Genomic DNA, 57,671 nt, shown 5'->3' on the forward strand with positions numbered 1-57,671 from the left:
GTCGACATCCTCGACTCGCTCGACATCAAATGGGCGCTGCTGGTGGGTGACCGACTCGGCGGCGAACTCGCCTGGCACCTCGCCGCGACCCGGCTGGACAAGTTCACCGGTCTGGTCGTGGTGGATCGAGGCCATCCGCGCGTCGCCGACGCCACCGGCGTAATCCGCGACGACAACTGCCCGCCCGTGGAGATGAACACCACCGTGCTGGTCAGCACGCCGGCCGCGCGGGCCGTGGCCAAGGCCAGTCAGCGCTACGTGTACGGCGATTTCCGGTTGGTCGAGATGCCGGGCCGGCGCAATGCCGGCGATTCGACCGCCCAACTGGCGGCCGAGATCGTGCTGCGCACCAGCAGTTGGTGAGCAGCGCGGACGCTCAGTCAGCCGCCTCCGAAGGTGTCCAGGCTTGCGGCAACCCCGGCTGCTGCGGGAACAGGAAATCCACGAAGGCCGCCGCAGTGGGCTGGGGCTCGTGATTGGCCAGACCCGGGCGCTCGTTGGCCTCGATGAACACATATTCGCGGCCCGTGACATCGGGCACCAGGAGGTCGATGCCGGTCACCGGAATCCCGATCGCCTCGGCTGCGGCCACCGCGACCCGGCACAGTTCGGGATTCACCTCCGCGGTGACATCGTGAATCGTCCCGCCCTGGTGCAGGTTGGCCGTCCGTCGCACCCGCAGGCGCACCCCCTCGGGCAGCACGTCGTCGAATGACCAGCCGGCTTCGGCGACGGTGGCCTTCGTGACATCGTCGATCGGGATGCGTGATTCGCCACCGGTGGCGGCCGAGCGGCGCCGAGACTGCGTCTCGATCAGCTCCCGCACGGTGTGTTTGCCGGTGCCGACCACCTCGGCGGGTTTGCGAATGGCCGATGCCACCACCTTGCCGTCGATCACCACCAGGCGAAGGTCGTCGCCGGGCGCGCGCTGCTCGATCAGCACTTCGGGGTGCTGCTCACGGGCCCGGTGCAGGGCCGCGTCCAACTCGTCGTCACTGTCCACCCCGACGGTGATTCCCTTGCCCTGTTCGCCGCGGGTGGGCTTGACCACCACGTCGCCGACCTCGGCCAGAAAGTCGTGGTCCTCGTGGTCGAAGGTGGCCAAGCGGCCCTTGGGTACCGAGATGCCGGCATCGGAGACGATGCGCCGGGTCTGACGCTTGTCGTCGCAGCGGGCCATCGCCACCGCAGAGGTGAACTCCGACAGCGACTCTCGGGTGATGACGCTGCGCCCACCGTGCGACAACCGCATCTCGCCGGCGCCGGCGTCGAGCACCTCGACCCGGATGCCCCGCCGCATCGCCTCGTCGGCGATGATGCGTGCATACGGATTCAGATCGTCCACCGTCTCCGGCGGATGGGTGAACAGCGGCTCGTTGATCGCGTTCTTACGTTTGACGGCCAGCACCGGCACCCGATGGAAGCCCAGTTTTTCGTACAGTCCGATCGCGGCCGAATTGTCATGGGCCACAGAAAGGTCCATGTAGGCGCGGCCCCGCTCGCGGAAAATTCCGGCCAGCGTGCGGGTCAGCGCTTCGCCGACGCCGGGCAGGCCGGCGGCCGGGTCCACCGCCAGGCTCCACAGACTCGACCCGTCCTCAGGATCGGCGAACAACCGTTTGTGGTCGACACCGGTGACCGTGCCCACCACCGAGCCGTCGTCATCGCGCACCGCCACCAGGTAGACCACTGCCGGGGTCAGGGTGTGGTTGTGCCAGATGACGTCGACGGGGCCGGGGACCATGCCGCAGCGCACATACACCCGGTTCATCGCGTCGGCGTCCATCGGCGTCTGCAACGTCCGCACGGTGAACCCGACGGGTTCGGCGGCGGTGAGGTCGTCGGTGAACCGCAACCGGTAGGTGTGGCTGGGGTCGATGAACAACTCGGCGGGGGAGCGGGCCACCAGGACGTGCGATTCGCGGGCGTAGATGCAGATGTCGCGCCGCCCCGGCCCCTCCTGCTGCAGCACCTCGGCGAGCTGTTCGGGGTCGGCGAATGTCTGTCCGAAAATCAGTCGGCCCCAACCCAGTTCGAGCACCACATCGTCGGCCATGGCGTCCACCAGGTGCTGGGGGGAGGCATCGTGCAGGCCGAGGGTGATCGCCTCGGTGTGATCGGGGTGATCGGGGTGCAACGACGGTGCCGACGCGTCGTGCTCGGTGGCGGTCACGCCGCGCCTCCCGTCACGCCGTGACGTTGCAGCCACAACTCCAGCAGGGCGATCTGCCACAGCTCGTTGCCCCGCAAGGGCGTCAGCCTGCCGTTCGGATCGGCCAACAGCCGGTCGACGGCCTCTGGGCGAAACAGGCCGCGCTCCTTGGCTTCCGGGGCATACAGTGCATCGCGGACCAGGTCCAGGTACGGACCCTCCAGGTGGGTGAGCGCCGGAACCGGGAAGTACCCCTTGGGACGATCGATCACCGCTGCCGGAACCACCCGCCGCGCAGCCTGTTTGAGCACACCCTTGCCGCCATGGGCGGTTTTCAGGTCGGGCGGGCAGGTGGCGGCGAGCTCGACGAGTTCGTGGTCCAGGAAGGGCACCCGGCCCTCCAGCCCCCACGCCATGGTCATGTTGTCCACCCGCTTGACCGGATCGTCGACCAACATCACCGTGGTGTCGAGCCGCAATGCGCGATCCACACCGGTCTGTGCCCCGGCCGCGGCGAAGTGATCGGTGACGAACACCCCGCTGGGATCCCCGTCGGCCCGATATGCCTCGCTGATCAGGGCGGCCACCCCGGTGCTGTCGCGGTCGAAGAAGGCACCGCGATAGCCGGCGACCGCCCCATCAAGCTCGGCCGCGGCGGGCTCGGCCATCGGCGGGTACCAGTGGTATCCGGCGAACACCTCGTCGGCGCCCTGCCCGGACTGCACCACCTTGACGTGTTTGGCCACCTCTTGGCTGAGCAGATAGAAGGCCACACAGTCGTGGCTGACCATCGGCTCGCTCATGGCGCCGATCGCCCCGTCGAGTGCGGGCAGCATGCGGTCGGTGCCGATCCGGATCTGATGGTGGTCGGTCTCGAAGCGCTCGGCGATGATGTCGGAGTACTTGAACTCGTCGCCGGCCACCCCGCCCACCGATTCGAATCCGATCGAGAAGGTGGACAGGCCGTGCTGGCCGGCCTCGGCGAGCAGCCCGACGATGAGGCTCGAATCGACCCCGCCGGACAGCAGGCAGCCGACCGGCACATCGGCCACCAGCCGGCGCTCGACGGCGCGCCGCAGTGACTCCAGGACCGCGTCCTCCCAGTCCTTTTCCGACCAGTCGGCGCGATCGGCGTGCCGGGTGAAGTCCGGCGACCAGTAGACCGTCGTGTGGCGGCTGCCGTCGGGTTCGATCGCGACGATCGAGGCCGGCGGCACCTTCTTGATGCCGCGCAGGATCGTCAACGGGGGCGGCACCACCGAATGGAACGTCAGGTAGTGATGCAGTGCGATCGGGTCGATCCGGGTGTCCACACCGCCGGCGGCCAGCAGGGCCGGCAGCGTCGAGGCGAACCGGATCCGGTGGGCGTCGGAGGTGATGTAGAGGGGCTTGATCCCCAGCCGGTCGCGGCCCAGTAGCACCCGGCCGGTGTCCCGTTCGACGATCGCGAACGCGAACATCCCCATCAGGTGCTCGACGAACCGGTCACCCCAGTGGTGATAGGCCTTGAGCAGCACCTCGGTATCGCTGTGCGAGAAGAAGCGGTAGCCGTGCCCGGACAGTTCCCGGCGCAGCTCCTGGTAGTTGTAGATGCAGCCGTTCCAGCAAACGGCCAATCCCAGTTCGGGATCGACCATCGGCTGAGCGCCTGCTTCGGTCAGGTCAATGATTTTCAGGCGGCGATGGCCCAGCGCGACCCGGCCTTGCGACCACACACCGGCCGCATCCGGACCCCTGGGCGCCATCGCGTCTGCCATGGCCGCCACCCCGGAAATATCCGGTGTCCGGCCATCGAGACGCACCTCTCCGGCGGCTCCACACATCAGTTCGACCCTACACAGAAACTGCTGTCGGTGTCTCACCCGAGGTGTGTCGGGGGTGAAAACAGAACATGTCGGTGAGTAGCCCTATCCTCCTCGCATGGGGCCTGGATTCGGCTTCGGCATAGCCCGCGACGAGCTGATTCGTGACTTTGGCGCGCAGTCGACAGTTCGCGGTGAACGGTATGCGGCCGAAGGCCGGGTCCGTGACGTCGAGTTCGACGAGGACGCCCGGCTGCTGCGTGGACGGTGTGTGGGTTCGCATGCTCAGCTGTACGTCCTTGAGGTAGGTCTGTCGCAGGGCAGCCGCGCGGTCGTGGAATGGGCCCTGTGTTCATGCCCGGTGGGCTCGTTCTGCAAACATGCCGTCGCCCTGGTGCTGACGGCGTTCCCCGCGGCTGCGTCACAGCCCCCGGTGGAGCGGTGGCGCTACCTGCTCGACCGGGTGCTCGACGAGTTGGCTGTTCCCGAAGACGGTGGCAAACCGATCGCGCTGGAGTTCTCCGTCGGTGCGCCGACCCGGTACCGGCCCGGGACGCTGCTGATGGTGCGGCCACTGACCCTGGGGAAACGAGGCACGTGGATCACCCGGGCGTTGACGTGGCGGCGGCTCGTCGACCACCCCGAGCCGGGCGAGTTCGAGCCGGGCCAGTACCGGGCGGTCCGGGCCCTGATCGCGGATCTCGAGCGGTACACCCAGCCGCACGGTGGTGAGGCCATGGTGCTCAACGGGATGCCGGGCACCCTGTGGCCCCGGCTCGACGAGGTGCTCGAAGCCGGGGTGACCGTGCTGGCCGACGCTGCCAGCGGGATCCGTGCCGTCGAGCTGATCAAGAATGTCCACCTGCGGCTGGACTTTGCCACCGAGGGCGACGGCGCGGTGATGTCGGTCGCGATGATCGTCGACGGGCAGGAGCACGATGCCGAAGGGGTGGGGCTGATCGGCATGCCGGCTCCGCACGGGATGTTCCAGGTGGTCGATTCCGTGCTGCGACTGGGCGCGTTCGATCCGATGCCCGGCCGCACCATGGCCGAGCTTCTCGGCCACCACGAACAGGTGCACATCCCCGCCGACATGGCCCGCGAGCTGGCGGTCGACATCCTGCCGCGGCTGGCCCACAGCGTGGACATGGAGGTCGCCGACAGTCTGTTCGTCCCGCCGACCATCACCGGCCCGGTTCCGCTGCTCACCGTGAAGGTCGTCGACGGCGGTGCGCGCGCTTTCTGGAGTACCCGCTACCACGTCAACGATCAGCACCACGACTTCGATCCGACGTCGGCACCCGGGGTGGTCGGATACCGCGATGCCCGCGCCGAGGCATCGGCGTGGCAACGCGTGCTGCCCGCCGTGCAGGCGGTCGCTGCAGCCGCTGCGGATTGGAAACGTCAAGCGACGCAGCACGTCAACCGCCGGATTTCGGCGACGCTGGATGCCGAGGCGGTCCACGAGATGCGTGCCGTCGTCAACGCCGCGAGCGCCCTGGACGCGGTCGCGGTGGCATCGCAGCGCACGCTGCTGGGTGGGGTGAACCTCACCCTGGTCGAGGCCGCGGTGCTGTGTGGGCAGACGCTGCCCCAGTTGGACTGCTATCCGGATCTGGTCGTCGACACCGACGAGACGTACCGTGCCGCGACCACCGACCCGCTGGTGTCGTTCTCCGGCGATCCCTCGGTCTCCGGTGACTGGTTCGGCCTGAACATCACTGTGCGGGTCGACGGTGAGACAGTGGCACTGGCCGAGGTCATCCGTGAATTGTCCGCGGGCGCAACGCACATGCTGCTGCCGTCGGGGATGTACTTCCGGTTGGACACCCCCGAGCTGGTCCGGTTGCGGGCCCTGCTCGACGAGGCGCGTGCGCTCGGCGAAATCGACGGCGACCGCGCCCATTCCGCGTCGCTGAACATCACGCTGTGGGACGAACTGCTCGAGCTCGGGGTGGTCGACGAACAGCTCGCCCGGTGGCGGGGCAACCTGGCCCGGCTCGCCACCGCCCGGCCGCCGGTGCCCGTCGTGCCGCCCGAAGACCTCGCCGCGGAGTTGCGTGACTACCAGCGCGACGGGCTGAACTGGTTGTCGTTCCTGTGGGACAACGGTATCGGCGGGATCCTCGCCGATGACATGGGTCTGGGAAAGACGGTGCAGACACTGGCCCTCATCGCCCGGGCCGTGGCCGCCGGCGCGGGCAAGTTCCTGGTGGTGGCTCCGACCAGCGTGGCGCGCAACTGGCTGGCGGAATGCCGCAAGTTCACCCCGGGCCTGACCGCGGTGGTGATCACCTCCACCGAGGCTCGCGCCGCGGTGAGTCTGGCCGAGCGGGTGGCCGCGGCCGACATCGTGGTGACCTCCTACACCCTGCTGCGCATGGACGTTGCGGCCTATGCGCAGATCCAGTGGGCCGGAATGGTTCTCGACGAGGCCCAGTTCGTGAAGAACCACCACAGCAAGACGCATCAGAGTGCCCGGTTGCTCGATGTGCCGTTCAAGTTGGCGATCACCGGTACTCCGATGGAGAACAACTTGCTGGAGCTGTGGTCGCTGCTGTCGATCACCGTGCCCGGGCTGTTCCCCTCGCCGAAGGTGTTCGACACGTACTTCCGCAAGCCGATCGAATCGGGGGAGGCCGACGATCGGCTGCCGGTGCTGCGCCGACGGGTCAAGCCGGTGTTGCTGCGCCGTACGAAAGGTCAGGTGCTCACCGAGCTGCCCCCCAAGAGCGAACAGGTGCTCACCATCGGCCTGAGCGCCAAGCACCGCAAGATCTACGACGCCCGGCTCGCCCGGGAGCGACAGAAAGTCTTGGGGCTGCTGGGTGATTGGGAGAAGAACCGCTTCCAGATCTTTCGATCGCTGACCCTGCTGAGGCAGCTGAGCCTGCATCCGGGTCTGGTCGACGACGGCGCGCAGGCGGTGGGTTCGGCCAAGGTCGACTTCCTCGTCGAACAGCTCGACCAGCTGGTCGTCGAGGGCCACAGCGCGCTGGTGTTCAGCCAGTTCACCGGCTTCCTCGCCATCGTGCGGGCACACCTTGACGCCGCCGGGATCGCCTACAGCTACCTGGACGGTTCGGTGGACTCCGAGGGCCGGGCGGCGGCGATCGAGGACTTCGGCACCGGGGCCAGGCAGGTGTTCCTGATCAGCCTCAAGGCGGGCGGGTTCGGGCTCAACCTCACCACCGCGGACTACTGCTTCCTGTGCGACCCGTGGTGGAGCCCGGCGGCCGAGGCCCAGGCCGTCGACCGCGCCCACCGGATCGGGCAGACCCGCCCGGTGACCGTCTACCGGCTGGTTTCGGAGAACACCATCGAGGAGAAAGTGGTGGCCCTGCAGGAGCGCAAGCGGGCCCTGTTCGCCGCGGTTGTCGACGAGGGGGAGCTGTTCGGTTCGGCGATCACCGCCTCCGACATCCGCGAGTTGCTCGGGTGAGCGGTGCGTCACCGGTTGAGTGCTATTGGTCGGCTACCCTACCTTTGATGCGTGACAAATCATGCCAATCGCAGGCACGATCGTCACGTCGTCGACGAAGCCAATGGTCGGCTGGGAGTCAGGTTGGCCGGCGGGTCCCACGCTCCAGGAGGATGCGCAATGAGCCAGAACCCCGGCATGCTGACCCGGGCCGAGCTGGAGCAGATGGTGGCCGCCGGCGAGGTAGACACCGTCGTCGTAGCCTTCTGCGATATGCAGGGCCGGCTGACCGGCAAACGGGTTTCGGGCCGGTTGTTCGTCGAGGAGGTCGCCGCCCACGGCTCGGAGTGCTGCAACTATCTGCTGGCCGTCGACGTCGACATGAACACCGTCGCCGGCTACTCGATGTCCAATTGGGACACCGGCTATGGCGACATGGTGATGACCGCCGACTTCTCGACGCTCCGGTTGATTCCCTGGCTGCCTGGGACCGCATTGGTGATGGCCGATCTTTCGTGGCTCGACGGCAACCCCGTGCAGCAGGCGCCGCGCAGCATCCTCAACTGCCAGATCGACCGCCTGGCCGAGCGCGGCCTGGTGCCCTACGTCGGCACCGAGCTGGAATTCATGGTCTTCGACAACACCTTCCGCGAGGCCTGGGCTGCGGGCTACCGAGACCTCACCCCGGCCTCCGATTACAACGTCGACTACGCCATGCACGCCTCCACGCGGATGGAGCCGCTGCTGCGGGACATCCGGGTGGGCATGGAAGGGGCCGGGCTGTACTGCGAGGGCGTCAAGGGAGAGTGCAACCGCGGTCAGCAGGAAATCGCGTTCCGCTATGACCATGCGAGGGTCACCTGCGACAACCACACCATCTATCGCAACGGCGCCAAGGAGATCGCCGATCAACACGGCAAGAGCCTGACGTTCATGGCGAAATTCGATGAGCGCGAGGGCAACAGCTGCCATATCCACATCTCGCTGCGCGCCGACGACGGATCGCCGGTATTCGCCGACGAGGCCGGTCCGCACGGCATGTCGCCGATGTTTCGTAGCTTCGTGGCGGGCCAGTTGGCAACTCTGCGCGAGCTGACGCTGTGCTATGCCCCGAACATCAACTCCTACAAGAGATTTTCCGACGGCAGCTTTGCGCCGACCGCGGTGGCGTGGGGACTGGACAATCGCACCTGTGCGTTGCGGGTGGTCGGCCACGGACTCGGCATGCGGGTGGAATGCCGGGCGCCCGGCGGCGACGTCAACCAGTATTTGGCCGTATCAGCGCTCATCGCCGGCGGTCTCTACGGTATCGACCACGAGCTGGAACTGCCCGCTGCGCTGGCCGGAAACGCCTATGCCAGTGGGGCTCAACGACTGCCCACGACGCTGGCCGAGGCGGCCGAGTTGTTCGAGAAGTCCGAGGTGGCGCGGATGGCGTTCGGCGACGACGTCGTCGAGCACTACTTGAACAACGCACGCGTCGAACTGGCAGCGTTCAACGCCGCGGTGACCGATTGGGAAAGGGTGCGTGGCTTTGAACGGCTCTGATGTGGACACGGCCGGAGCTGCTCGCCCGGTGATCGGGATGACGACCTATCTGCAACAGGCGCAGACCGGGGTGTGGGATGTGCGCGCCAGCTTCCTGCCGCAGATCTACTTCGAAGGCGTCACCCGCGCCGGCGGGATCGCCGTCCTGCTGCCGCCGCAACCGGTCGACCCCGGCATCGCCGGCCGGGTGCTGGCCCGCATCGACGGGTTGGTCATCACCGGCGGCCCGGACGTCGACCCGGCACGCTACGGACACCAGCCGCATCCGAGCACCAACGAGCCGGCCACCGAGCGTGACGAGTGGGAGTTCGCTCTGCTGGAAGCCGCGCTGCGGCAGGGCATTCCGGTACTCGGCGTGTGCCGGGGCGCACAGGTGCTCAATGCGGCCTCCGGTGGCACGCTGCACCAGCATCTGCCCGACGTCATCGGGCACACCCACCACCAGAAGGGCAACGCGGTGTTCGGTACGTCGGAGGTGCGTACCGTGCCCGGCACCAGGCTGGCTGCGCTGATCGGGGCAACATCCGACGCGCAGTGCTATCACCACCAGGCCATCGACCGGGTCGGCGCGGGGTTGGTGGTCAGTGCCCGTGACAGCGACGGCGTGATCGAGGCGGTCGAACGGGACCCCGCGTTGCCGGGAGACGCCTTCGTCCTCGGCGTGCAATGGCACCCCGAGGAGAGCCTCGATGACCTCCGGTTGTTCACCGCTGTGGTCGAGGCCGCCAGAACCTATGCGACAGAGAGGGCTTCATGACATCCAGCGAGGTCGTCAACCCGGCCACCGAGCAGGTGCTGACCAGCATCGACCTGCTGGATGTGGCGGCGGTCGACGACGCGGTGGCCCGGGCGGCCGAGGTGCAGCGCACGTGGGCCCGGTGGGCGCCGGCCGAGCGGGCCGCTGCGTTGCGTTCCTTCGCCGCCGTCGTCGACGCCCACGTCGACGAACTGGCCGCCCTCGAGGTCGCCAACTCGGGGCATCCGATCGGGCAGGCCGAATGGGAAGCCGGCCATGTCCGGGACGTGCTGCAGTTCTACTCGGCGACCCCGGAACGATTGAGCGGCAAGCAGATCCCGGTGGCCGGCGGCCTGGACGTGACGTTCAACGAGCCGCTGGGCGTGGTCGGGGTGATCACGCCGTGGAACTTCCCGATGACGATCGCCTCGTGGGGCTTTGCCCCGGCGCTGGCCGCCGGTAACGCGGTGGTGCTCAAACCCGCCGAGTGGACGCCGTTGACCAGCATTCGGCTGGGGGAGCTCGCCATCGAATCGGGGTTGCCGCCAGGGCTTTTCCAGGTCCTGCCGGGCAAGGGCGCGGTGGTCGGGGAGCGCTTCGTCACCCACCCGGGGGTGCGCAAGGTGGTGTTCACCGGTTCGACCGAGGTGGGTACGCGGGTGATGGCAGGGGCGGCCGTCCACATCAAGCGGGTCACGCTGGAACTGGGCGGCAAGAGCGCCAACATCGTGTTCGACGATTGCGACCTCGAGCAGGCGGCAGCCGCGGCCCCGTCGGGCGTCTTCGACAACGCCGGGCAGGACTGCTGTGCCCGCAGCCGGATCCTGGTGCAGCGCAGCGTCTATGAACGTTTTATGGAGCTGTTCGAGCCGGCCGTCAAGGCCGTGACGGTCGGGGATCCCACCGCCCGCGACACCGAGATGGGTCCGCTGGTGTCGCGCCCACACTGGGAGTCAGTGTCGTCCTACGTCCCCGACGACGCGCCGGTGGCATTCCGCGGATCTGCCCCCAGTGGCCCGGGGTTCTGGTTCCCGCCGACGGTGTTGACGCCACAGCGCAACGACCGCACGGTCACCGACGAGATCTTCGGCCCGGTGGTCACCGTGTTGCCGTTCGACGACGAGGCCGACGCCATCGCCCTGGCCAACAACACCCCCTACGGCTTGTCCGGTTCGATCTGGACCGACAACCTGTCGCGGGCCCTGCGGGTGTCGCGGGCGGTGGAATCGGGCAATCTCAGTGTCAATTCACACTCCTCGGTGCGCTACAACACCCCGTTCGGTGGTTTCAAGCAGTCCGGCCTGGGCCGCGAACTCGGGCCCGATGCCCCGCTGTCGTTCACCGAGACCAAGAACGTCTTCATCGCCGTCCGAGACTCGCAGTAGAGGAGCTATAGATGGATCTGACCCAGCGCCTGGCCGGCAAGGTGGCCGTCATCACCGGCGGCGCCGGCGGCATCGGCCTGGCCACCGGCCGGCGGTTGCGTGCCGAGGGCGCCACGATCGTGGTGGGCGACATCGACCCCACCACGGGCGAGGCCGCCGCCGAGGAACTCGACGGGTTGTTCGTGGCTGTCGACGTCGCCGAGCAGGCCCAGGTCGACCACCTCTTCGATACCGCGGCAGCGACTTTCGGCTCAGTCGACATCGCATTCAACAATGCCGGGATCTCGCCGCCCGAGGATGACCTGATCGAGACCACCGAGCTGCCCGCCTGGCAGCGGGTACAGGACATCAACCTCAAGTCGGTGTACCTGTCGTGCCGGGCAGCGCTGCGGCACATGGTCCCGGCGGGTAAGGGATCCATCATCAACACCGCCTCGTTCGTGGCGGTGATGGGCTCGGCCACCTCCCAGATCTCCTACACCGCATCCAAGGGCGGGGTGCTGGCGATGTCGCGCGAGCTGGGTGTGCAGTACGCGCGCCAGGGAATCCGGGTCAACGCGCTGTGCCCCGGCCCGGTGAACACGCCACTGCTGCAGGAACTGTTCGCCAAGGACCCCGAGCGCGCCGCGCGCCGGTTGGTGCACATCCCGGTGGGCCGGTTCGCCGAGCCCGAGGAGTTGGCCGCCGCGGTGGCGTTCCTGGCCAGTGACGACGCGTCGTTCATCACCGGGTCGACGTTCCTGGTCGACGGCGGTATCAGCTCGGCCTACGTCACGCCGCTGTGAGGCCTCGGTAGACGATGACCGCACAATCGGACCCGCAGCCCGCCGGCGAGACCGCGGACGCCCTGCTGCGACCCGTTCGTCTGGGTAACGCATTCGAGGACACCGTCGCCCGGCTGCTGGAGACGATTCGGCTCGGGGTGCTCGGTCCGGGGGAGTCGCTGCCGCCCGAACGGGAACTCGCGGTTCGGCTGGGGGTCAGCCGCGACACGGTCCGCGAGGCGATCAAATCGCTGGCCGATGCCGGGTATCTGGTGTCCAAGCGTGGCCGGTACGGCGGCACTTTCCTGGCTGCCGAGTTGCCCAGGCAGGCCGCCGACGGGCCGAGGGCGACGCGCGAGGAGATCGACGACGCGTTGCGGTTGCGCGAGATTCTGGAGGTCGGAGCGGCCCGGATGGCTGCCGCGCGAAGCCTGAGCGCGACCGAGCGGGATGGATTGAAGGCACGGTTGGCCGATGTCTGTGCGGCCGAGCCCGACGACTACCGACGGCTGGATTCGCGGCTGCATCTGGCCATCGCCGAGGCCGCCGGATCACCGTCACTGGTGCCACTGGTCGCCGAGAACCGGATGCGGCTCAACGCCCTGCTGGATCAGATCCCACTGCTGCCACGTAACATCGCGCACTCCGACACCCAACATGAGCAGATCGTCGCCGCGATTCTCGCCGGCGACGGTGAGGGGGCCGCGGCGGCCATGCTGGCCCACGTCGGTGGATCGTCGGCGTTGCTGCACGGTTTCCTGGACTGACCTGACCCCTCGCACCGCGAGCGTGCGTGTCTGTCACCCAACACGCCACAAAATGTCGGCGTTCTGCGCACGCTCGGACAGGCCGACCGAGCCTCGGACGCTGCGAGCCTCGTGCTCGCGAGATACCGGCACCGAGATCGCTCGGCTAGATTCGAACCGTGGGCCAGCCCGATAAAGACACCCAGGTCGCGCGCGCGTCGTCGGCTCTGTCTGATCTCGACACCAAGGCCTGGGCGCAGCGCTTCGACCTGTTGTCCGACCCGCACCGGCTGGAGATCCTACTGGGCCTGCACCGCGCCCCCGGCATCTGCGTCAGCGATCTCGCCGCGGCCCTGGGACGATCGGAAAATGCTGTTTCACAAGCACTTCGAGTATTGCGCGAGCAAGGGTGGGTGAGCTCGAAACGGGTGGGCCGAACGGTGAGCTACCGGCTTGAGGACACTGTCGTGCACGATCTGCTGCACTGGATCGGCGCAAGGCACAGCTGAGCGGCATCCTCATCTGTTTACCTGGACAGATATGGATGCCGCGGCCTACGCTCGGCCGATGAGCATCGGCGCGGCGCCCGAGAGCACAGCCACCACCCGCTTCGACCGCGTCGACTGGACGACGATTGCCGTCCTGGCCGCCGTGGTGGCGTTGTTGCACGTCATCGGTTGGGGCGTACTCATCTTCGGGGTGGCTCCCCAACACATCACCCTCGGGTCGGCAGGGGTTTTCGGCGTCGGGCTCGGCGTCACGGCGTACCTTCTCGGCGTACGGCACGGGTTCGACGCCGATCACATCGCCGTCATCGACAACACCACCCGCAAACTCGTCGGCGAAGGGACCCGGTCACTGTCGGCCGGGTTCTGGTTCTCGCTGGGGCATTCCAGCGTGGTGTTCGGGCTGGCGCTGTTGCTGGCGCTGGGGGTCCGCACGCTTGTGGGGCCGGTGCAGGACGAGGGGTCGCCGATGTTGCAAACCCTCGGGCTGATCGGGTCGTTGGTGGCCGGCACCTTCCTCATCCTGATCGGCTTGACGAATCTGGTGGCTGCGGTCGGGATTGCCAAAGTCTTCCGGTCCATGCGCAGCGGTGATTTCGACGAGGCCGAGCTGGAACGTCAATTGCACAACCGCGGCTTTCTGGCCCGACTGCTCGGGCGGGTGATGCGGCGGGTGAGTAAACCCTGGCACCTGTACCCGGTGGGTTTCCTGATGGGGCTGGGCTTCGACACCGCCAGCCAGGTGGCGTTGCTCGTGCTGGCGGCGGGCACCGCGGCCTTCACCCTGCCGTGGTACGCGGTGCTGGTGCTGCCGATCCTGTTCGCCGCGGGGATGAGCTTGTTCGACAGTCTGGACGGCATATTCATGGCCCGCGCCTACGGTTGGGCATTTCTGCGGCCGATCCGCAAGGTCTACTACAACCTGACGGTCACGGTGCTGTCCGTGATCGTCGCGCTCGTCGTCGGTGTCATCGTGCTGACCGGTCTCCTGGTGGAGCGGCTGGGAATCACCTCGGGTCCGCTCGCGGTGATCGGGTCGGCCGACCTGGAATTCGCCGGCTTCGCCATCGTCGGCCTGTTCGTGATCAGCTGGCTTGTCGCGCTGGGGATCTGGCGGTTCGGCCGGATCGAGGAGCGCTTCAGCGCCCGGGCCTGAGCCTTACCACGTCAGTCGACCAGCCCCAGCAGCGCGTTCTCGATCACCTCGGGCAGTGCGGGGTGGATCCAGTACTGGCCCCGGGCAACCTCTTTGGCGGTCTGGCCGAAACTCATCGCCTGGATCAGCGGCTGGATGATCGAGGAGGCCTGATAGCCCATGACGTGTGCGCCCAAGATCCTGCCGGTAGCACGATCGCCGATCAGCTTGGCGATGCCGGTGGTGTCCTCCATGGCCCAGCCGTAGGCGGTGTCGCCGTAGGCCTGAACCTTGGTGACGATGTCGTAGCCCTCGTCGCGGGCCTGGGTCTCGGTCAGGCCGACCGTGGCGATCTGCGGATCGGTGAACACCGCCGAGGGCACGAACCGGTGGTCGCTGCGCGCCATCGCCGCGGTGTCATCCCAATCGTGCAGCAGGTTCTCCCGGACCACCCGTGCCTCGTGGTTGGCGACATGCTTGAGCTGATAGTCCGACGACACATCCCCGAGCGCGAAAATCCCACGGGCCGTGGTCCGTTGGTACTCGTCAACGATCACCCGGCCATCCTCGTCGACCTCGACCCCGGCCAGTTCGGCATCGAGTAGGTCCCCGTTGGGAATCCGTCCGGTGGCCACCAGCAGCATGTCGGCAGGCAGGGTCTTGCCGTCGTCGAGTTCCAATACGACGGAATCGCCGCGCTGCTCTCCGGCGCGGAAGCCGATCACATTCTCATGCGTGCGCAGATCCCATTTCTGCGCGGCCAGCTCGTTGAACCGGTGGCATATCGTCTCGTCGCAGTGAGTGAGCAGACCGGCGCCACGCACCACGATGGTCACCCGCACACCCAGGGCCGAGAACACATGGGCGAACTCGGCGGAGACGAATCCGCCGCCCACGATCACCAGGTGTTCGGGCAGCTCGGGGATCCGCATGATGTCGTCGCTGGTGTAGTACGTCACCCCGCAGTCCACGATGGCCGGTGGGATGAACGTGCGCGACCCGGCAGCGATCACCACCTGATCGCTGCTGAATTCGTCGCCGGCCTCGGTGCGCAGCGTGTAGCGGCCGTCGGCGGTGGCGGGGCCGAACCGGGTGTGACCGGCGTACACCGTGATCTGCGGATCGTTGCGACGGTAGTCCTCGCCCCCGGCGGCGATCGGGTCGATGCGGCCGAAAACCCGTGACACCACGTCGGGCCAGCGCACCTTGTCGATGTGGGCGTCGATGCCGAACCTGGCGGCGTCGGCCACCGTGTTGGCGACCTCGGCGGCGTAGACGAACATCTTGGTGGGGATGCAGCCGACGTTGAGACAGGTGCCACCAAACGTGCCTTGCTCGCAGATCGCCACCTTCTTGCCCGCGTAACGCTCGTCGATGATGCTGTTGCCCGAGCCGGTGCCGATGATCGTCAGATCGTAGTGGTCCATGCGCATCCCTATCCGGAAGATGTTGTGCTCGGCCGGGTTTGCCGGCTCAGGTAGTAATCCAGCCACCGGTCCAGCTCACGGTAGGCCGCCTGCCTGGCCCCTGACACCGACAGGAACACATCGTGTTTGGCGTCGGTGACCGGCGCGACGGTGGAGTGGTTTCCCACGCAGCCGGACCACCGTGCGATCTGGCGGACGTCGAGCACCGCGTCGCCACGCTGCATCGCCGCAGGGTCGGAAGTCTCGGTGACGCTGCGGTCGGAGCGCAGGATCAGATTGGGTACCCCGACGTCCAGGCCGCGGTGCAGACGGGCCTGCCCGCGTCGGATGGCGTTGATCCAACCGAGCGTTATCGGGAAGCCGCCCAATGGTTTCCACTCCAGGTTGTAGTCGAACTCCCCGTCGTAGTCGCGATGCAGGGTGGTGCCGTAGCCGCCCTCGGTGGGCTTGCGGATCACCGACAGTTTTCGCAGTCGCGCCAGCGCGATCAGGGCGGCCGAGGTGGGCGCGGTGCGCAGGATCGCCGGTCCGTGCAGGTCGAAGAACGGACTGTTGAGGATCAGTCCGCCGACGCGATGGGAGGCCAGCTCACCACCGCGCCGCAACCGGTCGGTGAACAACGTCAGGATCAACCCGCCGGCCGAATGGCCGTAGAGACAGACCGAGGCGTTGTCGGTGTCGGTCGCGATCAGCGTCAGGGCCTGGCGCAGGATGGTGTCGTAGCGGGTCAGGTCGGTGGTGAAGTGTGGCGTCTGGCCGTCGTGCCGCGAACGCCCGCACTTCGGGAGGTCGAGGGCATAGAACGCGAAGCCACGCGCGGCGAAGTGATCGGCCAGCTCGGTGTGGAAGAAGTAGTCGGTGTAGCCGTGCAGGGCGAGCACGGCGTGGCCGGCGCCACCGCCGGGGCCGCGCCGCACCAGGGTGGCGACCAGGTGGCCCTCACCGTCGGGGTCGGGCCCCGCGTCGATGGTCTGCTGCCAGAACTCCGGCAGTACATCCGGCTCCCAGGTGGGCTCCCGTGACGTCACGGTTCCACCCTAGACGCACCTGCGGAGGGCGCCGGGGGACGTGATTCCGGCCACACGCGGGGCGCGGGTGACGGACAGCACTACCATGCGCGGCCAACCGGGATTCCCCGCGCGATAACCTGGGAGTAACAGAAAGCCGTCAACGTCGACGGGCCGCGCAATACAAAGGACGAGCGATCAGGGTGTCTGAGGCAAACGTGGGTACGACCGTGAAGACCGACGTCGTGCTGGTCGGGGCCGGCATCATGAGTGCGACTCTCGGTGCCCTGATCCGGCTGCTGGAACCGGACTGGTCCATCACCATGATCGAGCGGCTCGACGGCGCCGCCGCGGAGAGCAGCGATCCGTGGAACAACGCCGGTACCGGGCACTCGGCCCTGTGCGAGCTCAACTACACGCCCGAACGCTCCGATGGCTCCATCGACATCACCAAGGCCATCAACGTCAACGAGCAGTTCCAGGTGTCACGGCAGTTCTGGGCCTACGCCGCCGAGAACGGTGTGCTGCCCGACGTGCGCGGCTTCCTCAACCCGATCCCGCACGTCAGTTTCGTGCACGGGGCCGGCAACGTCGACTACCTCAAGCGTCGCTACGAGGCACTGGTGGGCAACCCCCTGTTCGCCTCGATGGAGTTCATCGACGACAAGGACGAATTCTCCCGCCGGCTGCCGTTCATGGCCGCCAAACGTGATTTCTCCGACCCGGTCGCGCTGAACTGGTCACAGAACGGCACGGACGTCGACTTCGGTGCGCTGTCGCGCCAGCTGATCGGGTTCACCGCCCAGCGTGGCATGGACACCTGGTTCGGTCACGAGGTGCGCAATCTGCGTAAGGAATCCGACGGCAGCTGGACGCTGAAGGTCACCAACCGCCGCACCGGCCTCAAGCGCAAGGTCAACGCCAAGTTCGTGTTCGTCGGCGCGGGTGGCGGCGCCCTGCCGCTGCTGCAGCGTTCGGGTATCCCGGAGGCCAAGGGCTTCGGCGGCTTCCCGGTCGGTGGCGCATTCCTGCGGACCAACAACCAGAAGCTCACTGCCGGTCATCAGGCCAAGGTGTACGGGCTGCCGCCGCTGGGTGCCCCGCCGATGTCGGTGCCGCACCTGGACACTCGCGTGATCAACGGCAAGTCCTGGCTGTTGTTCGGGCCGTTCGCCGGCTGGTCACCCAAGTTCCTCAAGCAGGGGAAGGTCACCGATCTGCCGTTCTCGGTGAAGCCCAACAACATCATGTCGATGCTCGGTGTCGGGCTCACCGAAATGGGGCTGGTCAATTACCTCGTCGGCCAGTTGCTGCTCAGTGAGTCGGCGCGGGTGGACACCCTGCGCGAATTCGCGCCCAGCGCAGTCGATTCCGACTGGGAACTGGACATCGCCGGTCAGCGTGTGCAGGTGATCCGGCGGAACGGCGCGGGTGGGGTGCTGGAATTCGGTACCACCGTGCTCGCCGCTGCCGACGGCAGCATCGCCGGTCTGCTCGGCGCCTCACCCGGGGCGTCCACCGCGGTGCCGGCCATGCTGGACGTGCTGGAGCGCTGCTTTGCCGATCGCTACCAGAGTTGGCTGCCCAAGCTCAAGGAGATGGTGCCGTCGCTCGGCACCAAGCTGTCTGACGAACCCGGCCTGTTCGAGGAGGTCTGGGCGTGGGGCAGCAAGGCCCTGCTACTGGACGAGCCTGCGACCGTGTGACAGGGTCGGGCGGATGACGGTCGCACTACGCCGCAGCTGGGCCAAAGACCTCGACGTTCCAACTCTTTACGAACTGCTCAAGCTCCGCATCGAGGTGTTCGTCGTGGAGCAGGCCACCCCCTACCCGGAGCTCGATGGCCGGGATCTGCTCGCCGAGACCCGCCACTTCTGGCTGGAAGGCCCGGATGGAGAAGTGATTTCGACGTTGCGGCTCATGGAGGAACATCCGGGCGGGGAGAAGTCGTTCCGGATAGGCCGGGTCTGCACCAAACGCAGCGACCGCGGCAAAGGACACACCACCCGGCTGATGCAGGCGGCGCTGGCCGAGGTCGGCGACTGCCCGTGTCACATCAATGCCCAGATCTATCTGGTCGACATGTACAGCCGGCACGGATTCGTGCGTGACGGTGACGAATTCCTCGACGACGGAATCCCGCACGTGCCGATGGTGCGCCCCGGAGTCGATGTGACGCGAGAGCGAGTCTGATGACGGTGGAGAGCCACACCTATCCGTTCAGTGCACTGGTGGGCCAGGACCGGCTGCGGCTGGCCCTGCTGCTGTGCGCGGTGCACCCCGAGATCGGCGGCGTGCTGATCCGCGGGGAGAAGGGGACGGCGAAGTCCACGGCGGTGCGCGGTCTGGCGGCGGTGCTGTCGGCGGTGGACGACGATGCCCGTCTGGTGGAACTGCCGATCGGCGCGACCGAGGACCGGGTGGTGGGCTCCCTGGACCTGCAGAAGGTGCTGCGCGATGGCGAGCACGCCTTCTCGCCCGGCCTGCTGGCCCGGGCGCACGGCGGAGTGCTCTATGTCGACGAGGTCAACCTGCTGCACGACCACCTGGTGGACGTCCTGCTCGACGCCGCCGCGATGGGCCGGGTTCACGTTGAGCGCGAAGGTATTTCGCATTCGCACGAGTCGCGGTTCGTCCTGATCGGCACCATGAACCCGGAGGAAGGTGAGCTGCGCCCGCAGCTGCTCGACCGGTTCGGCCTGACCGTGGATGTCGCCGCCTCCCGTGATGTGGACGTTCGCGTCGAGGTGATCCGGGCCAGGATGGCCTACGAAGCCGACCCGCAGGGCTTCACCGAACGGCACGCGGCCGCCGACGCCGAGTTGGCCGAGCGGATCGCCGCGGCCCGTGCCACGCTGGGCTCAGTGGTGCTGCCGGACAGTGAATTGCGCCGCATCGCCGCCCTGTGCGCGGCCTTCGACGTCGACGGTATGCGGGCCGATCTGGTGGTGGCGCGCACCGCCGTCGCGCACGCCGCCTGGCGGGGTGCGGGCACAGTCGGCGAGGAGGACATCCGGGTGGCCGCCGAACTCGCGCTGCCGCACCGGCGTCGTCGTGATCCGTTCGACGATCCCGGCCTGGATCCCGAACGGCTGGAAGAGGCCATGCAGCAGGCGGGGGAGTCTGCGGCAGCTTCCGATGCCGAGCCCTCGGGGCCCGATCCAGAATTCGACCCCGATTTCGACCCACCCGGTGGCGGCGCTGAGGCTGGCACGGAAGACCAACCGGCGCAGGGTAATTCGAAGCCGTCGGCGACGCGGCCGAGCGCACCGCCGTCGGCGGTGTTCCGCACCAGGGCGCTGGTGGTACCCGGTGTCGGCGAAGGTGCCCCCGGTCGGCGGTCGCGAGCACGCAACCGCACCGGCACCCCGATCGCCGCGACCGCCGACCCCGCCGACGGGCACGGGCTGCACATGTTCGCCACCCTGCTGGCCACCGCGGGCCGGCAACTCGGCGCCGGGCTGCCGCGCCCCCGCCCTGAGGATGTGCGCCGCGCGGTACGCGAAGGTCGCGAAGGGAACCTGGTGATCTTCGTCGTCGACGCCTCGGGGTCGATGGCCGCCCGCGATCGGATGTCGGCCGTCACCGGTGCCACGCTGTCGCTGCTGCGGGATGCCTACCAGCGACGGGACAAGGTCGCGGTGATCACGTTCCGGCAGCACGACGCCCAGGTGCTGCTGCCGCCCACCACGTCGGTGCACATCGCCGGGCGTCGGTTGGCCCGGTTCGACACCGGAGGCAAGACGCCGCTGGCACAAGGACTGCTGGCGGCCCGGGATCTGGTGATCCGGGAGAAGGCCCGCGACCGGGCCCGACGCAGCCTGGTGGTGGTGCTCACCGACGGCCGGGCTACCGGCGGCCCGGATCCACTGGGCCGTACCCGCCGAGCCGCGGCCGCGCTCGCCGCCGAGGGCGCCGCCGCCGTGGTGGTCGATTGTGAAACGTCTTATGTGCGACTGGGATTGGCCGGCCAACTGGCAGAGCAGTTGGGATCGCCTGCAGTGCGGCTGGAGCATTTGCGCGCGGCCGAGCTGACCAAGCTGGTCCATCGGACCGCCGCCTAGACCGAAAGGACCGGCCCATGCCCCAGGGACAGCCCCTGACCGTCCCCGACGACGGCCTGACTACCAGAGCTCGGCGCAACGCGCCCCTGCTGGCGGTACACACCGGCCCCGGGAAGGGCAAGTCCACCGCAGCCTTCGGGATGGCGCTGCGCGCCTGGAATCAGGGGTTCTCGGTCGCGGTGTTCCAGTTCGTCAAGAGCGCGAAGTGGAAGGTCGGGGAGGAGGCCGTGTTCGGTCAACTCGGCCGGTTGCACGACGAGCACGGCACCGGTGGGCCGGTCGAATGGCACAAGATGGGCTCGGGCTGGTCCTGGACGCGCAAACACGGCAGCGACGTCGACCACGCTGCGGCCGCCGCCGATGGCTGGGCGGAGATCAAACGCCGGTTGGCCGAGGAGCGCCACAACTTCTACGTGCTCGACGAGTTCACCTATCCACTGAAGTGGGGCTGGATCGCTGTCGACGAAGTCGTCGAGGTTCTCCGCGCGCGCCCGGGCACCCAACATGTGGTGATCACCGGCCGCGATGCGCCGCAGGCCCTGATCGATGCGGCGGACCTGGTGACCGAGATGACCAAGATCAAGCATCCGATGGACGCCGGGCGCAAGGGTCAGAAGGGCATCGAGTGGTGAGTGGGGTGACCCTTCCCCGCAGGAAGACATGACCACCGGCACCACCCCGGCGGTGGTGATCGCGGCCCCCGCCTCGGGCAGCGGGAAAACCACCGTGGCCACCGGACTCCTCGGCGCCCTGCGCCAGGCCGGCCACATCCCGGCGCCGTTCAAGGTGGGCCCGGACTTCATCGACCCCGGCTACCACGCCCTGGCCGCCGGTCGCCCCGGCCGCAACCTGGACCCGGTGCTGGTGGGTGAGGACCTGATCGGGCCGCTCTACCGGCACGGCGCGACCGGCGCCGACATCGCGGTGGTCGAGGGTGTGATGGGCCTGTTCGACGGCCGCATCGAGGGCCAGATGACCGGGGTCCCGCGCGGCTCGGCCGCGCAGGTCGCGGGTCTACTGGGGGCGCCGGTGGTGCTCGTGGTCGACGCTCGCGGGCAGAGCCACAGCATCGCGGCCCTGATCCACGGCTTTGCCACCTTCGACCCGTCGGTGCGGATCGCCGGGGTGATCCTGAACCGGGTCGGCTCCGACCGGCACGAGGCGGTGCTGCGCCAGGCCTGTGAGCACGCCGGGGTGGCGGTGCTCGGTGCGATCCCGCGCGCCGACGAATTGACGGTCCCCTCAAGGCATCTCGGGCTCATCACGGCAGTCGAGCACGGTCGTCGGGCCCGTGACGCGGTCACCGCGATGACCGCTCTGGTGACCCGTCACGTCGATGTGGCAGCCGTGGCCGCCGGCGCCGCCGCACATGTCACCGCCGAGGCGTGGAGCCCGGCGGCCGAGTCGGTGACCGAGTCGGTGACCGATGTCACGGTCGCGCTCGCGGCAGGCAAGGCCTTCAGCTTCGGCTACGCCGAGCACGCCGAACTGCTGCGCGGCGCCGGGGCCCGGGTGGCCGAATTCGACCCGCTGGTCGACCCGCTGCCCGACGGTGCGGACGCGCTGGTGGTGCCCGGCGGGTTCCCCGAGCAGTTCACCGCTGACCTGTCGGCCAACGACCTTGTCCGCCAGCAGATCAGGGACCTGGCCGGCCGCGGGGCGCCGGTACACGCCGAATGTGCCGGGCTGACCTACCTCGTCGACGACCTCGACGGGGTTCCGATGTGCGGCGTGCTGGCCGGCTCGGCGCGCTTCACCGAACGTCTCACGCTGGGCTATCGCGACGCGGTCGCCGTCGTGGACTCCTGCCTGCATGCCGCAGGCGACCGCGTCACCGGACACGAATTCCACCGAACTGCAGTGGAATTCACCGAAGTCCCGGCGCCGGCCTGGGCGTTCGGCGGCCCGGCGGGACAACCCCGACACGACGGTGCGGTGCAGGCCGGTGTGCATGCCGGATACCTGCACACCCACCCCGCGGCGCACCCGGAGGCCATCACCCGCTTCGTGACGACCGCAGCAACCACTAAGCTCGGCGGGTGACCACCGCGCACGCGAGGAGCAATGTGACCTCCGAGAATGCCTACCTCGTCGGCCTGCGCCTGTCGGGCAAGAAGGTCGTCGTCGTCGGCGGCGGAACCGTCGCCCAGCGCCGACTGCCCCTGCTGATCGCGCACGGTGCCGACGTCCATGTGATCGCCCGCGCGGCGAGCCCCGCGGTGGAGGCGCTGTCGCACGACGAGCCGGGGATCACGCTGCAGTTGCGCGACTTCCGGCCCGGGGACCTCGACGGTGCCTGGTACGTGCTCGCGGCCACCGACGATTCCGATGTCAACGCCGCCATCGCCGCCGAAGCCGACGAACGTCGTATCTTCTGTGTGCGGGCCGACGTGGCACGCGAAGGATCCGCGGTGACCCCGGCGACGTTCGACTACGACGGACTGTCGGTGGGCGTGCTGGCCGGCGGCGAGCACCGCCGCTCGGCCGCCATCCGCACCGCCATCCACGAAGCCCTGCAGCGTGGTCTGCTGACCGCCGACGCCGGCGCGGAGCTGGGGGAGGCGCCGATGGGAGTGGCGCTCGTCGGCGGCGGCCCCGGCGACCCCGAACTGATCACCGTGCGCGGACGCCGGCTGCTGGCCCACGCCGACGTGGTGGTCGCCGACCGGCTGGCCCCCCAGGAACTGCTCGCCGAACTCGGGCCGCACGTCGAGGTGATCGACGCGGCAAAGATCCCCTACGGCCGGGCGATGGCGCAGGAGGCCATCAACCAGGTGCTGATCGACCGGGTCCGGGCCGGAAAGTTCGTCGTCCGGCTCAAGGGCGGCGATCCGTTCGTCTTCGCCCGGGGCTACGAAGAGGTGCTGGCATGCACCGAGGCCGGCGTCCCGGTCACCGTCGTGCCCGGTGTGACAAGCGCCATATCGGTACCCGCGCTGGCCGGCGTCCCGGTCACGCATCGCGGCATGACCCATGAGTTCGTGGTGGTCAGCGGCCATGTTGCGCCCGGGCATCCCGAATCGTTAGTGAATTGGGATGCGTTGGCAGCGCTGACCGGCACCATCGTGCTGCTGATGGCCGTCGAACGGATCGAGCTGTTCACCAAAGCCCTGCTGGATGGCGGGCGACCTGCGGATACACCGGTTCTGGTGGTGCAGCACGGCACCACCGTCGCCCAACGCACCCTGCGGGCCACCCTGGCTGACGCGCCCGAGCGGATCCGTGCCGAAGGCATTCGACCTCCGGCGATCATCGTGATCGGGTCCGTGGCCGCCTTCGCCGGTTAAAGGATTCTTAAGATTCCGGTAAGGTGGCGCCCTATGACGGCACTCAACGACGCCGAGCGCCAGGGCCTCGCTGCCCGCCTCCCGTCCTGGTTCCCGTCCTGGGGCTTCCTTTCCGCGGTGATCGCAATCGGTGGCATGCAGCTGCTGGCCACCATGGACAGCACAGTCGCGATCGTCGCGCTGCCGCGGATCCAGGACGAACTGGGCCTGTCCGACGCCGGACGTAGCTGGGTCATCACCGCCTACGTCCTGACCTTCGGCGGCCTGATGCTGCTCGGCGGACGCCTCGGCGACACCATCGGTCGCAAACGCACCTTCATCGTCGGCGTCGCGTTGTTCACGATCGCCTCGATCCTGTGCGGTATCGCCTGGAACGAGACCACCATGGTGACCGCGCGGCTGCTGCAGGGTGTCGGCGCGGCGATCGCCTCGCCCACGGGGCTCGCACTCGTCGCCACGACCTTCCCGAAGGGCCCCGCACGCAACGCTGCCACCGCGGTGTTCGGTGCCATGACCGCGATCGGTTCGGTGATGGGTCTGGTGGTCGGCGGCGCGCTGACCGAGGTGTCCTGGCGGCTGGCGTTTTTGGTCAACGTGCCGATCGGCCTGGTGATGCTGTATTTGGCCCGCACCGCACTGCGCGAGACCAACCGCGAACGCATGAAGCTCGACGCTGCCGGTGCGCTGCTGGCCACGATGGCCTGTACGGCCGCGGTGTTCGCCTTCACCCAGGGCCCCGAAAGCGGATGGCTTTCCCCGATCACGTTGGGTTCCGGTGCTGCCGCGGCCGTCTGCGGTCTGTTCTTCCTGATCGCCGAACGCAGCGCCGAGAACCCTGTGGTGCCGTTCGACCTGTTCCACGAACGCAACCGGGTCGCCACGTTCGCCGCGATCTTTCTGGCCGGCGGCGTGCTGTTCACCCTGACCGTGCTGATCGGCCTCTATGTGCAGGACATCCTCGGCTACAGCGCCCTGCACGCCGGTGTCGGCTTCATCCCCTTCGTGATCGGCATGGGCATCGGTCTGGGCGCCTCGTCACAGGTCGTGCGGTTCTTCCAGCCGCGGATTGTGGTGATCGCCGGTGGTGTCCTGGTGCTCGGCGCGATGCTCTACGGCTCGACCTTGCACGCCGGCATCCCGTACTTCCCGAACCTGGTGGTGCCCATCACCGTCGGCGGTATCGGTATCGGCATGATCGTGGTGCCACTGACCCTCTCGGCGATCGCCGGCGTCGGCTTCGACCGCATCGGTCCGGCCTCTGCCATCGCGCTGATGCTGCAGAACCTCGGTGGTCCGCTGGTGCTGGCCATCATCCAGGCCGTGATCACCTCGCGCACGCTGTATCTGGGCGGGACCACCGGTCCGGTCAAGGACATGAACGGGCCGCAACTGGCGGCGCTCGACGCGGGCTACACCTACGGGTTGCTGTGGGTGGCGGCGGTGGCCGTCCTGGTCGGCGGTGCGGCGCTGTTCATCGGTTACACCTCCGAACAAGTGGCGCACGCCCAAGAGGTCAAGGACGCCATCGACGCCGGCGAGATCGAGCTCGACCAGTAGCCTGGTGGCCGACCTGACCCGACCCGCCAACAGATTTCGGACAGCGTCGGTCCGGCGGGCTGGTCCTCGGCGCCATATACACCGAAGTTCTGGTGCCGTCGATGGCCGCTGCCGCTCATGCGGTCGATGTCGCAGGGGCCGACGCCGAGTGCAACGAGGCCTGCATCTGCACGTGGCAGGGCCGCGACTAGGCTGACCCGCTGTGATCACCCGTATGTCCGAGCTGTTCCTGCGAACCCTGCGCGACGACCCCGCCGATGCCGAAGTGCCCAGCCACAAGCTGCTGATCCGGGCCGGCTATGTCCGTCCCGTCGGCCCCGGCATCTACAGCTGGCTGCCGTTGGGGCTGCGGGTGCTGCGCCGTATCGAACAGGTCGTGCGGGACGAGATGAACGCGATCGGCGGTCAGGAGATCCTGCTGCCCGCGCTGCTGCCGCGCGCGCCGTACGAAACCACCAACCGCTGGGACGAATACGGCGAGACCCTGTTCCGGCTGAAGGACCGGCGGAACAACGACTACCTGCTCGGGCCCACACACGAGGAGATCTTCACGCTCACGGTCAAAGGGGAGTACTCCTCCTACAAAGATTTCCCGGTGATCCTGTACCAGGTCCAGACCAAATACCGCGACGAGGCCCGGCCGCGGGCGGGCATCCTGCGCGGGCGCGAGTTCGTGATGAAGGATTCCTACTCCTTCGACGTCGACGACGACGGCCTCAAGACCGCCTACCACGCCCACCGCGACGCCTACCAGAAGATCTTCGACCGGCTCGGGGTGCGCTACGTGATCGTGTCGGCGGTGTCGGGGGCGATGGGTGGCAGCGCGTCCGAGGAGTTTTTGGCCGAAAGCGAGGTCGGCGAGGACACCTTCGTGCGCTGCCTGGAGTCGGGCTACGCGGCCAATGTCGAAGCGGTCGTCACCCGCGCGCCCGAAGAACTGCCCATCGAAGCGCAGCCCGCGGCGCAGGTGTACGACACTCCCGACACCCCGACCATCGCGACCCTGGTGGAGTGGGCCAACTCGGCCGGGCTGGGCCGTGAGATCACCGCGGCGGACACCCTCAAGAACGTGTTGCTCAAGGTTCGTCAGCCCGGCGGCGAGTGGGAACTGCTCGGCGTGGGTGTACCCGGTGACCGCGAGGTCGACGAGAAGCGGCTCGGCGCAGCGTTGGAGCCGGCCGAGTTCGCCCTGCTCGACGATGCCGACTTCGCCAGGAATCCGTTCCTGGTCAAGGGTTATGTGGGGCCCAAGGCGTTGCAGGACAACGGGGTTCGCTATCTGGTCGACCCGCGGGTGGTGACCGGTACGAGCTGGATCACCGGTGCGGATGCGCCCAACAAGCATGTGGTGGGCCTGGTCGCCGGCCGCGATTTCACCCCCGATGGCACCATCGAGGCGGCCGAGGTGCGCGACGGGGACGCTTCACCCGACGGCGCCGGCCCGCTCGTCTCGGCGCGTGGCATCGAGATCGGCCACATCTTCCAGCTGGGCCGCAAGTACGCCGACGCCTTCACCGCCGATGTGCTCGGTGAGGACGGCAAGCCGGTACGGCTGACGATGGGTTCCTACGGCATCGGGGTGTCACGCCTGGTCGCGGTGATCGCTGAACAGCAGCACGACGAGCTCGGGCTGCGCTGGCCGGCCGCCGTCGCACCCTTCGACGTGCACGTGGTGGTGGCCAACAAGGACGAGGCGGCACGCACCGGGGCGACCGAGCTCGTCGCTGCCCTGGACCGGCAGGGCCATGAGGTGCTGTTCGACGATCGCAAGGCCTCGCCCGGGGTGAAGTTCAAGGACGCCGAGCTGCTGGGCATGCCGTGGATCGTCGTGGTCGGGCGCGGGTTCTCCGACGGCGTGGTGGAGCTGCGGAACCGGTTCACCGGCGAGAACCGGGAGATCGCCGTGGACGCTGCGGCGACCGAGATCTCGGCCGCTCTCACCGCCGGCTGATCGCTGCCGACTTCTACGTCAGGGCTGCTCCGGGTCGCGGATGACGGCCCTGACGTGGAAAGCGGCGAGCGTCCGAACCGGTTATCGAGCGCCTGACCTTGCTACTCGCCCCCGCCGGGGAACGGCACCGTCACCGGTGCGACGTTGAGGCCCGCGCGCCAGGTGGCGGCGGTGACGGCGGTCTGAGTCAGCGCCGTCACCGCGAAGCTGCGGTCCTTGTCGCTGGAGGCCTGTTCGAGCACTGCCCGCCAGGCCACCGAGGCGTCCTCCTCCATCCGGATCGCCAGGTTGGCGGCGTCGGTCGGATCGTTCAGCGGCGCAGGCAGTTGATAGCCGGCCGCCGGCAGCGGCGGGGTGACAGAGCGCGCCTCGAGCATCGCGATGGCGGCTTCGCGGCGGGCCCGGTGTTCGGCCATCGCGGTGGCCACCAGGGCGTTGTCCTCGGGCGTGGAATGCGCCGACACCAGCCCGTAGCCGTAGATGGCACCGTGTTCGACGGCCACGGCGTCGAACAGCGCAGCATCACCGGCCGTGTTCGGACGGGTCGGTGCGGTGGTCGACCGGGGACCTGGTGAGGTCACTGTGCGCCTCCCAACGCGACGGTGTAGGCGGCCGTGCAAGACGCCGCGATGGAGCCGAGCAGGCCGGCGCGATAGCCCGACAACGTGGCGGCCAGCCGGCCGGCGCGCTCGGCGGATTCCTTCAGGGCACCGACCACGTCATCGACCCCGGGGGAGCCGGGATGCGTGCCGGAGTCCGGTGTCGGCGTGGCGGTGGAGGTGGACGTCGCGGTGCTCAGAGGGGCCGCGCCCATCCGGGTCAGCTCGTTGACCAGGGCCTCGGCGTGGGCGTTGCGGTCAGCCGCCACCGCGTTCAACGCACGGTTTGCCGGGGCCCGGCCGGGCTGGGCGGCTGCGGCGGCGGTGGCCAGCGCGGCGTCGGCGCGGGCTCGGTCCAACTGGGCGGTCAGGCCGTCGACTTCGGGCTGCGGGGTCGACGTACCGCACGCGGCGGCGGTCGTGCTCAGCAGGGCCAGGGCCGCGGCCGAGAGCAGTACGCGCCGCCGGCTGATGTCTGCATGGGCGCTCGGCACGTGAACATCCTGCCATTGCCCACACCCCGACCAACGCGGTGCCGACCGGTCGACCGGCGCCGGCGCGTGCAGACATTCGCCACGCACCAAACTTGGATTGGCGGTTGCTGCCCAGGGCCTGGCGTATCGTGGATAGGCGATTCCGGGGCCCGCCGAGGTGGCGGCCCTGGTACTCGTGCCGGAGACAATTCAAGATGAGGAGCTCGCCGTGGCACCGGATCCATCGTTGCGGTCTGCGGATTTGCCGTCGCAGACGCAGCTGATCGAGCTACTTGACGGCGAGTTTGCGCGCGCCGGTTACGAAATCGATGACGTCGTGGTCGACACGTCGACCCGCCCCCACCGCATCACCGTGATCGCCGACGGTGACGAAGGCCTGGATCTCGACTCGTTGGCTGCGCTGTCGCGGACAGCTTCGGACCTGCTCGATCAGCGGATCGCGGGCGAAACGCCGTATGTGCTCGAAGTCACCTCGCCGGGTATCCACCGGCCGCTGACCCAGGCCAAGCATTTTCGCCGTGCCCGTGGGCGAAAAGCCGAGTTGACGATGACCGACGGTTCGGTGTTCACCGGCCGGCTGGGGGAGGTCGACGACGCCGTGGTGAAGGTCGTGGTGCCCGCCGGCCGGGATCTGGCCATCCGTGAGGTTGCCCTGGCAGACATCGCCAAAGCTGTTGTCCAAGTGGAGTTTTCACCTCCGAACCGACGCGAATTGGAGCTGTCGGGACAAACCGGGAAGGGGGCCGGCGAATGAACATCGACATGGCAGCGCTGCACGCCATCGAGGCTGACAAAGGCATCACCGTCGACGTGGTCATCGAGACCATCAAATCGGCACTGCTCACCGCCTATCGGCATACCGAGGGCCACGAGCCCGACGCGTACATCGACATCGATCGCAAGACCGGTGTGGTCAAGGTGATCGCCCGCCAGACCGACGCCGACGGCAACGTCCTGCACGAATGGGATGACACACCTGAAGGTTTCGGCCGCATCGCGGCGACCACGGCCCGGCAGGTGATCCTGCAGCGGTTACGGGATGCGGAGAACGAGAAGACCTACGGCGAGTTCTCGGCCCACGAGGGCGACATCGTCGCCGGGGTGATCCAGCGCGACGCCCGGGCCAACGCCCGCGGCCTGATCGTGGTGCGGATCGGTAGTGAGGCGAAGGGCTCCGAAGGCGTCATTCCCAGCGCCGAGCAGGTGCCGGGGGAGCGGTACGAGCACGGCGACCGGCTGCGCTGCTACGTCGTCGGCGTCACCCGGGGGGCCCGGGAGCCGTTGATCACGCTGTCGCGCACCCACCCCAACCTGGTCCGCAAGCTGTTCTCGCTGGAAGTACCCGAGATCGCCGACGGGTCGGTGGAGATCGTGGCGGTGGCACGGGAGGCCGGCCACCGCTCCAAGATCGCGGTGGCCTCGCGGGTCCCGGGCCTCAACGCCAAGGGGGCGTGCATCGGCCCGATGGGCCAGCGCGTCCGCAACGTGATGAGCGAACTGTCCGGTGAGAAAATCGACATCATCGACTACGACGAGGACCCGGCCCGGTTTGTCGCCAACGCGCTCTCACCGGCCAAGGTGGTGTCGGTGTCGGTGATCGACGAGGCCGCGCGGGCGGCGCGGGTGATCGTTCCCGACTTCCAACTGTCGCTGGCGATCGGCAAGGAGGGGCAGAACGCCCGGCTGGCCGCCCGGTTGACCGGGTGGCGCATCGACATCCGCAGCGACAACGCCGAACCGGCGGAGGCCGCTACCCGGCCGGTGACCTGACGACGGCGACAACCAGACCCACCAGGATCCCAGGATCGGTGGTGGTGACGCGCACCGACCACGGCAGACCCGAAAACCGGGCTTCGTGGGCGGCCGCGTTGTCGTCCAGATAGCTCACGTGGCCGGAAGCGCCCTGGGCGCCGGTGATTTCGTACGTCGCCCGCGTGGTGCCGATCGGCGGCCTGCCCAGTGTCTCGAATTCCGTTTTCAGCTCTGTGGAGACACCTGACTGCCGCGAAATATACTATACCCGGTAGGGTATGTATCAACGTGGCGATGCGCCAGCCCTGCAACGGGACGAACACGGGTGCCGCGCTGATCAGAAGGAGTCAACATGTGTCGAGCGGTGACATGCCGGGTGTGCGGGAAGACAACCTGGTCCGGCTGTGGAATGCACATCGACGCCGTCAAGCGCACGGTGCCGGCCACGCAGTGGTGTGGAGGCCACGCCGCGGAGGCCCCGGCCCGGGGCAAGCGCAGCTGGCTCGGCTTCAAGCGGAAGTGAGTTCGCGGCCCGCTCAAAAACAGTGGGGCGCTGTGCCGGGCCGCTTTGCTCCACCTGCGCGAGCCCGCTGCAGCATCGGCCATCCGCCGGACCGGCCACTCCGATATCCGCCCGGTTCTCGCCGGCTGCGCGACACCCGGACTGCCGCCGCGGTCGGCCGCACTCGAAAAGTGTCGTAAACTATGCCGTGATCCAGCGTGAGACTACGACTGCCGGCCCTCCGGGCGCCGGACCGGTGCGGACCTGCATCGGATGTCGCAGACGAGAGCTGGCCGTCGAACTGCTTCGTGTGGTTGCGGTGGTCAATGGAATCGGCGAATGCGTCCTGACCGTTGACACTGCTCGACATCTGCCGGGGCGGGGTGCCTGGTTGCACCCCGATCCGCAGTGTCTACACGCGTCGCTCCGGCGGCGGGCCTTCGGCCGAGCGCTGCGGATCGCCGGTTCACCGGACACCTCCGCGGTGGTCGAGGCCTTCGAAGCATTCGAAGATCGCGCCGCCACGGCAACAGAACAGGTAGCGAAGAACATGAGCACACCGTGAAGTCCCGATGACCATGCGTCATAGCTAAACCCGAGGCGCGGCGCCTACCACCGCTGTTGCCTCCAGATGAGGAGATGTAGTGGCAGGTAAGGCCCGTGTACACGAGTTGGCAAAGGAACTCGGTGTCACAAGTAAGGAGCTCCTAGCAAAGCTCAAGGAGCAAGGGGAGTTCGTCAAGTCGGCGTCCTCCACCGTGGAGGCGCCGGTTGCGCGCCGACTGCGGGAATCGTTCGGCGCAAAGTCGGGTGCCAAGAAGCCCGAAGACAAACCCCGTCCGCAGGGCAACGGTGCGGCTGCGCCCAAGCCCGGCGCCCCCAGCCCCGCGACGGCGGCCAAGCCAGCCCCGGCAAAGCCGGCTGCCCCGGCGGCTGAAGCCCCGGCTCCGGCTGCTGAAGCCCCGGCACGTCCGGCAGCCCCCAAGCCCGGTGCTCCGCAGCCCCCGGCCGAGCCGAGTGCCCCGGCCGCTGCGGCCACCCCCAGCGCTCCGGAGAAGGCAGCGCCGGCACCGGGAGCCACCCCTGGCCCCCGGCCGACCCCCGGTCCGCGTCCGGGCCCGGCGTCGGGTGCCCCGAAGCCGGCGCCGCGTGCCCCGCGGGTCGGCAACAACCCGTTCTCCACGCAGCAGCCGGTTGAGCGGCCCATTCCCCGTCCGCAGCCCCGGCCCGGTGCGCCGCGCCCCGGCGGCGGCCCCCGTCCGTCGCCCGGCAACATGCCGCCGCGTCCGGCCGGTGCCGGCGCGCCCGGCCGTGGCGGACCGCGCCCCGGTCCGCGTCCGGGCGGTGGACCCCGTCCCGGCGCCGGTCAGGGCGGTCGTCCCGGCGGCGGCGGTGGTGGCAACTACCGCGGCGGCGGTGCCGGTGGCGGTGGCGGTGCCGGTGGAGGCGCGGCCGCTGGAGGCTTCCGGGGTCGCCCCGGTGGCGGCGGTCGTCCGGGACAGCGCGGTGGCGCGGCCGGTGCGTTCGGTCGTCCCGGCGGTGCCCCCAAGCGTGGCCGCAAGTCGAAGCGGGCGAAACGCGCCGAATACGAGAACATGCAGGCCCCGGTCGTCGGCGGGGTGCGGTTGCCGCACGGCAACGGCGAGACCATCCGGCTGGCCCGCGGTGCCTCGCTGAGCGACTTCGCCGACAAGATCAACGCCAACCCGGCCTCGCTGGTGCAGGCGCTGTTCAACCTCGGTGAGATGGTCACCGCGACCCAGTCGGTCGGCGACGACATCCTGGAGCTGCTCGGCGGCGAGATGAACTACAAGGTTCAGGTCGTCTCGCCCGAGGACGAGGACCGTGAGCTGCTGCAGTCCTTCGACCTCACCTACGGCGAGGACGAGGGCGGCGAGGACGACCTCGAGTTCCGCCCGCCGGTCGTCACGGTCATGGGTCACGTCGACCACGGCAAGACCCGACTGCTGGACACCATCCGCAACGCCAGCGTCCGCGAGGGCGAGGCCGGCGGCATCACCCAGCACATCGGCGCCTACCAGGTGGAGGTCGATCTGGACGGCACCGTCCGGCCGATCACCTTCATCGACACCCCCGGTCACGAGGCGTTCACCGCCATGCGTGCCCGCGGTGCGAAGGCCACCGACATCGCGATCCTGGTGGTCGCCGCCGACGACGGCGTCATGCCGCAGACGGTGGAGGCCATCAACCACGCGCAGGCCGCTGACGTGCCGATCGTGGTCGCGGTCAACAAGATCGACAAGGAAGGTGCCGACCCGGCCAAGATCCGGGCGCAGCTCACCGAATACAACCTGGTGGCCGAGGACTATGGCGGCGACACCATGTTCGTCGACATCTCGGCCAAGCAGGGCACCAACATCGAGGCGCTGCTGGAGGCGGTCGTGCTGACCGCCGACGCGGCCCTGGACCTGCGGGCCAACCCCGACATGGAGGCCCAGGGTGTGGCCATCGAGGCGCACCTGGACCGCGGTCGCGGTCCGGTGGCCACGGTGCTCATCCAGCGCGGAACGCTGCGGGTCGGCGACTCGGTGGTGGCCGGCGATGCCTATGGCCGCGTCCGCCGCATGGTCGACGAGCACGGCGACGATGTCGTCGAGGCGCTGCCCTCGCGTCCGGTCCAGGTCATCGGCTTCACGTCGGTGCCCGGTGCCGGTGACAACTTCCTGGTTGTCGACGAGGACCGCATCGCCCGTCAGATCGCCGACCGGCGCAGCGCGCGCAAGCGCAACGCCCTGGCCGCGCGCAGCCGCAAGCGGATCAGCCTGGAAGACCTGGATTCGGCGCTGAAGGAAACCAGCCAGCTGAACCTGATCCTCAAGGGCGACAACGCCGGTACGGTCGAAGCCCTCGAGGAAGCCCTGATGGGCATCCAGATCGACGACGAAGTGGAGCTGCGGGTCATCGACCGCGGTGTCGGTGGCGTCACCGAGACCAACGTCAACCTGGCCTCGGCGTCGGACGCGATCATCATCGGGTTCAACGTCCGTGCCGAGGGCAAGGCGACCGAGCTGGCCAACCGCGAGGGTGTCGAGATCCGGTACTACTCGGTGATCTACCAGGCCATCGACGAGATCGAGGCCGCGCTCAAGGGCATGCTCAAGCCGGTGTACGAGGAGAAGGAGCTCGGCCGCGCCGAGATCCGGGCGATCTTCCGGTCGTCCAAGGTCGGCAACATCGCCGGCTGCCTGGTCACCTCGGGCATCATGCGTCGCAACGCCAAGGCCCGGCTGCTGCGGGACAACACCGTCGTCGCGCAGAACCTCACGGTGTCCTCGCTCAAGCGCGAGAAGGACGACGCCACCGAGGTGCGCGAGGGCTACGAGTGCGGTCTCACGCTGACCTACTCCGACATCAAGGAAGGCGACGTCATCGAGACGTACGAGCTGGTCGAGAAGGTACGGACCTAAGGTATGGCTGATCCGGCACGGGCCAAGCGGCTCGCCAAACGGATCTCCACCATCGTCGCCTCGGCGATCGAGTACGAGATCAAGGATCCCCGCCTGGCGGGGGTCACCATCACCGACGCGAAGGTGTCGGGCGATCTGCACGACGCCACGCTGTACTACACGGTGATGGGGTCATCACTCGAAGTCGAGCCGGACTATGCCGGTGCGGCGGCGGCGCTGGAGAAGGCCAAGGGCGTATTGCGGACCAAGGTGGGCGCCGGGACCGGGGTGCGATTCACCCCGACCCTGGCGTTCGTCCGCGACACCGTGCCCGACGCGGCGCACCGGTTGGAAGAGCTGCTGGCCCGGGCGCGGGCTGCCGACGAGGAAGTGGCGAGAGTTCGGCAGGGCGCCAAGCACGCCGGCGACGAAGACCCGTACCGTGTGAGCGGGGCGGAGGACACGGACGGGTTTGGCGACGGGGCAGACACAGGGGATGCCGGTGACCGCGATCGAACGGATGACTGATACTGCTCATTCCGGGGCAGCCGACGGGCGGCCGTCCGGTCTGCGCGTCGACGCGCGGCAGGCCGCCGATCTTCTCTCGGACGCGGCGAGCATCAGCGTGGTGTGTCACGTCTATCCCGACGCCGACACCATCGGTGCCGGCCTGGCGCTGGCCCAGGTGCTCGACGATGCGGGCAAGCAGGTCCAGGTAGCCTTCGCCGCTCCCGCCGAGTTGCCCGAATCGCTGCAGACACTGCCCGGCGGGCACCTGCTCGTCGCGCCGAACGCCATCCGTGATGACGCGGATCTCGTTGTGACGGTGGATATTCCGGGCGTCAACCGGCTCGGTGCACTGGCTGAGCTGGCCAAGGAGGGGCGTGAGGTACTGGTCATCGACCACCACGCGTCCAACCAGCTGTTCGGTACCGCCAACTACGTCGACCCGACGGCAGATTCCACCACGATGTTGGTGGCCGAGCTCCTCGACGCCTGGGACAAACCGATCGACAAGCGGGTGGCGCACTGCCTGTATGCCGGGCTGACCACCGACACCGGCTCGTTCCGCTGGGCCACGGCCCGGGCGCACCGCCTGGCCGCCCGACTGGTCGAGCTCGGGGTGGACAACGCCTCGATCAGCCGGGCGTTGCTCGACACCCATCCGTTCGCCTGGCTGCCGATGCTGTCGCGGGTGCTGGCCTCGGCCAGGCTGCTGCCCGAAGCGGTGGGCGGCCGCGGGCTGGTGTATGCCGTTGTGCCGCATGACGAATGGTCCAGCGCCCGACCGGAGGAAGTGGAGAGCATCGTCGACATCGTGCGCACCACCCAACAGGCCGAGGTCGCCGCGGTGTTCAAGGAGATCGAGCCGCAACACTGGTCGGTGTCGATGCGGGCGAAGTCCCTCAACCTCGCCACGGTCGCGAGTTCTTTCGGGGGTGGCGGCCACCCGCACGCCGCCGGCTACTCGGCCGCCGGCCCGACCGCCGACGTGGTCCAGGCGCTCGCGCAGGCGCTTGCCTGACTCGGTCAGGGGCATCCTGGGTGGATCCCATGGTTGAGCCGGAAGGCGACATCCCGGTTGTACCGGCCACCACCCGTCGGATCGCCGGCCTGGCCTTCCCGGCCCTGGGAGTGCTCGCCGCCGAACCCATCTATCTGCTGTTCGACATCGCGGTCGTCGGGCGTCTCGGGGCGCTCAGCCTGGCCGGACTGGCCATCGGCGGGCTGATCCTGGGGCTCGTCAATTCCCAGGGCACCTTCCTGTCCTACGGCACCACGGCGCGCTCGGCCCGGTTGTTCGGGGCCGGTGACCGGCCCGCGGCGGTCCGCGAAGGGGTGCAGGCCACCTGGCTGGCGTTCGGCCTGGGGTTGTTGATCATCGCGGTGGTGCAGGCGGGCGCCGCCCCGCTGCTGTCGGTGATCGCCGGACAGCCCGACATCGCCGACGCCGCGCTGCCATGGCTTCGCATCGCCATCCTCGCGGCGCCGGCGATCCTGGTCTCGTTGGCCGGCAACGGCTGGATGCGCGGGGTACAGGACACGGTCCGGCCGCTGCGGTACGTAGTGTTCGGTTTCGCGGTGTCGGCGTTGCTGTGTCCGTTGCTCGTCTATGGCTGGCTGGGGATGCCGCGCATGGAGCTGGCCGGGTCGGCGGTGGCGAATCTGGTGGGTCAATGGGTGGCGGCGTTGCTGTTCTTGCGCGCCCTGCTGAACGAGAAGGTGGCACTGGGGATCCAGCCGGCGGTGCTGCGCGCCCAGCTGACCATGGGGCGCGATCTGCTGGCGCGGTCATTGGCGTTTCAGGCCTGCTTCCTGTCCGCCGGGGCGGTGGCGGCGCGCTTTGGCGCGGCCGCGGTGGCCGCACATCAGGTCGTCCTGCAGGTGTGGAGTTTCCTTGCGCTCGTGCTGGATTCGCTGGCCATCGCCGCGCAGTCACTGGTGGGCGCGGCGCTGGGGGCCGGCCAACTCGGGCATGCCAAGACCGTGGCGTGGCGGGTGACGTTGTTCTCGACGCTGGCCGGTGTGGTGCTGGCCGTGGTGTTCGCGGTGGGTTCCTCGGTGCTGCCGCCGGTGTTCACCGACGACGAATCGGTGTTGGCGGCCATCGGGGTGCCGTGGTGGTTCCTGGTGGCCCAATTGCCGGTGGCCGGCATCGTTTTCGCGTTCGACGGGGTGCTGCTGGGTGCCGGCGACGCCAAGTTCATGCGCAACGCCACCCTGGCCAGCGCGTTGATCGGATTCTTGCCGCTGATCTGGTTGTCCCTGATCTACGGCTGGGGGCTGTTCGGGATCTGGTCGGGGCTGAGCACGTTCATGGTGCTGCGGCTGATCTTCGTCGGCTGGCGGACCTGCTCGGGTCGCTGGCTGGTCGCGGGCACTGGCTGATCTGCACCGCGAGCGCGCATGTTTGCCGCGGCAGGACCTGGTTTGTCACGCTAGCGTGGCGCTCGAGCTCGACCGCCACGCTAGCGTGACAAACCAGAACCCGGGGGGCGTCAGCGCACCTGCGAGCGGCCCCGGTCCATCACCGCGGCCCGATTGGCGGCGATGTCGTCGCCGGTCGCGGTCGCCATCCATTCCCGGGCCGACGCCGCTTCGATCCACAGCCCGGCGTTGGTCTGCGCTTCGTCGATGCGGTGGTAGGAGGCCAGCAGGGCGCGCACGGCGGCCTGGTTGTTGCCGGCGATGGCGGTCGCCACCCGGCGGGCGGTGGGCAGCAGCTCGGCGTGCGGCACCACTTCGGTGACGAGCCCGGCCCGCAGGGCGTCGTCGGCCGAAAGGTAATCGCCGGTCAGGCTCATCCGGCGGGCCAGCCCCACGCCCACCTTCTGCGGCAGTCGCACGCTCAGCCCCCAGGTCGGCAGCAGACCCACCCGGGCGTGCGTGTCGGCGAAGCGGGCCTGCGCGGAGGCGATCAGGATGTCGCAGTACAGCGCCAGTTCCAGGCCCCCGGTGACCGCGGCACCGTTGATGGCGCCGATCACCGGCTTGGTCATGGCCGGCCATTTGGGGGAGATGTCGGGCAAGTCGGTGGTGTCGCCCAGTTCTTTGAGGTCCAGGCCGGCGCAGAACACCGGATCGGCGCCGGTGACGATGACGACGTCGACGTCGTCATCGGCCTGCGCGGTGCGCAGCGCTCCGTAGAATTCGCTGCGCAGCTGCGCCGAGAGTGCATTGCGGGACTGGGGCCGGTTCAGCGTCAGGGTCCGGACTCGGTCCGTGGTGTCCACCAGCAATACAGGATCGGTCATGCGCTCACCGTAACCGGCGGGCCGCACGCGCCTATCGTGGGTCTCATGTGCCGCAACATCACCGAGCTACGGGGACTGCAGCCCGCCGCCACCGACGAGGAGATCGAGGCCGCCGCCCGCCAGTACGTGCGCAAGGTCAGTGGTATCACCCGCCCGGCCGGGGCCAACGTCGAGGCGTTCGAGGCCGCTGTCGCCGAGGTCACCGCCACCACCACCCGGCTGCTCGAGGGCCTGGCGCCACGCCGCCAGCCGCCCAAGACCGTGCCGCCACTGCGTCGGCCCGAGGTGCGGGCGAGGATGGCCGCCAGGTGAATTCACCTGCGCTCAAGGAGTGGAGCGCGGCCATACACGCCCTGCTCGAGGGCCGCCAGACGGTGTTGCTGCGCAAGGGCGGCATCCACGAGAAGCGGTTTTCTGTCGAGCCGGCGCAGGGGCCTGCGCCGTTCCTGTTGTTCCCCACGGTCGCGCACAGTCACGCCCAACGAGTGCGTCCGCAACACGCCGACCTGCTCGATATCGCTGCGCAGGACAGTGCCGAGGACGCGGTGATCATTCGGACCGCCGCGAAAGTTGTTGCCGCCGTTGAGGTCAACCGGCCGGAGGCGATCGGGGAGCTGGCCGATCTGCATATCTGGACCGCTGAGTCGGTGCAGGCCGACCGGCTCGATTTCCGCCCAAAACACCGGCTGTGCGTCCTGGTCGTGCAGGCACGCCCGCTGCGCTCGCCGGTTCGGTTGGCCCGCACGCCGGAATTCGCCGGCTGCAAGAGCTGGGTCGACCTGCCGGTACCGGCGGACGCGGGCGCACCGGTGCACGACGAGGCGACGTTGCACGACATCGCCGAGCGGGTGCGCCGGTCCGTGGGCTGACGGCTCGCGAGGGCCTACGTCGGCGGCAGTGGGTCGGCCGGCAGCAGTACCCGGGACACCCCGCCCCGACCGTGGTGCACGGTGTGGGTGGCCGGGACCAGCTGGGTACCGGAGGCCGCCGGCTCGTCGGTGCCCAGATTGCGGGCGAACCGTGGATGTGAACCACCGGCGATCAGCACTCGGATCCGGGACCCCGCCGGGAATCGGTGGGCCACGGCATCCAACTCGAGGCGCACCGGGCCGGTGTGCCCGTTCAACCGGCGGAACGCGTCAGACACATTGCGGGATCGCCCTTTTGCGTCCACCTCGCTGATCCGGACGAAGAGGTCGTGGTGCGGATTGTCACAACTGTGCGCGAGTTCGACCACCGGGTTGCCGACCACGTAGAGGTCGGCCGCGAGTGGGTCACCGGTGAACGTCAGCACGTCGCGACGGGCGGCCAGCGCGGAGTCGTCCCGGTAGCCGCTGTCGCGGGACAGCAGCCGCCCGCCGATGGTCGGTGTGGGGTGGGCCGGGTCATAGGTGAACCACGACGCCGGCGCGCTGTCGGCCGGCGCGGTGTCGCTCAGCCGGCCCGTCGGGTGCAGGAACACCTCGTGGTCCGGCATCGCCGGTGGCCAGTCCGGCTGCTCGACCCAACCGTGCTTGTTCACCTGAATCCGGACCCGGGCCCGATCGGCGGCGGGTGTGCCGGCCAGGTGGGTTTCGAGCCACTGCAGCGTTTCGCGCAGCACGGTCGGCGCGCCTTTGGTCATCAACTGGGTGTGCGTCCACGATCCGACCGTCAGCGCCACCGGGGCACCACGGCGGTTCAGCTGCTGGTACTGCTCGAGGGTCTGTTCCAGGAACAGGTCCTGCCAACCCCCGAACAACAGCACCGGGACCTGCACCCGCTCCAGTGCCTCGGTGCAGCGCATCGGGTCCCAGAACGGGTCGGCGGCGTCGGGATGCTGCAGCCACGTTTCATACCACGGTGCACCGGTACCCAGCAGCGACCGCCCGGCCCGGTCCAGGGGCAGTCCGGCGGTGGCTTTCGCGATCTCACGCGGCGACCGCAGTTCCCGCAGGATCGCGCGTGGCAGCCCGGGATCTTCCTGGTGGGCCATCATGTTGCTCCAGCCGAGGAAATCGTTGAGGGTGAACGACCCGGTGCCCCACGACGAGGCCCGGAAATCGTGTGGCCCCACCGTGATCACCGCGGCCTTGAGTTCCGGCGGGGGATCACATAGCAGCGCCCACTGGGTGAATCCCAGGTAGGACAACCCGATGGTGGCGAAACTGCCGGTGAACCACGGCTGCTCACGCAGCCACAGCACAGTGTCGGCACCGTCGGCCTTCTCGTGGACCATCGGCGTGAACTGCCCGCCCGAGCCGAACGTGCCACGCACGCTCTGCAGCACCACGTGGTAGCCGCGCGCGGCGTACACCTGCCCGAACAATGTCGAGAACGGGAACCGGCGACCGTAGGGCACCCGGACGAGCAGCGTGCCCGCCGGTGTGTCGGTGTGTGGCGCGTAGTGGTCGGCCAGCAGCTCGACGCCGTCGCGCATCGGCACCCGCAGGCGACGGTGAACGGTGAACGCGGTGGTGTGTGGGGGCAGGCCCAGGAGCCGGCTGACGGATCGGCCGATGGCCGGCGCGGCGGTGGTGGTCACGGTCACCGCACCAGGTTACGGATCAGAATTTGTAGTAGGGGGCCAACTCGTGGGCGCGTTGCAGATTGATCTGCAGGCAGTCCGGGCGATCCGGGGAGTGAATCGGCGAGTAGAACATCGACTGCTGGATGACGCCGTAGCTGGTCTCGAACGCCACCATGCAGGTGGTCCACCACCGGTCGTTCCAGTCGGTGGGCTTCATGACCCAGTACTGGGCCGCGCGGTGCCCGTCGATGTCGAGCTCGAGTGCGTCGGCCGGGATCGTCTCGTCGTAGGTGCGCCAGACGAATGCCTCGACCGCCACCTGGTAATTGCCCGCGTCATATTTGCAGCGCAGGCTGTCCTCCGGCTCCGGTGGGGTGAACGCCAGGCCGATCCGCTGGATCACGTCGAGCGGGATGTCGCGGCACGGATCGAACGGCGACGGGTCGGTGGTCTCGATGACCGGCCATTTGATGGTGGTGGACACATTGGTCATCGGGAGATCGGTGACGTCCACGTGCGCCGGACCGCCGGCCGCACTGTCGGACGGGCCTGACTGCCACACCACGATCAGCGCTGCGACCAGCGCCGCAACCAGTCCCGTCGATGCCGACAGTAGGCGCAACTTGGCAGCCATCACACCCCCTCGCAGTTTGGTGGCACTTCGATCCCCGGCCTGCGGGGAGTGTAGCGGTCGGTCACAACGGACTCGACCATAAACGAGAACCTGTTCTAGTTGTCAACGACCCGCTGCGGCGGCGCCGGTTAGGCTGGTCCGTTGTGGTGGTGCAACTGTGATGAAGGATCACGAGTCAAGAGACCGACAGCCGATTCTCTGGGCGGTCAGCGACCTGCATACCGGTCATACCGGAAACAAGCCGGTCACCGAGTCGTTGTACCCGGCCTCGCCCGACGATTGGCTGATCGTCGCCGGCGACGTCGGGGAGCGCACCGACGAGATCCGCTGGGCCCTGGACCTACTGCGCAAGCGGTTCGCGAAAGTCATCTGGGTTCCCGGCAACCACGAGCTGTGGACCACCAACAAGGACCCGATGCAGATCTTCGGCCGGTCCCGCTACGACTACCTGGTCGACATGTGCGACCAGATGGGCGTCATCACCCCCGAGCATCCGTTCCCGGTGTGGACCGAGCAGGGCGGCCCGGCCACGATCGTGCCGATGTTCCTGCTGTACGACTACACGTTCCTGCCCGAAGGCGCGTCGACCAAGGCCGAGGGGCTGGCCATCGCCCGGGACCGCAACGTCGTCGGCACCGACGAGTTCCTCTTGTCCTGCGAGCCCTACGCGACCCGCGACGCCTGGTGCCGCGACCGGGTGGCGGCCACCCGCAAGCGGCTTGAGGACCTGGACTGGATGACGCCGACGATTCTGGTCAACCACTTCCCGTTGGTCCGCGAACCCTGCGATGCGATGTTCTACCCCGAGTTCTCCTTGTGGTGCGGCACGACGGCCACGAAGGATTGGCACACCCGCTTCAACGCCACCTGCTCGGTGTACGGCCACCTGCACATCCCGCGCACCACGTGGTACGACGACGTGCGCTTCGAAGAGGTGTCGGTCGGTTACCCACGGGAGTGGCGTCGCCGCAAGCCGTACCGCTGGTTGCGTCAGATCCTGCCCGACCCCAACTACGCGCCCGGTTATCTCAACGAGTTCGGCGGGCATTTCGAGATCACCGCCGAGATGCGGGTCAACGCCCAGCAGATGCAGGAGCGGATCAAGGCCCGGCGCGCATGAGCGCCACGTTGCTCGGGCAGGTGCTGCCCGAAATGCCGGACACGCTCGCCTGGGCGGAGGTGTACGACGACCCGCCGGGGTTGACGCCGCTGCCTGAGGAGCAGGAGTTGGTGGCCCGCGCGGTGGCCAAACGTCGCAACGAGTTCACCACGGTGCGCTACTGCGCGCGCCAGGCGCTGAGTGCACTGGGGGTGGGTCCGGTCCCAATCCTCAAGGGGGACAAGGGTGAGCCCACGTGGCCCGACGGCATCGTCGGCAGCCTGACCCACACCCAGGGTTTCCGCGGCGCGGTGGTGGGCCGTACCGACGGGGTCCGCTCGGTCGGTATCGACGCCGAACCGCACGACGTGCTGCCCGACGGAGTGCTCGGGGCAATCTCGTTGCCGCTGGAGCGTTCCGAGCTCGCCGGCCTTCCCGACGGCCTGCACTGGGACCGAATCTTGTTCTGCGCCAAGGAAGCGACCTACAAAGCCTGGTATCCGCTGACCCATCGCTGGCTGGGGTTCGAGGATGCGCACATCACATTCGCGGTGCACGGTTCCGGCACGGTCGGGACGTTCCGGTCGCAGATCCTCATCGACCCGGCCGCCGAGCACGGACCGCCGCTGAGTGTGCTTGAGGGCCGGTGGTCGGTGCGCGACGGTGTGACGCTGACGGCGATCGTGCTGTGAGCGGTCCGAAGCCGGGCTTGGTGATCGTTGACAAGCCGGCCGGCATGACCAGTCACGATGTGGTGGGCCGGTGCCGGCGATTGTTCGGCACCCGCAAGGTCGGCCATGCCGGGACACTGGACCCGATGGCCACCGGGGTGCTGGTGGTAGGCATCGAACGCGCCACCAAGATTCTCGGTCTGCTCACTGCCACCGACAAGTCCTATTCGGCCACCATCCGGCTGGGCCGGTCCACCACCACCGATGATGCAGAAGGTGAAGTGGTGCAGGATGTTTCGGCCGCACATCTGACCGACGAGCAGATCGGCTCCGCGGTGGCGGTGCTGCGCGGCGACATCGAACAGGTGCCCTCGGCGGTGAGCGCGATCAAGGTCGGCGGCCAGCGGGCCTACAAGCTGGCCCGCGAAGGGCGGACCGTCGAGTTGGCCGCCCGGCCCGTGCGCGTCGAGCGGTTCGACATCGTCGCGGTGCGACGGGTGGACGGTTTCGTGGATGTCGATGTCGAGGTGGACTGCTCCTCGGGCACCTACATCCGCGCCCTGGCCCGCGACGTGGGGGTGGCACTGGGCGTCGGTGGGCACCTGACGGCGTTGCGGCGCACCAGGGTTGGAAGGTATGGGCTGGACGAGGCCCGCACCCTGGAGGACCTCGCTGAGGAAGCCAGGCTGAGCTATTCGCTCGACGTGGCCTGCCTGGTGGGCTTTCCGCGCCGTGACCTGACCGAGGCCGAAACGGAGGACACCCGGCACGGCCGAGCGCTGGCGCCGGCCGGAATCGACGGGGTCTACGCGGCCACCGCCCCGGACGGTCGCGTCATCGCGCTGCTGCAGGACGGCGCGTCACGCACCAAGAACGTGGTCGTGTTGCGCCCGGCCACACTGTGAGTAATCCGTGCGAGCAGACGTGAAAATACCCGAAAAGCCCTGAAAAAGGGTACTTTCGCGTCTGCTCGCCCAGTACGTGGGACGCCTCAAAGTTGGCCGTGGCGGGGTGGTTTCGTTCCCGCCAGGGTGTAGTTGCCGATGTGGCGGACCTTCCACCGGGTGGCGTCGTGCAGGGTGTGTGTCCGCGCATCGCGCCAGTAGCGCGAGAGATTTCCCGAGGCCGAGGCACTGCGGGTCCCGCCGAATTCGAACAGTGTGCTGCCGGCCTCCACCGCAGCCCGGGCGGCGGCGACCTTGGCGATGGCCACCGCGATCGAGGCGGCGGCGGCACTGTCCTGCGTCAGATCGGCCCGGGCGGTATCGATCTGGCGGGCTGCCTCGGCCAGCAACGCCTGCGCACCCCGCACCGTTACGGTCAGCTCACCGGCGGCCTGCACGAGGGTCGGATCCTCGACCGCACTGGAGACCGATGCCTCGAAATGGGGCCGGGCCTTGGCGGCCTGACGTACCGCCTCTTCCAGTGCGGCGGTCGCGATGCCCACGTCGAGCGCCGCGTGCAGCAACTGGGCCCGGGCGCCGTACACCGTGGGCCGGGTGAAGATCGGGCTGAACTCCAGGACGTGTTCGCCGGGCACCTCGACGGCGGTGAGCGTGACGCTGCCCGACGCCGTGGTCCGCTGACCCATGCCGTCCCAGTCGTCGACGATCTGGACCCCCGGCGCATCCCGTGGAACGAACGCGATGGCCTTGGCGGTGGCGGCCGTCGGCACCGGTCCCGAACCGTCGGCGCGCGAGGCTCGAACGATCAGCCAGTCGGCGAACAACGCCCCCGTCGAGTAGTACTTGCGTCCCTGAAGGACATAGCCGCCGGCAGCGACGGTGAGTGTGGTGGTGTCGACGTCGATCGGATGCGGTCCGCGTTCGGACTGCGCGTTGGCCAGCAGTGCCCCGTCCAGCACCAGGCCGTAGAAGTACGCCTGCTGGGCGGGGGTGCCCTGCAGGCGCAGGGCCTCCAGGAAGGTGAAATGCGAGTGCGGGATCTGCCCGATCGAGGGATCGCCGTGGGCCAGCAGTCGCATCACCTCGGCGAGCACCACCACGGGCACGTCGAGCCCGCCGTACTCGGCCGGCACCGTCAACGCCAGCAGCCCGGATTCCTTGAGTGCCGCAACCTGCTCGTGCGGCAGGATCCGGTGGGCGTCACGGGCCCCGGCATCCTCGGCGAACGCGTTCGACAGCTCAGCGGCCACGGACAGCGCTGCCCGGGCCGAAGCAATGGGAGTGCGGGTGGCGCCGGCCAGATCGGTCATCGCGGCGCGCCGACGAATGGGATCGAGGCCGGCGCAGCGACCTCGCCGCCCCCGCCGAACAGGCCGCGCTGACGAAGGATGGGCACCACGCCCTCGCCGAACCAGAACAACTCCTCCAGGTGCGGATAGCCGGAGAAGATGAACTCGTCGATGCCGATCTCGGCGTACTCGGCGATCCGGTCGGCCACCTCGGTGTGGCTGCCCACCAGCGCGGTGCCCGCCCCGCCGCGCACCAATCCGACGCCCGACCACAGGTTCGGGGCGATCTCCAGGCTGCGGGCGTCACTCCAGGTGCCGCTGCGGCGGTTGGCCTCGTGCAGCGCCAGCATGCGCTTCTGGCCCTCGGACTGGCTGCGGGCCAGCCCGGCCTGCGCCGCCGCGACCGTCTCCTCGTCCAGTGCGCCGATCAGGCGGTCGGCCTGGGCCCAGGCCTCCTCGGCGGTGTCCCGCGAAATGGTGTGCAACCGGATCCCGAAGCGCAGCTTGCGTCCCTGCTCCTCGCCGAGCGCCCGGATCCATTCGATCTTCTCGGCCACCGCGGCCGGCGGCTCACCCCAGGTCAGATAGACATCGGAATGCCGGGCCGCCACCGGGCCGGCCGCCTGCGAGCTGCCTCCGAAGTACAGCGGCGGCACCGGGGTGGGCGGCAACGCCAGCGACGCCTCCTCTACGTCGATGTACTCGCCCTTGTGGGTCACCGTCTCACCGGCCCACAGCCGCCGCACCACGTCGAGGAATTCGTCGCAACGCGCATACCGCGCGTCTTTGTCCAGGTGATCGCCGAAGGCCCGCTGCTCGTGTGCTTCACCGCCGACGACGACATTGAGCAGGATCCGTCCCGGCGCGTGCCGAGCGAACGTCGCCGCCATCTGCGCCGACAGGGTCGGGCTCACCAGACCTGGACGGAACGCCACCAGAAACGCCAGCGAGGTGGTCTCGCGTGCCAGCAGGGCCGCGGTGACGAACGCGTCCTCGCACCAGGCCCCGGTCGGGATCAGCGCGCCGGTGAAACCGAACCGCTCGGCCGAGCGGACGATCGACGCCAGATAGTCGATCGAGGCCTCACGATCACCACCGGCCGCGCCGGCGGGCGTGCCGTGACCACCGCCGACGATCAGCCGGCTGTCGCCGTAGGTGGGCAGGAACCAGTGCAGAGAAACAGTCACGAAGACGACATCTTGGCGTCGACGCCGTCAGCACGCACGGGTAAAAATCGCGATGATTCAGCTCGCGACGACCCAGATCGCCTCGGCGGCCGGACTGCCCAGCTCGACCTGCACGCTGGTGTCGTCGTCGCCGCCGGCGGCCGGGTGGGGGGCCTGGACCGCCACCGAGATCACCCCGGCGAAATCGCGCCGAGCCAACACCCGCACCCGCGAATCGAGGCTGATGCCGACGCTGTCGAAGTAGCGCAGCATTTCCGGATCGGCATCGGAGATACGGGCCACCGTGCCCGCGTCGCCGTCCTGGCAGGCGGACAGCTGCCGGGCCGGCGGGGTGGGCACCTGACCGTCGGCGGCCGGGATCGGATCGCCGTGCGGATCGCGGGTGGGGTGGCCCAACTTGGCATCGATGCGGTCGAGCATCCGGTCGGACACCGCATGCTCGAGGATCTCGGCCTCGTCGTGCACCTCGTCCCAGCTGTAGCCCAGTTCCTGCACCAGGAAGGTTTCCATCAACCGGTGCCGGCGGACCATCGCCAGCGCGGCGCGCCGGCCCGCGTCGGTCAACGTCACCGCGCCATACTTCTCATGGTCGACCAGGCCCTGGTCGGCGAGTTTGCGAATGGATTCCGACGCCGTCGAGGCCGACACGCCGATGCGTTCGGCCAGCAGTTTGGTGCTGACCTTCTCGCGAGACCACTCCTGGGCCGTCCAGATGACTTTCAGATAGTCCTGGGCAACCGTGGACAGGTCTTGGTGGTTACCGTCGGGACTCACAGTAGGAAAGTTTAGGCAATCGTCACCTGATCGGGGGATCTAGAGCAGACCGCGTCGCCGTCGGGTCGTAGGCTGATCGCGTGCAGCGCTGGCGTGGGCAGGACGAGATCCCCACGGACTGGGGCAGGTGTGTGGTCACCATCGGGGTGTTCGACGGGGTACACCGCGGACACGCAGAGTTGATCAGCCATGCGGTGAAAGCGGGCCGATCACGGGGAGTGCCGGTGGTCCTCATGACCTTCGACCCCCATCCGATGGAAGTGGTGTTTCCGGGTAGTCACCCGGCTCAACTGACGACCCTGACCCGGCGCGCCGAACTGGTCGAGGAACTCGGCGTCGACGTCTTCCTCGTCATGCCGTTCACCTCCGATTTCATGAAGCTCACCCCGGAGCGCTACATCCACGAGCTGCTCGTGGAGGACCTGCACGCGGTCGAGGTCGTGGTGGGGGAGAACTTCACGTTCGGCAAGAAGGCCGCGGGCAACGTGGCGATGCTGCGCGCGGCCGGAGAGCGGTTCGGGTTCGCTGTCGAGAGCATGTCGCTGGTGACCGAAACCCTCGATCCCGAACACCGTGACGAGCGGGTCACCTTCTCGTCGACCTACATCCGATCCTGTGTCGACGCCGGGGACGTGGTGGCCGCCGCCGAAGCCCTGGGCCGTCCGCACCGCGTCGAGGGCGTGGTGGTGCGCGGCGACGGTCGTGGCCGGGTGCTGGGCTTCCCGACCGCCAACGTGGCGCCCCCGATGTACTCGGCCATCCCCGCCGACGGGGTGTACGCCGCCTGGTTCACGGTGCTGGGCCACGGTCCGGTGGTCGGCACCGTCACCCCCGGTGAGCGGTATCAGGCCGCGGTCTCGGTGGGAACCAACCCCACCTTCTCCGGGCGTACCCGCACCGTCGAGGCATTCGTCCTGGACACCGAGGCCGATCTGTACGGCCAGCACGTCGCGGTCGATTTCGTGGCCCGCATCCGGGGAATGGAAAAGTTCGACCGGGTGGAACAACTGGTCGCCGAGATGAAGCGGGATGCCGACAAGGCCCGCACGATTCTGAGTTCGCACTGAGTCGGCTGAATTCGCGGCTCGCCGCGATACTGCTAGACTTTGCGCCGATCCGGTGCATGCTGCAGTCCGCGGTGGCTGTGCCGAGAATATGTTCGCGGGACTGAAATGATGGAGTTACCTTCGTGGCGCTTACTGCCGAGCAGAAAAAAGAAATCCTGAGCAGCTACGGCCTGCACGAGACTGACACCGGTTCGCCGGAGGCTCAGGTCGCCCTGCTGACCAAGCGGATCTCGGACCTGACCGAGCACCTCAAGCAGCACAAGCACGACCACCACTCGCGGCGCGGCCTGCTGCTGCTCGTCGGCCGTCGGCGCCGGCTGCTGAAGTACGTCGCCCAGGTCGACGTGGCGCGCTACCGCTCACTGATCGAGCGTCTCGGGCTGCGTCGCTGACGCGGCCCCGGTGCCGACACTTTCCGCGGCTGCCCCTCTCGGGGCAGCCGCGATACTTTTCCTCGGCCTCGTCGGCGGCGTGACCGCATGCTCGTCGGCGGCCGCCGCGGACATGAAGGCGGGCGACTGCCTGAAGATGAGCGGGACCTTCGAGCGCCCGGACGCCAGCCATGCCGAATGCGGCAGCGACGCGTCGAACTACAAGATCATCTCGGTGCTGACGGGGCCGACCGGCGTTGCCCAGTGCCCGATCGACGTCGACACCTATTACTCGGTGCGCAGCGCCTTCAGCGAGGAAACCCAGACCCTGTGCCTGGACATCGACTGGGTCACCGGCGGCTGCATGAACATCGACCCCAACAACGACAAAGACCCCTACCGGGTGGACTGCGCGGATTCGTCTGCGCCGCACCGCCAACGGGCCACCGAGGTTCTCCGCGGGGTGTCGAACGTCGATCAATGCGCCAGCGGAGTGGGCTACGCGTACTCGGAACGCCAGTTCACCGTGTGTGTGGAAGACGTGTCCTAGCTGGCACGGATGGCTGTCGCGCGGTTGCTGCCGTGTAACATGAGGGCGTTCAGCGGCTGAAATCTGCGCTGAGCACCAGGTGCGACATCCGCAGTCCGCGGACGACGTCCCTGCGAGTCATATCGGGCCCGCCGACTCGGGCGGTCTTCGGTAGTGGCTGCCGGAACTCCGTAGAACGGGGTCCTCCGGCCGCTTCGATCGACGGCCGTGGCCGATTCCAGGGTCCGTGGCGTATCGCCATCGTGATGACGCGAAAACAGTTGAATGAATTCGAAAGAGGCCAACGGACTCGATGTCTGTAGTTGAACTTGAAGACGGTGTGTTCGAATCCACCGCAACCCTCGACAATGGGAGCTTCGGCACCCGCACCATCCGTTTCGAGACCGGCCGGCTGGCCCAGCAGGCCGCCGGCGCCGTCGTCGCCTACCTCGACGACGAGACCATGCTGCTCAGCGCCACCACCGCCAGCAAGACGCCGAAGGATCACTTCGACTTCTTCCCCTTGACCATCGACGTCGAGGAGCGGATGTACGCCGCCGGCCGCATCCCCGGCTCGTTCTTCCGGCGTGAGGGACGTCCCTCCACCGATGCGATCCTGACCTGCCGCCTGATCGACCGGCCGCTGCGCCCGTCGTTCGTGTCCGGCCTGCGTAACGAGATCCAGGTCGTGGTGACGGTGCTGAGCCTGGATCCGAAGGATCTGTACGACGTGCTGGCCATCAATGCCGCCTCGGCGTCGACCCAGATCTCCGGCCTGCCGTTCTCCGGTCCGGTCGGCGGCGTGCGCGTCGCTCTCATTGACGGCCAGTGGGTCGCCTTCCCGACCGTCGAGCAGCTGGAGAAGGCCGTCTTCGACATGGTCGTCGCGGGCCGCAAGGTGGGCGAGGACGTCGCGATCATGATGGTCGAGGCCGAAGCCACCGAGAACGTCATCGATCTGGTCGCCGGCGGTGCCCAGGCCCCCACCGAGGCCGTCGTCGCCGAGGGCCTGGAGGCTGCCAAGCCGTTCATCGCGACCCTGTGCGACGCCCAGGCCGCGCTGGCCGAGAAGGCCGCCAAGGAGATCGCCGAGTACCCGCTGTTCCCCGATTACGAGGCAGACGTCTACGACGCCGTGGCCGCGGTGGCCACCGACGCGCTGTCGGAGGCACTGACCATCGCGGGCAAGCACGAGCGCGACGACCGCACCAACGAGATCAAAGTCGAGGTGCTCGAGCGTCTGGGCGATACCTACGCCGGCCGTGAGAAGGAAATCGGTGCGGCCTACCGCTCGCTGACCAAAAAGCTTGTGCGCCAGCGCATCCTTACCGACCACTTCCGCATCGACGGCCGTGGTGTGACCGACATCCGCGCGCTGTCGGCCGAGGTGGCCATCATCCCGCGGGCCCACGGCAGCGCGCTGTTCGAGCGCGGCGAGACCCAGATCATGGGTGTCACCACGCTGGACATGGTCAAGATGGCCCAGCAGATCGACTCGCTGGGGCCCGAGACCAGCAAGCGCTACATGCACCACTACAACTTCCCGCCGTTCTCGACCGGTGAGACCGGCCGCGTCGGTTCGCCCAAGCGCCGCGAGATCGGCCACGGTGCGCTGGCCGAGCGTGCGCTGGTTCCGGTGCTGCCGAGCGTCGAGGAGTTCCCGTACGCGATCCGTCAGGTGTCGGAGGCGTTGGGCTCCAACGGCTCGACCTCGATGGGCTCGGTGTGTGCCTCGACTCTGTCGTTGCTGAACGCCGGTGTGCCCCTCAAGGCGCCGGTGGCCGGCATCGCCATGGGTCTGGTGTCCGATCAGGTTGGCGGCGAGACCCGCTATGTGACGTTGACCGACATCCTCGGCGCCGAGGATGCCTTCGGCGACATGGACTTCAAGTGCGCAGGCACCAAGGACTTCGTCACCGCCCTGCAGCTCGACACCAAGCTCGACGGCATCCCCTCGAAGGTGCTCGCCGGCGCCCTGGCCCAGGCCAAGGACGCGCGTCTGACCATCCTCGACGTGATGGCCGAGGCCATCGACGCTCCCGACGAGATGAGCCCGTACGCGCCGCGGATCACCACGATCAAGGTTCCGGTCGACAAGATCGGTGAGGTCATCGGGCCCAAGGGCAAGATGATCAACTCGATCACCGAGGAGACCGGCGCGTCGATCTCCATCGAGGACGACGGCACGGTGTTCGTCGGCGCCAGCAACGGCGAGGCGGCTCAGGCGGCGATCGACAAGATCAACGCCATCGCCAACCCGCAGCTGCCCAAGATCGGTGAGCGGTTCCTCGGCACGGTCGTCAAGACCACTGATTTTGGCGCCTTCGTTTCCTTGCTGCCGGGCCGTGACGGCCTGGTCCACATCTCCAAGCTGGGCCGCGGCAAGCGGATCAACAAGGTCGAGGACGTGGTCAAGGTCGGCGACAAGCTCCGCGTCGAGATCGCCGACATCGACAACCGCGGCAAGATCTCGCTGGTGCTGGTCGACGAGGATGGTGCGGACAAGGCTGAGGGGGCGGCTGACGGTGCTGCGGCTCCGGCCGAAGCTGCCATCGCCACCGAGTCCTGACCTGTCTCGACTCAAGGCGTCAGCGCTGGATACCACGAATTCCGGTGGCATCACCGGGGTTCGCCGGACGGTTTTACCCGGCGGACTCCGGGTGGTCACCGAGTACATCCCGTCGGTGCGTTCGGCATCGGTCGGGGTCTGGGTGGGTGTCGGTTCCCGTGACGAAGGACGAAGCGTCGCGGGTGCCGCCCACTTTCTCGAACACCTGCTGTTCAAGGCCACCCCGACGCGCAGCGCGGTCGACATCGCGCAGGCCGTCGACGCCGTCGGCGGTGAGCTGAACGCGTTCACCACGCGTGAACACACCTGCTATTACGCGCATGTGCTCGACACCGACCTGGAGTTGGCGGTCGATCTGGTGGCCGACGTCGTATTGCGCGGCCGTTGTGCCACCGAGGATGTCGAGGTGGAACGCGATGTGGTGCTCGAAGAGATCGCCATGCGCGACGACGATCCCGAGGACAGTCTCGGGGATGTCTTCCTGACGGCGATGTTCGGCGATCACCCGGTGGGTCGCCCGGTGATCGGCAGCACCGAGTCCATCGAGGCAATGACCCGCGCCCAGCTGCACTCGTTCCATGTCCGCCGCTACACGCCCGAGCGGATGATCGTGGCGGTCGCCGGCAATGTCGACCACGACGTCGTGGTGTCGTTGGTGCGGCAGCATTTCGGTCCGCGTCTGGAAGCCGGGCGCACCGCCGTGGCGCCCCGGAAGGGCGCGGGTCGGGTGGGCGGCCGGCCCGCGTTGCTGGTGGTGGACCGCGAGGGCGAGCAGACGCACATGTCGTTGGGTGTGCGCACCCCCGGCCGGCACTGGGAACACCGGTGGGCGCTGTCGGTGCTCAACACCGCCCTCGGCGGCGGTCTGAGTTCTCGGCTGTTCCAACAGATCCGGGAATCCCGCGGGCTGGCCTACTCGGTGTACTCCACGGTGGACACCTTTTCCGACAGCGGCGCGCTGTCGGTGTACGCGGGGTGTCAGCCTGAACGGTTCGACGAAGTCGTCCGGGTGACCACCGAGGTGCTCGAAGGCGTTGCCCGAGACGGGATCACCGCCGACGAATGCCGGATCGCCAAGGGTTCTCTGCGTGGCGGGCTGGTACTCGGCCTGGAGGATTCCGGGTCACGTATGCATCGCATCGGACGCAGCGAACTCAACTACGGCGAGCACCGGTCCATCGACCACACCCTGGCCCAGATCGAGGCGGTGACGCTCGAAGAGGTCAACGCGGCCGCGCAGCAGTTGCTGTCCCGGGATTACGGTGCGGCGGTGCTCGGGCCGCATCGATCGAAAAAGACTCTGCCGCAACAACTTCAAGTTATCGGTGGTTGACGGGCTACACTCGGCGCAATGACCGGACTTCTATCGCGGCGCAGTGTTCTGATCGGTTCGCTGGCGGCGGCCGCCGCCGCCGTCGAAACCGGTATGGGCTGTGCCGCATCTGCTTTCGCGGCGCCGGTGGACGATCAGCTCGCGGAGCTGGAGCGTCGCAGCAATGGCCGGATCGGCGTGTACGCGCAGAATCTGGATTCCGGGCGGACGCTGACGCATCGCCAGAACGAGATGTTCGCGATGTGCTCCACCTTCAAGGCGTACGCCGCCGCCCGGGCCTTGCAGCTGGTGGGGCATGGCCAGCTGTCGCTGGAGCACCGGGTATTCGTCGACGCGGAGGCGATCGTGCCGTATTCGCCGGTCACCGAGACCCGCACCGGCACCGAGATGACGCTGGCGGAACTGTGCCAGGCGGCCTTGCAGCAGAGCGACAACACCGCGGGTAACCTGCTGCTGAAAACCATTGGCGGGCCTGCCGGGGTGACCACATTCGCTCGCAGCATCGGAGATGAGCGCACCCGGCTGGACCGCTGGGAGGTCGAGCTGAACTCGGCGATACCGGGCGATCCGCGGGACACCAGCACGCCGGCGGCGCTGGCGACCGGGTACCGCGCCGTACTGACCGGCGACGCGTTGAACCCGCCGCAGCGCCGGCAGTTGGAGGACTGGATGCGGGCCAACCAGACCTCCAGCATGCGCGCTGGGTTGCCGCAGGGGTGGACCACCGCCGACAAGACCGGCAGCGGGGATTACGGCAGCTCCAACGACGCCGGGATCGCTTACGGGCCTGACGGACAGCGGGTGCTGCTGGTGCTGATGACCCGATCGAACGCAACCGACCCGAAGGCCGAGAGCCTGCGGCCGATCATCGGCGAGTTGGCGGCGCTGGTGTTGCCGTCAGTGCTCTGATTGCGCGGTGTCGGGTGCGGCGCCGTTCTCGGTGCCCTGGATCGTGATCTGCTTGGCGCCGGCGGGATTCTGCGACAGCGGCACCCGGACGGTCAGGATGCCGCGGTCGTAGCCGGCGGTGATGTTGTCCTCGTCGGCCTCGGCCGGCAGTGTCACCGTGCGCAGGAAGGAACCGTAGGAGAACTCCGATCGCGCGGTGGTGTCGGCACGCTCGGAACGTTCGGCCTTCACGGTCAGCCGGCCGTCGGCGACGGTGATCGCCACGTCGTTGGCCGGGTCGATGCCGGGGATTTCGGCGCGCAGCTCATAGTGCTGCTCGGTGACTTCGTCCTCGATGCGCATGAGGTTGCGCTCGAAGATCGGCCGCAGGCTGGCGAACGGGGTGATCCCGGCGAAGAACTCCGAGAGTTCGGGCAGCAGTGGGCGGGGCTGGTGTGCGACGGGCAGGTTAACCATGGGTGACTCCTGGGATCAAAAGATGCTGTGACGCTTGCTCTTTCGATCCAAGCACCGCTGTGGAGCCGTCAGTCGAATGCGCGGTGAACAGTGTGCCCGCGTGCTACTCCACCGGCAGGGAGTTGTCGCGGTGGAGCACGAAGAAGTACGGCCGACGGGAGCCACGCAGATCCATCGCCCCGATCACCGCGTCTTCGGACAACTTGCGGAACACGTCGTTGATCGGCAGTTGGTCGTAGATCATCGTGGCAGTGTCGACGCCGCGGTAACGGGTGGTGCGCAGCCTGGCCTTCGGGGCGCGTGCCTGCAGCGCCGGGCGCAGGGCGGTGATCGGTCGCGACATCGGCCGCTTCTTGAGAAGCGGCAGTTTGGTCGCCACCGCCAGGCCGCCGAACGCCGGCAGCGGATTGAGCGGCCACAGCGCGGTTCCGTCGCTCGTCGGGAACAGGAGCGGATGGACCGTCTCGGTGTCGACGAACTGCTTTCCCCACCAGCCGCTCGCGGCCAGCAGTCCGTCCATCGGGTGCAAGGTCGGAAGTTCGGCGCCGTGCCACGTGCTGAGCATGAACTCCGGTTCGACCGCGTCTGCGGCGTCGAAGGCGGCGAGCGCCTCATCCGTGGTCATCGGAACGGTGGAGAACAACTCGTGCAACATGGCATCCAGAATACTTGACGGGTGTCAAGTACCGTTCCGGCTATGCCGGCACCGTGCCCGGATCGGTGAACGTCAGGCCGAGGTCGGTGGCAACCTGCTCGGACAGCAGCGCGCCCTCGTGCGTCGACAGTCCCTTGGCCAGTGCCGGGTCGGCCGCACAGGCCGCCCCCCAGCCCTTGTCGGCCAGCCTCAGCACGTACGGCATGGTGGCGTTGGTCAGCGCGTAGGTGGAGGTCCGCGGCACCGCGCCGGGCATGTTGGCCACGCAGTAGAACACCGTGTCGTGCACGGCGAAGGTCGGATCGTCATGCGTGGTGGGCCGCGAGTCCTCGAAGCAGCCGCCCTGGTCGATCGCGATGTCGACCAGTACGGCGCCCGGCTTCATATGGGCGACAGTGGAATTGGTGACGAGCTTGGGTGCCTTGGCGCCTGGCACGAGGACCGCTCCGATCACCAGGTCAGCGCCTTTGACCGCTTCCTCCAGGTCGAGCATCGAGGAGTATCGGGTCTCGATGCCGCCACCCGACTCGTTGTCGATCTTGCGCAGCGTGTTGATGTTGATGTCGAACACATTGACGTGGGCACCCATACCCTTGGCGACGCGGGCCGCGTTGTACCCGGCCACGCCGCCGCCGATGACGACAACCTCGGCCGGGGCCACACCGGGCACGCCGCCCATCAGCACACCACGACCGCCGTGGGAGCGCATCAGATGGTAGGCGCCGACCTGGGCCGACAGCCGGCCGGCGACCTCGCTCATCGGGGCCAGCAGCGGGAGCGAACCATCGCTTGTCTGCACCGTCTCGTAGGCGATCGCGGTGGTCCCCGAGCCCAACAGCGCGTCGGTGCATTCCTTCGACGCCGCCAGATGCAGGTAGGTGAACAAGGTCTGGCCCGTGCGCATCCGCGGGTACTCGGCCGCGATCGGCTCTTTGACCTTGAGCAGCAACTCGGCCTCGGACCACACCTGTTCGGCCGTGGCGACGATCTCGGCACCGGCGGCCTTGTAGTCGTTGTCGGTGATGGCCGATCCCAGGCCGGCGCCGGCCTGGATGATCACGTCGTGCCCGCGCCGGGTCAACGCCGCGACTCCCGCGGGGGTGATGGCCACCCGGTACTCGTTGTTTTTGATCTCGGTCGGGATGCCGACGAGCATGGTCACTCCTTCAGGGTCGGAGTCCTGACATAAGTGTGAAGAAACTTCGAAAGTCAGGCAATGTCTGTGTAGACAATTCGGTACGGTCGGGCTGTGGGAGAAGGATCATCGGATCTGACCGGTTCTTCGGTCCGCGCTTCGAAGGATGTTCGATCCGAACTCGACGAGGTGGACCGTCGCATCCTGCTGGCGCTGCATGCCGATGCCCGGATGTCCAACAGTGCGTTGGCCGAGGCAGTCGGCATCGCCGCGTCGACCTGCCACGGTCGGGTCCGCCGGCTGCAGCAGATCGGGGTGATCCGGGGCTTCTACACCGACATCGACCCCGCGGCTCTGGGGCTGAGCCTGCAGGCCATGATCTCGGTCAGCCTGCAGTCGAACGCGCGCGGCAAGATCCGCAGCTTCATCGCCCAGATCCGCAAGCGGCCACAGGTGATGGACGTGTACTTCCTGGCCGGGGGCGACGACTTCATCCTGCACGTGGCCGCCCGCGATACCGATGATCTGCGGGCGTTCGTGGTGGAGAATCTCAATGCCGACGCCGATGTCGCCGGCACCCAGACCTCGCTGATCTTCGAGCACCTCCGGGGGGCGTCACCGCTGTGAATACGTGGGATCGAGCGACCATCGCGCAACTGCGCGGGGCGGTATATCGGGCCGACGGGTCCGTGGTCGAGCTGGTCGGTGGGCGGTTGACCACCGAGGTACTGCAGATGGCCGGAAACGGCCTGCTCGACGCAGTGACCGCAGGCGTGCCGAGGGCCACCGATCTGGCCGCGGAATGTGCTGCAGCACTGCGTATTCGGGACTGGGATGGTGATATCGAGCTGGCCGACCACCTCGATGCGGTGTGCGGCAGCGGGGCCACGCCGATGTTGCGCCCGCTGCCGATTGACCTCGACGATCTGTCAACGGCCCTGCATGGTAACGAGGTGGTCACCGGCGCGCGGATCCATCCGGAGACCGGTGAGGTCCGCTACTTCGATCGTGACTACGAAGAGTTCGGCGGCGAGGACGAAGACGGCGAGGACGAAGGCGACGAGGACGACAGCCGCTGGCTGTATGTCGACTCCACAGGATCCCGCGAGGGTTACCACGACATGGAGGTCTTCATCTCGACCGTGGCCGATCCCGACATCGTCGACCGGCTCGAGATAGCCATTACCGGTAGTGGGGCTTTCCGTCGGTTCAAGGATGTGCTGTCACGCTGGCCCGACGAGCTGACGCGATACTTCGCGATCCGCGACGACCGCGAGCTGGGGCGAGCCCGGGCCTGGCTGGCAGAGCAGGGCTACCGTCCCGCTTCGGCGCGCAGGATCAATCCGTAGCCGTCGGCGCCCGTCAAATGCAGCTCGTCGGAGTCGATGGCGGTCTGCACGCTGCCGGTGAGAACCCGCAGCACCGCGTGCTCGACTTCGGTGACTTCCGGCGGGCACGCCTTCTTGGTGGTGCCCAGCGGGCCGAACTCGACAACCGCGGGAGCACCGGAAACCGTTGCGTGGCCGGTGATCTGGTTGCAGCCGGTAAAGCCGCTGACGGCACCGTCCGGCGCGATGGTCAG

At 68.2% G+C, this 57,671-nt stretch carries 55 protein-coding genes (2 of these 55 only partly in view); 38 read left to right on the forward strand and 17 right to left on the reverse strand.

The annotated features are described in order from the left end of the window. A protein-coding gene (locus FR943_RS11925) for an alpha/beta fold hydrolase (RefSeq protein ID WP_217157205.1) crosses the window boundary here: on the forward strand, positions 1 to 363 show its 3' portion. Its footprint begins 201 nt before the window's first position; 363 of the gene's 564 nt are visible here — the last part of the coding sequence; its start codon lies beyond the left edge, outside the window; it ends in the stop codon at positions 361 to 363. 13 nt (positions 364 to 376) lie between these two features. Here FR943_RS11925 and ngg read toward each other — a convergent pair whose 3' ends face one another. Together ngg and FR943_RS11935 are read right to left on the reverse strand one after the other, a co-directional pair. After that, positions 377 to 2,173, reverse strand: a complete 1,797-nt coding sequence (gene ngg, locus FR943_RS11930; RefSeq protein ID WP_217157207.1) for an N-acetylglutaminylglutamine synthetase — start codon at positions 2,171 to 2,173, stop codon at positions 377 to 379. Beyond that, positions 2,170 to 3,975: an N-acetylglutaminylglutamine amidotransferase gene (locus tag FR943_RS11935; RefSeq protein WP_217157209.1), complete on the reverse strand. Its 1,806-nt coding sequence runs from the start codon at positions 3,973 to 3,975 to the stop codon at positions 2,170 to 2,172. Before FR943_RS11935 ends, ngg begins: the two co-directional genes overlap by 4 nt. A 97-nt stretch (positions 3,976 to 4,072) precedes the next feature. On the opposite strand from FR943_RS11935, the gene FR943_RS11940 reads away from it, so the two are divergent. From FR943_RS11940 to nicT, 8 genes are all read left to right on the forward strand, one after another. Beyond that, positions 4,073 to 7,396, forward strand: coding sequence for a DEAD/DEAH box helicase (locus FR943_RS11940; protein WP_217157219.1), 3,324 nt, complete (start codon positions 4,073 to 4,075; stop codon positions 7,394 to 7,396). A gap of 159 nt (positions 7,397 to 7,555) precedes the next feature. Further along, entirely contained in the window at positions 7,556 to 8,923 is a 1,368-nt protein-coding gene (locus FR943_RS11945) for a glutamine synthetase family protein (RefSeq protein WP_217157222.1), read from the forward strand. 37 nt (positions 8,924 to 8,960) lie between these two features. Next, a complete protein-coding gene (locus FR943_RS11950; protein ID WP_217157224.1) occupies positions 8,961 to 9,680 on the forward strand; it encodes a gamma-glutamyl-gamma-aminobutyrate hydrolase family protein in 720 nt (239 codons plus the stop codon). Then, positions 9,677 to 11,044, forward strand: a complete 1,368-nt coding sequence (locus tag FR943_RS11955; RefSeq protein WP_217157226.1) for an aldehyde dehydrogenase family protein — start codon at positions 9,677 to 9,679, stop codon at positions 11,042 to 11,044. The genes FR943_RS11950 and FR943_RS11955 overlap by 4 nt, the downstream gene beginning before the upstream one ends. Positions 11,045 to 11,055: 11 nt before the next feature. After that, a complete protein-coding gene (locus FR943_RS11960; RefSeq protein ID WP_217157228.1) occupies positions 11,056 to 11,829 on the forward strand; it encodes a 3-oxoacyl-ACP reductase in 774 nt (257 codons plus the stop codon). Between the two features lie 14 nt (positions 11,830 to 11,843). Beyond that, a complete protein-coding gene (locus FR943_RS11965; protein ID WP_217157229.1) occupies positions 11,844 to 12,575 on the forward strand; it encodes a FadR/GntR family transcriptional regulator in 732 nt (243 codons plus the stop codon). A 149-nt stretch (positions 12,576 to 12,724) separates the two neighbouring features. Further along, the gene (locus FR943_RS11970; protein ID WP_372448135.1) at positions 12,725 to 13,063 is read left to right on the forward strand and encodes an ArsR/SmtB family transcription factor; all 339 of its coding nucleotides are present in this window, start codon (positions 12,725 to 12,727) and stop codon (positions 13,061 to 13,063) included. 58 nt (positions 13,064 to 13,121) lie between these two features. Beyond that, positions 13,122 to 14,216 carry a Nickel transporter NicT gene (gene nicT / locus FR943_RS11975; RefSeq protein WP_217157233.1) on the forward strand — a complete coding sequence of 365 codons (1,095 nt, stop codon included), beginning with the start codon at positions 13,122 to 13,124 and terminating at the stop codon, positions 14,214 to 14,216. Between the two features lie 11 nt (positions 14,217 to 14,227). Here nicT and mtr read toward each other — a convergent pair whose 3' ends face one another. Both mtr and FR943_RS11985 read right to left on the reverse strand, forming a co-directional pair. After that, positions 14,228 to 15,622: a mycothione reductase gene (gene mtr / locus FR943_RS11980; RefSeq protein WP_217157235.1), complete on the reverse strand. Its 1,395-nt coding sequence runs from the start codon at positions 15,620 to 15,622 to the stop codon at positions 14,228 to 14,230. 8 nt (positions 15,623 to 15,630) lie between these two features. Next, positions 15,631 to 16,650 carry an alpha/beta hydrolase gene (locus FR943_RS11985; protein ID WP_217157237.1) on the reverse strand — a complete coding sequence of 340 codons (1,020 nt, stop codon included), beginning with the start codon at positions 16,648 to 16,650 and terminating at the stop codon, positions 15,631 to 15,633. Between the two features lie 245 nt (positions 16,651 to 16,895). Between FR943_RS11985 and mqo the strand changes: the two genes are divergently transcribed. From mqo to FR943_RS12025, 8 genes are all read left to right on the forward strand, one after another. Then, complete coding sequence (gene mqo / locus FR943_RS11990; protein WP_246585001.1) at positions 16,896 to 18,335, forward strand: malate dehydrogenase (quinone); 1,440 nt, start codon at positions 16,896 to 16,898, stop codon at positions 18,333 to 18,335. Positions 18,336 to 18,348: 13 nt separating this feature from the next. Further along, positions 18,349 to 18,822, forward strand: a complete 474-nt coding sequence (locus FR943_RS11995; protein WP_217157248.1) for a GNAT family N-acetyltransferase — start codon at positions 18,349 to 18,351, stop codon at positions 18,820 to 18,822. Next, the gene (locus FR943_RS12000) at positions 18,822 to 20,693 is read left to right on the forward strand and encodes a magnesium chelatase subunit D family protein (protein ID WP_217157250.1); all 1,872 of its coding nucleotides are present in this window, start codon (positions 18,822 to 18,824) and stop codon (positions 20,691 to 20,693) included. The genes FR943_RS11995 and FR943_RS12000 overlap by 1 nt, the downstream gene beginning before the upstream one ends. 17 nt (positions 20,694 to 20,710) lie before the next feature. Then, on the forward strand, positions 20,711 to 21,325 hold the full coding sequence (cobO, locus tag FR943_RS12005; protein ID WP_217157252.1) for a cob(I)yrinic acid a,c-diamide adenosyltransferase: 615 nt from the start codon (positions 20,711 to 20,713) through the stop codon (positions 21,323 to 21,325). Positions 21,326 to 21,353: 28 nt separating this feature from the next. Then, the gene (locus FR943_RS12010) at positions 21,354 to 22,736 is read left to right on the forward strand and encodes a cobyrinic acid a,c-diamide synthase CobB (protein ID WP_217157254.1); all 1,383 of its coding nucleotides are present in this window, start codon (positions 21,354 to 21,356) and stop codon (positions 22,734 to 22,736) included. Positions 22,737 to 22,759: 23 nt separating this feature from the next. After that, a complete protein-coding gene (gene cobA, locus FR943_RS12015) occupies positions 22,760 to 23,980 on the forward strand; it encodes a uroporphyrinogen-III C-methyltransferase (protein ID WP_217158183.1) in 1,221 nt (406 codons plus the stop codon). A 33-nt stretch (positions 23,981 to 24,013) separates the two neighbouring features. Further along, entirely contained in the window at positions 24,014 to 25,537 is a 1,524-nt protein-coding gene (locus FR943_RS12020; protein ID WP_217157256.1) for an MFS transporter, read from the forward strand. 202 nt (positions 25,538 to 25,739) lie between these two features. Continuing rightward, positions 25,740 to 27,488 carry a proline--tRNA ligase gene (locus FR943_RS12025; protein ID WP_217157258.1) on the forward strand — a complete coding sequence of 583 codons (1,749 nt, stop codon included), beginning with the start codon at positions 25,740 to 25,742 and terminating at the stop codon, positions 27,486 to 27,488. A 101-nt stretch (positions 27,489 to 27,589) separates the two neighbouring features. Here the strand turns inward: FR943_RS12025 and FR943_RS12030 are convergent, their stop codons facing one another. Continuing rightward, positions 27,590 to 28,069: a ferritin-like domain-containing protein gene (locus FR943_RS12030; RefSeq protein WP_217157265.1), complete on the reverse strand. Its 480-nt coding sequence runs from the start codon at positions 28,067 to 28,069 to the stop codon at positions 27,590 to 27,592. Next, the gene (locus tag FR943_RS12035; RefSeq protein ID WP_217157267.1) at positions 28,066 to 28,581 is read right to left on the reverse strand and encodes a hypothetical protein; all 516 of its coding nucleotides are present in this window, start codon (positions 28,579 to 28,581) and stop codon (positions 28,066 to 28,068) included. The genes FR943_RS12030 and FR943_RS12035 overlap by 4 nt, the downstream gene beginning before the upstream one ends. A 208-nt stretch (positions 28,582 to 28,789) precedes the next feature. On the opposite strand from FR943_RS12035, the gene rimP reads away from it, so the two are divergent. Continuing rightward, entirely contained in the window at positions 28,790 to 29,335 is a 546-nt protein-coding gene (gene rimP, locus FR943_RS12040; RefSeq protein ID WP_217157269.1) for a ribosome maturation factor RimP, read from the forward strand. Further along, positions 29,332 to 30,351: a transcription termination factor NusA gene (gene nusA, locus FR943_RS12045; protein ID WP_217157270.1), complete on the forward strand. Its 1,020-nt coding sequence runs from the start codon at positions 29,332 to 29,334 to the stop codon at positions 30,349 to 30,351. The genes rimP and nusA overlap by 4 nt, the downstream gene beginning before the upstream one ends. Here the strand turns inward: nusA and FR943_RS26655 are convergent. Next, entirely contained in the window at positions 30,332 to 30,592 is a 261-nt protein-coding gene (locus FR943_RS26655) for an MmpS family transport accessory protein (RefSeq protein ID WP_217158184.1), read from the reverse strand. The two genes, nusA and FR943_RS26655, sit on opposite strands and share 20 nt — an antisense overlap. Positions 30,593 to 30,685: 93 nt before the next feature. Between FR943_RS26655 and FR943_RS26920 the strand changes: the two genes are divergently transcribed. From FR943_RS26920 to FR943_RS12075, 6 genes are all read left to right on the forward strand, one after another. Continuing rightward, positions 30,686 to 30,856, forward strand: a complete 171-nt coding sequence (locus FR943_RS26920; protein WP_504970600.1) for a DUF8730 family Cys-rich protein — start codon at positions 30,686 to 30,688, stop codon at positions 30,854 to 30,856. Positions 30,857 to 31,154: 298 nt separating this feature from the next. Next, entirely contained in the window at positions 31,155 to 31,400 is a 246-nt protein-coding gene (locus FR943_RS12055; protein ID WP_372448136.1) for a YlxR family protein, read from the forward strand. 79 nt (positions 31,401 to 31,479) lie between these two features. Continuing rightward, positions 31,480 to 34,263 carry a translation initiation factor IF-2 gene (infB, locus tag FR943_RS12060; protein WP_217157275.1) on the forward strand — a complete coding sequence of 928 codons (2,784 nt, stop codon included), beginning with the start codon at positions 31,480 to 31,482 and terminating at the stop codon, positions 34,261 to 34,263. A 3-nt stretch (positions 34,264 to 34,266) separates the two neighbouring features. Next, positions 34,267 to 34,770 (forward strand): 30S ribosome-binding factor RbfA, encoded by a 504-nt coding sequence (gene rbfA, locus FR943_RS12065; RefSeq protein WP_217157277.1) that lies wholly within the window; start codon positions 34,267 to 34,269, stop codon positions 34,768 to 34,770. After that, positions 34,763 to 35,767: a DHH family phosphoesterase gene (locus tag FR943_RS12070; RefSeq protein WP_217157280.1), complete on the forward strand. Its 1,005-nt coding sequence runs from the start codon at positions 34,763 to 34,765 to the stop codon at positions 35,765 to 35,767. The genes rbfA and FR943_RS12070 overlap by 8 nt, the downstream gene beginning before the upstream one ends. Before the next feature lie 29 nt (positions 35,768 to 35,796). Beyond that, complete coding sequence (locus FR943_RS12075) at positions 35,797 to 37,131, forward strand: MATE family efflux transporter (protein ID WP_217157282.1); 1,335 nt, start codon at positions 35,797 to 35,799, stop codon at positions 37,129 to 37,131. Between the two features lie 110 nt (positions 37,132 to 37,241). On the opposite strand, the gene FR943_RS12080 is transcribed toward FR943_RS12075, so the two are convergent. After that, positions 37,242 to 37,997 carry an enoyl-CoA hydratase gene (locus FR943_RS12080; protein WP_217157284.1) on the reverse strand — a complete coding sequence of 252 codons (756 nt, stop codon included), beginning with the start codon at positions 37,995 to 37,997 and terminating at the stop codon, positions 37,242 to 37,244. A 45-nt stretch (positions 37,998 to 38,042) separates the two neighbouring features. On the opposite strand from FR943_RS12080, the gene FR943_RS12085 reads away from it, so the two are divergent. Then, positions 38,043 to 38,309 carry a DUF2277 domain-containing protein gene (locus FR943_RS12085; RefSeq protein ID WP_217157286.1) on the forward strand — a complete coding sequence of 89 codons (267 nt, stop codon included), beginning with the start codon at positions 38,043 to 38,045 and terminating at the stop codon, positions 38,307 to 38,309. Beyond that, positions 38,306 to 38,866, forward strand: a complete 561-nt coding sequence (locus FR943_RS12090; RefSeq protein WP_217157288.1) for a DUF1802 family protein — start codon at positions 38,306 to 38,308, stop codon at positions 38,864 to 38,866. Before FR943_RS12085 ends, FR943_RS12090 begins: the two co-directional genes overlap by 4 nt. Positions 38,867 to 38,880: 14 nt before the next feature. Here FR943_RS12090 and FR943_RS12095 read toward each other — a convergent pair whose 3' ends face one another. Together FR943_RS12095 and FR943_RS12100 are read right to left on the reverse strand one after the other, a co-directional pair. Further along, entirely contained in the window at positions 38,881 to 40,527 is a 1,647-nt protein-coding gene (locus FR943_RS12095) for a CocE/NonD family hydrolase (protein ID WP_308170530.1), read from the reverse strand. Between the two features lie 16 nt (positions 40,528 to 40,543). Beyond that, entirely contained in the window at positions 40,544 to 41,140 is a 597-nt protein-coding gene (locus tag FR943_RS12100) for a DUF3558 domain-containing protein (protein WP_217157290.1), read from the reverse strand. 160 nt (positions 41,141 to 41,300) lie between these two features. Here FR943_RS12100 and pptH point away from each other — a divergent pair, with 160 nt between their 5' ends. Genes pptH through truB form a run of 3 tightly spaced genes read left to right on the forward strand, consistent with a single transcriptional unit; the run spans position 41,301 to position 43,815 of the window. Then, positions 41,301 to 42,260 (forward strand): ACP phosphodiesterase PptH, encoded by a 960-nt coding sequence (pptH, locus tag FR943_RS12105; protein WP_217157291.1) that lies wholly within the window; start codon positions 41,301 to 41,303, stop codon positions 42,258 to 42,260. Beyond that, the gene (gene pptT / locus FR943_RS12110; protein WP_217157294.1) at positions 42,257 to 42,931 is read left to right on the forward strand and encodes a 4'-phosphopantetheinyl transferase PptT; all 675 of its coding nucleotides are present in this window, start codon (positions 42,257 to 42,259) and stop codon (positions 42,929 to 42,931) included. Before pptH ends, pptT begins: the two co-directional genes overlap by 4 nt. Beyond that, positions 42,928 to 43,815: a tRNA pseudouridine(55) synthase TruB gene (gene truB, locus FR943_RS12115; protein WP_217157296.1), complete on the forward strand. Its 888-nt coding sequence runs from the start codon at positions 42,928 to 42,930 to the stop codon at positions 43,813 to 43,815. The genes pptT and truB overlap by 4 nt, the downstream gene beginning before the upstream one ends. Positions 43,816 to 43,901: 86 nt before the next feature. Here truB and FR943_RS12120 read toward each other — a convergent pair whose 3' ends face one another. Genes FR943_RS12120 through mntR form a run of 3 tightly spaced genes read right to left on the reverse strand, consistent with a single transcriptional unit; the run spans position 43,902 to position 47,065 of the window. Further along, on the reverse strand, positions 43,902 to 45,125 hold the full coding sequence (locus FR943_RS12120) for an SfnB family sulfur acquisition oxidoreductase (protein WP_217157298.1): 1,224 nt from the start codon (positions 45,123 to 45,125) through the stop codon (positions 43,902 to 43,904). Further along, entirely contained in the window at positions 45,122 to 46,291 is a 1,170-nt protein-coding gene (locus FR943_RS12125) for an LLM class flavin-dependent oxidoreductase (RefSeq protein WP_217157300.1), read from the reverse strand. Before FR943_RS12125 ends, FR943_RS12120 begins: the two co-directional genes overlap by 4 nt. Positions 46,292 to 46,348: 57 nt before the next feature. Next, complete coding sequence (gene mntR, locus FR943_RS12130; RefSeq protein ID WP_217157301.1) at positions 46,349 to 47,065, reverse strand: manganese-binding transcriptional regulator MntR; 717 nt, start codon at positions 47,063 to 47,065, stop codon at positions 46,349 to 46,351. 80 nt (positions 47,066 to 47,145) lie between these two features. Between mntR and FR943_RS12135 the strand changes: the two genes are divergently transcribed. The 6 genes from FR943_RS12135 (at position 47,146) to bla (ending at position 53,843) form a co-directional block, all read left to right on the forward strand. Next, on the forward strand, positions 47,146 to 48,132 hold the full coding sequence (locus tag FR943_RS12135; protein WP_217157303.1) for a bifunctional riboflavin kinase/FAD synthetase: 987 nt from the start codon (positions 47,146 to 47,148) through the stop codon (positions 48,130 to 48,132). Between the two features lie 122 nt (positions 48,133 to 48,254). Next, positions 48,255 to 48,524: a 30S ribosomal protein S15 gene (rpsO, locus tag FR943_RS12140; RefSeq protein ID WP_003880490.1), complete on the forward strand. Its 270-nt coding sequence runs from the start codon at positions 48,255 to 48,257 to the stop codon at positions 48,522 to 48,524. A gap of 10 nt (positions 48,525 to 48,534) precedes the next feature. Beyond that, positions 48,535 to 49,053 carry an LppU family putative lipoprotein gene (lppU, locus tag FR943_RS12145; RefSeq protein ID WP_443732532.1) on the forward strand — a complete coding sequence of 173 codons (519 nt, stop codon included), beginning with the start codon at positions 48,535 to 48,537 and terminating at the stop codon, positions 49,051 to 49,053. Positions 49,054 to 49,345: 292 nt separating this feature from the next. Next, positions 49,346 to 51,601 carry a polyribonucleotide nucleotidyltransferase gene (locus FR943_RS12150; protein WP_217157306.1) on the forward strand — a complete coding sequence of 752 codons (2,256 nt, stop codon included), beginning with the start codon at positions 49,346 to 49,348 and terminating at the stop codon, positions 51,599 to 51,601. Further along, entirely contained in the window at positions 51,579 to 52,934 is a 1,356-nt protein-coding gene (locus tag FR943_RS12155; RefSeq protein WP_246585005.1) for a M16 family metallopeptidase, read from the forward strand. Before FR943_RS12150 ends, FR943_RS12155 begins: the two co-directional genes overlap by 23 nt. An 18-nt stretch (positions 52,935 to 52,952) precedes the next feature. Continuing rightward, on the forward strand, positions 52,953 to 53,843 hold the full coding sequence (bla, locus tag FR943_RS12160) for a class A beta-lactamase (protein WP_217157310.1): 891 nt from the start codon (positions 52,953 to 52,955) through the stop codon (positions 53,841 to 53,843). Here the strand turns inward: bla and FR943_RS12165 are convergent. From FR943_RS12165 to ald, 3 genes are all read right to left on the reverse strand, one after another. Further along, positions 53,832 to 54,299: an Hsp20/alpha crystallin family protein gene (locus tag FR943_RS12165; RefSeq protein WP_217157312.1), complete on the reverse strand. Its 468-nt coding sequence runs from the start codon at positions 54,297 to 54,299 to the stop codon at positions 53,832 to 53,834. The two genes, bla and FR943_RS12165, sit on opposite strands and share 12 nt — an antisense overlap. 103 nt (positions 54,300 to 54,402) lie before the next feature. Further along, complete coding sequence (locus tag FR943_RS12170; protein ID WP_217157315.1) at positions 54,403 to 54,954, reverse strand: DUF4334 domain-containing protein; 552 nt, start codon at positions 54,952 to 54,954, stop codon at positions 54,403 to 54,405. A gap of 40 nt (positions 54,955 to 54,994) precedes the next feature. Further along, positions 54,995 to 56,110, reverse strand: coding sequence for an alanine dehydrogenase (ald, locus tag FR943_RS12175; RefSeq protein WP_217158190.1), 1,116 nt, complete (start codon positions 56,108 to 56,110; stop codon positions 54,995 to 54,997). A gap of 93 nt (positions 56,111 to 56,203) precedes the next feature. Between ald and aldR the strand changes: the two genes are divergently transcribed. Together aldR and FR943_RS12185 are read left to right on the forward strand one after the other, a co-directional pair. After that, positions 56,204 to 56,716: an HTH-type transcriptional regulator AldR gene (gene aldR, locus FR943_RS12180; protein WP_217157317.1), complete on the forward strand. Its 513-nt coding sequence runs from the start codon at positions 56,204 to 56,206 to the stop codon at positions 56,714 to 56,716. A gap of 107 nt (positions 56,717 to 56,823) precedes the next feature. Next, positions 56,824 to 57,438, forward strand: a complete 615-nt coding sequence (locus FR943_RS12185; RefSeq protein ID WP_217157319.1) for a UPF0158 family protein — start codon at positions 56,824 to 56,826, stop codon at positions 57,436 to 57,438. On the opposite strand, the gene FR943_RS12190 is transcribed toward FR943_RS12185, so the two are convergent. After that, positions 57,402 to 57,671, reverse strand: the 3' end of a protein-coding gene (locus tag FR943_RS12190) for an META domain-containing protein (protein ID WP_217157320.1). It continues 504 nt past the right edge of the window; only the last 270 of its 774 coding nucleotides appear in the window; its start codon lies off the right edge, out of view; the stop codon is at positions 57,402 to 57,404. The genes FR943_RS12185 and FR943_RS12190 overlap by 37 nt on opposite strands.

Source organism: [Mycobacterium] fortunisiensis (genome assembly GCF_019050325.1).
GTDB classification, from domain to species: domain Bacteria; phylum Actinomycetota; class Actinomycetes; order Mycobacteriales; family Mycobacteriaceae; genus Mycobacterium; species Mycobacterium fortunisiensis.

Coding starts and splice junctions, on each gene's coding strand:
- FR943_RS11995 (WP_217157248.1), top strand. CDS start 18,349: ATGACGGTCGCACTACGCCGCAGCTGGGCCAAAGACCTCGACGTTCCA.
- ald (WP_217158190.1), bottom strand. CDS start 56,110: ATGCTCGTCGGCATCCCGACCGAGATCAAAAACAACGAGTACCGGGTG.
- FR943_RS12080 (WP_217157284.1), bottom strand. CDS start 37,997: ATGACCGATCCTGTATTGCTGGTGGACACCACGGACCGAGTCCGGACC.
- FR943_RS11950 (WP_217157224.1), top strand. CDS start 8,961: ATGACGACCTATCTGCAACAGGCGCAGACCGGGGTGTGGGATGTGCGC.
- pptH (WP_217157291.1), top strand. CDS start 41,301: ATGAAGGATCACGAGTCAAGAGACCGACAGCCGATTCTCTGGGCGGTC.
- bla (WP_217157310.1), top strand. CDS start 52,953: ATGACCGGACTTCTATCGCGGCGCAGTGTTCTGATCGGTTCGCTGGCG.
- cobO (WP_217157252.1), top strand. CDS start 20,711: ATGCCCCAGGGACAGCCCCTGACCGTCCCCGACGACGGCCTGACTACC.
- nusA (WP_217157270.1), top strand. CDS start 29,332: ATGAACATCGACATGGCAGCGCTGCACGCCATCGAGGCTGACAAAGGC.
- FR943_RS12185 (WP_217157319.1), top strand. CDS start 56,824: ATGGCCGGAAACGGCCTGCTCGACGCAGTGACCGCAGGCGTGCCGAGG.
- mtr (WP_217157235.1), bottom strand. CDS start 15,622: ATGGACCACTACGATCTGACGATCATCGGCACCGGCTCGGGCAACAGC.
- FR943_RS11965 (WP_217157229.1), top strand. CDS start 11,844: ATGACCGCACAATCGGACCCGCAGCCCGCCGGCGAGACCGCGGACGCC.
- FR943_RS12170 (WP_217157315.1), bottom strand. CDS start 54,954: ATGTTGCACGAGTTGTTCTCCACCGTTCCGATGACCACGGATGAGGCG.
- FR943_RS12085 (WP_217157286.1), top strand. CDS start 38,043: ATGTGCCGCAACATCACCGAGCTACGGGGACTGCAGCCCGCCGCCACC.
- FR943_RS12165 (WP_217157312.1), bottom strand. CDS start 54,299: ATGGTTAACCTGCCCGTCGCACACCAGCCCCGCCCACTGCTGCCCGAA.
- FR943_RS12000 (WP_217157250.1), top strand. CDS start 18,822: ATGACGGTGGAGAGCCACACCTATCCGTTCAGTGCACTGGTGGGCCAG.
- FR943_RS11960 (WP_217157228.1), top strand. CDS start 11,056: ATGGATCTGACCCAGCGCCTGGCCGGCAAGGTGGCCGTCATCACCGGC.
- FR943_RS12075 (WP_217157282.1), top strand. CDS start 35,797: ATGGTTGAGCCGGAAGGCGACATCCCGGTTGTACCGGCCACCACCCGT.
- mqo (WP_246585001.1), top strand. CDS start 16,896: ATGAGTGCGACTCTCGGTGCCCTGATCCGGCTGCTGGAACCGGACTGG.
- FR943_RS12070 (WP_217157280.1), top strand. CDS start 34,763: ATGACTGATACTGCTCATTCCGGGGCAGCCGACGGGCGGCCGTCCGGT.
- pptT (WP_217157294.1), top strand. CDS start 42,257: ATGAGCGCCACGTTGCTCGGGCAGGTGCTGCCCGAAATGCCGGACACG.
- FR943_RS11945 (WP_217157222.1), top strand. CDS start 7,556: ATGAGCCAGAACCCCGGCATGCTGACCCGGGCCGAGCTGGAGCAGATG.
- FR943_RS12020 (WP_217157256.1), top strand. CDS start 24,014: ATGACGGCACTCAACGACGCCGAGCGCCAGGGCCTCGCTGCCCGCCTC.
- FR943_RS12150 (WP_217157306.1), top strand. CDS start 49,346: ATGTCTGTAGTTGAACTTGAAGACGGTGTGTTCGAATCCACCGCAACC.
- FR943_RS12120 (WP_217157298.1), bottom strand. CDS start 45,125: ATGACCGATCTGGCCGGCGCCACCCGCACTCCCATTGCTTCGGCCCGG.
- FR943_RS11940 (WP_217157219.1), top strand. CDS start 4,073: ATGGGGCCTGGATTCGGCTTCGGCATAGCCCGCGACGAGCTGATTCGT.
- nicT (WP_217157233.1), top strand. CDS start 13,122: ATGAGCATCGGCGCGGCGCCCGAGAGCACAGCCACCACCCGCTTCGAC.
- FR943_RS12100 (WP_217157290.1), bottom strand. CDS start 41,140: ATGGCTGCCAAGTTGCGCCTACTGTCGGCATCGACGGGACTGGTTGCG.
- FR943_RS26920 (WP_504970600.1), top strand. CDS start 30,686: ATGTGTCGAGCGGTGACATGCCGGGTGTGCGGGAAGACAACCTGGTCC.
- rbfA (WP_217157277.1), top strand. CDS start 34,267: ATGGCTGATCCGGCACGGGCCAAGCGGCTCGCCAAACGGATCTCCACC.
- FR943_RS12010 (WP_217157254.1), top strand. CDS start 21,354: ATGACCACCGGCACCACCCCGGCGGTGGTGATCGCGGCCCCCGCCTCG.
- FR943_RS11935 (WP_217157209.1), bottom strand. CDS start 3,975: ATGTGTGGAGCCGCCGGAGAGGTGCGTCTCGATGGCCGGACACCGGAT.
- FR943_RS11955 (WP_217157226.1), top strand. CDS start 9,677: ATGACATCCAGCGAGGTCGTCAACCCGGCCACCGAGCAGGTGCTGACC.